The 57,671-nt window shown below is 42.6% G+C and carries 39 protein-coding genes, 10 tRNA genes, 1 rRNA gene and 2 pseudogenes (1 of these 52 running past the window's edge); 44 read left to right on the top strand and 8 right to left on the bottom strand.

Going from position 1 to position 57,671, the window contains the following annotated elements; translation table 11 throughout:
• Positions 1-98 precede the first annotated feature (98 nt).
• From rrf to TJ79_RS05990, 24 genes are all read left to right on the top strand, one after another.
• A 5S ribosomal RNA gene (rrf, locus tag TJ79_RS05870) occupies positions 99-215 on the top strand.
• Positions 216-223: 8 nt separating this feature from the next.
• A tRNA-Asn gene (locus TJ79_RS05875) sits at positions 224-299 on the top strand.
• A 3-nt stretch (positions 300-302) separates the two neighbouring features.
• A tRNA-Thr gene (locus tag TJ79_RS05880) sits at positions 303-378 on the top strand.
• Positions 379-383: 5 nt separating this feature from the next.
• A tRNA-Glu gene (locus tag TJ79_RS05885) sits at positions 384-458 on the top strand.
• A gap of 49 nt (positions 459-507) precedes the next feature.
• Positions 508-582: transfer RNA gene (locus tag TJ79_RS05890), tRNA-Gln, on the top strand.
• 4 nt (positions 583-586) lie between these two features.
• Positions 587-662: transfer RNA gene (locus tag TJ79_RS05895), tRNA-Lys, on the top strand.
• A 119-nt stretch (positions 663-781) separates the two neighbouring features.
• Positions 782-864 (top strand) — tRNA-Leu (locus tag TJ79_RS05900).
• Between the two features lie 127 nt (positions 865-991).
• Positions 992-1,744, top strand: coding sequence for a YqjF family protein (locus tag TJ79_RS05905; RefSeq protein ID WP_081756739.1), 753 nt, complete (start codon positions 992-994; stop codon positions 1,742-1,744).
• A gap of 115 nt (positions 1,745-1,859) precedes the next feature.
• Positions 1,860-1,934, top strand: a tRNA-Gly gene (locus TJ79_RS05910).
• Positions 1,935-1,939: 5 nt separating this feature from the next.
• Positions 1,940-2,016 (top strand) — tRNA-Arg (locus TJ79_RS05915).
• A 91-nt stretch (positions 2,017-2,107) separates the two neighbouring features.
• Positions 2,108-2,184: transfer RNA gene (locus TJ79_RS05920), tRNA-Pro, on the top strand.
• Positions 2,185-2,199: 15 nt separating this feature from the next.
• A tRNA-Gly gene (locus TJ79_RS05925) sits at positions 2,200-2,273 on the top strand.
• Between the two features lie 211 nt (positions 2,274-2,484).
• Positions 2,485-5,274: a phosphoenolpyruvate carboxylase gene (ppc, locus tag TJ79_RS05930; RefSeq protein WP_040949373.1), complete on the top strand. Its 2,790-nt coding sequence runs from the start codon at positions 2,485-2,487 to the stop codon at positions 5,272-5,274.
• An 82-nt stretch (positions 5,275-5,356) separates the two neighbouring features.
• Positions 5,357-6,262 (top strand): DMT family transporter, encoded by a 906-nt coding sequence (locus tag TJ79_RS05935; RefSeq protein ID WP_040949374.1) that lies wholly within the window; start codon positions 5,357-5,359, stop codon positions 6,260-6,262.
• Between the two features lie 43 nt (positions 6,263-6,305).
• On the top strand, positions 6,306-6,887 hold the full coding sequence (sigW, locus tag TJ79_RS05940) for an RNA polymerase sigma factor SigW (protein WP_155987787.1): 582 nt from the start codon (positions 6,306-6,308) through the stop codon (positions 6,885-6,887).
• Between the two features lie 61 nt (positions 6,888-6,948).
• Positions 6,949-7,557 carry a zf-HC2 domain-containing protein gene (locus TJ79_RS05945; protein WP_040949376.1) on the top strand — a complete coding sequence of 203 codons (609 nt, stop codon included), beginning with the start codon at positions 6,949-6,951 and terminating at the stop codon, positions 7,555-7,557.
• Positions 7,558-7,777: 220 nt separating this feature from the next.
• The gene (gene cdaA, locus TJ79_RS05950; RefSeq protein WP_040949377.1) at positions 7,778-8,599 is read left to right on the top strand and encodes a diadenylate cyclase CdaA; all 822 of its coding nucleotides are present in this window, start codon (positions 7,778-7,780) and stop codon (positions 8,597-8,599) included.
• The gene (locus TJ79_RS05955) at positions 8,589-9,938 is read left to right on the top strand and encodes a CdaR family protein (RefSeq protein WP_052339323.1); all 1,350 of its coding nucleotides are present in this window, start codon (positions 8,589-8,591) and stop codon (positions 9,936-9,938) included. The genes cdaA and TJ79_RS05955 overlap by 11 nt, the downstream gene beginning before the upstream one ends.
• Before the next feature lie 54 nt (positions 9,939-9,992).
• On the top strand, positions 9,993-11,333 hold the full coding sequence (glmM, locus tag TJ79_RS05960; protein ID WP_040949378.1) for a phosphoglucosamine mutase: 1,341 nt from the start codon (positions 9,993-9,995) through the stop codon (positions 11,331-11,333).
• Positions 11,334-12,013: 680 nt separating this feature from the next.
• Complete coding sequence (gene glmS, locus TJ79_RS05970) at positions 12,014-13,843, top strand: glutamine--fructose-6-phosphate transaminase (isomerizing) (RefSeq protein WP_040949380.1); 1,830 nt, start codon at positions 12,014-12,016, stop codon at positions 13,841-13,843.
• A gap of 164 nt (positions 13,844-14,007) precedes the next feature.
• The gene (locus TJ79_RS05975; RefSeq protein WP_052339324.1) at positions 14,008-14,211 is read left to right on the top strand and encodes a helix-turn-helix domain-containing protein; all 204 of its coding nucleotides are present in this window, start codon (positions 14,008-14,010) and stop codon (positions 14,209-14,211) included.
• A 375-nt stretch (positions 14,212-14,586) separates the two neighbouring features.
• Complete coding sequence (locus TJ79_RS05980; protein WP_155987788.1) at positions 14,587-14,784, top strand: hypothetical protein; 198 nt, start codon at positions 14,587-14,589, stop codon at positions 14,782-14,784.
• Positions 14,785-14,979: 195 nt separating this feature from the next.
• Positions 14,980-15,804 carry a hypothetical protein gene (locus TJ79_RS05985; RefSeq protein ID WP_162162923.1) on the top strand — a complete coding sequence of 275 codons (825 nt, stop codon included), beginning with the start codon at positions 14,980-14,982 and terminating at the stop codon, positions 15,802-15,804.
• 128 nt (positions 15,805-15,932) lie between these two features.
• Entirely contained in the window at positions 15,933-16,400 is a 468-nt protein-coding gene (locus TJ79_RS05990; protein ID WP_040949383.1) for a hypothetical protein, read from the top strand.
• A gap of 274 nt (positions 16,401-16,674) precedes the next feature.
• Here the strand turns inward: TJ79_RS05990 and TJ79_RS05995 are convergent, their stop codons facing one another.
• Positions 16,675-19,251 carry an AAA family ATPase gene (locus tag TJ79_RS05995; RefSeq protein ID WP_040949384.1) on the bottom strand — a complete coding sequence of 859 codons (2,577 nt, stop codon included), beginning with the start codon at positions 19,249-19,251 and terminating at the stop codon, positions 16,675-16,677.
• A gap of 447 nt (positions 19,252-19,698) precedes the next feature.
• Between TJ79_RS05995 and TJ79_RS06005 the strand changes: the two genes are divergently transcribed.
• From TJ79_RS06005 to TJ79_RS06040, 8 genes are all read left to right on the top strand, one after another.
• Positions 19,699-20,055 carry a Mu transposase C-terminal domain-containing protein gene (locus TJ79_RS06005; protein ID WP_040949386.1) on the top strand — a complete coding sequence of 119 codons (357 nt, stop codon included), beginning with the start codon at positions 19,699-19,701 and terminating at the stop codon, positions 20,053-20,055.
• A gap of 481 nt (positions 20,056-20,536) precedes the next feature.
• Positions 20,537-21,370, top strand: a complete 834-nt coding sequence (locus TJ79_RS06010) for a heteromeric transposase endonuclease subunit TnsA (protein WP_040949387.1) — start codon at positions 20,537-20,539, stop codon at positions 21,368-21,370.
• Positions 21,360-23,564, top strand: a complete 2,205-nt coding sequence (locus TJ79_RS06015; RefSeq protein WP_040949388.1) for a DDE-type integrase/transposase/recombinase — start codon at positions 21,360-21,362, stop codon at positions 23,562-23,564. Before TJ79_RS06010 ends, TJ79_RS06015 begins: the two co-directional genes overlap by 11 nt.
• The gene (locus TJ79_RS06020; RefSeq protein ID WP_052339325.1) at positions 23,561-25,222 is read left to right on the top strand and encodes an ATP-binding protein; all 1,662 of its coding nucleotides are present in this window, start codon (positions 23,561-23,563) and stop codon (positions 25,220-25,222) included. Before TJ79_RS06015 ends, TJ79_RS06020 begins: the two co-directional genes overlap by 4 nt.
• Before the next feature lie 6 nt (positions 25,223-25,228).
• The gene (locus TJ79_RS28635) at positions 25,229-26,611 is read left to right on the top strand and encodes a TnsD family Tn7-like transposition protein (protein WP_040949389.1); all 1,383 of its coding nucleotides are present in this window, start codon (positions 25,229-25,231) and stop codon (positions 26,609-26,611) included.
• 36 nt (positions 26,612-26,647) lie between these two features.
• Positions 26,648-28,828, top strand: coding sequence for a TnsD family Tn7-like transposition protein (locus TJ79_RS06030; protein WP_040949390.1), 2,181 nt, complete (start codon positions 26,648-26,650; stop codon positions 28,826-28,828).
• Between the two features lie 154 nt (positions 28,829-28,982).
• Positions 28,983-29,657, top strand: a complete 675-nt coding sequence (locus TJ79_RS06035) for a hypothetical protein (RefSeq protein WP_052339326.1) — start codon at positions 28,983-28,985, stop codon at positions 29,655-29,657.
• 220 nt (positions 29,658-29,877) lie between these two features.
• The gene (locus TJ79_RS06040; protein ID WP_040949391.1) at positions 29,878-30,102 is read left to right on the top strand and encodes a hypothetical protein; all 225 of its coding nucleotides are present in this window, start codon (positions 29,878-29,880) and stop codon (positions 30,100-30,102) included.
• 144 nt (positions 30,103-30,246) lie between these two features.
• On the opposite strand, the gene TJ79_RS06045 is transcribed toward TJ79_RS06040, so the two are convergent.
• Positions 30,247-31,428 (bottom strand): MFS transporter, encoded by a 1,182-nt coding sequence (locus TJ79_RS06045; RefSeq protein ID WP_040949392.1) that lies wholly within the window; start codon positions 31,426-31,428, stop codon positions 30,247-30,249.
• Positions 31,421-32,107 carry a FadR/GntR family transcriptional regulator gene (locus TJ79_RS06050; RefSeq protein ID WP_052339327.1) on the bottom strand — a complete coding sequence of 229 codons (687 nt, stop codon included), beginning with the start codon at positions 32,105-32,107 and terminating at the stop codon, positions 31,421-31,423. The genes TJ79_RS06045 and TJ79_RS06050 overlap by 8 nt, the downstream gene beginning before the upstream one ends.
• A 1,343-nt stretch (positions 32,108-33,450) precedes the next feature.
• Between TJ79_RS06050 and TJ79_RS06060 the strand changes: the two genes are divergently transcribed.
• The 9 genes from TJ79_RS06060 (at position 33,451) to TJ79_RS06100 (ending at position 47,887) form a co-directional block, all read left to right on the top strand.
• Complete coding sequence (locus tag TJ79_RS06060) at positions 33,451-35,019, top strand: sensor histidine kinase (protein WP_238322835.1); 1,569 nt, start codon at positions 33,451-33,453, stop codon at positions 35,017-35,019.
• 17 nt (positions 35,020-35,036) lie between these two features.
• A complete protein-coding gene (locus TJ79_RS06065; protein WP_040949395.1) occupies positions 35,037-36,641 on the top strand; it encodes a response regulator transcription factor in 1,605 nt (534 codons plus the stop codon).
• 216 nt (positions 36,642-36,857) lie between these two features.
• Positions 36,858-38,363, top strand: coding sequence for an ABC transporter substrate-binding protein (locus TJ79_RS06070; protein ID WP_040949420.1), 1,506 nt, complete (start codon positions 36,858-36,860; stop codon positions 38,361-38,363).
• A 94-nt stretch (positions 38,364-38,457) separates the two neighbouring features.
• Positions 38,458-39,375, top strand: a complete 918-nt coding sequence (locus TJ79_RS06075; RefSeq protein WP_040949396.1) for an ABC transporter permease — start codon at positions 38,458-38,460, stop codon at positions 39,373-39,375.
• A gap of 63 nt (positions 39,376-39,438) precedes the next feature.
• The gene (locus TJ79_RS06080) at positions 39,439-40,278 is read left to right on the top strand and encodes a carbohydrate ABC transporter permease (protein ID WP_052339330.1); all 840 of its coding nucleotides are present in this window, start codon (positions 39,439-39,441) and stop codon (positions 40,276-40,278) included.
• Between the two features lie 64 nt (positions 40,279-40,342).
• Positions 40,343-42,622, top strand: a complete 2,280-nt coding sequence (locus TJ79_RS06085; RefSeq protein WP_040949397.1) for a beta-glucosidase — start codon at positions 40,343-40,345, stop codon at positions 42,620-42,622.
• Positions 42,619-44,097: a GH39 family glycosyl hydrolase gene (locus tag TJ79_RS06090; protein WP_040949398.1), complete on the top strand. Its 1,479-nt coding sequence runs from the start codon at positions 42,619-42,621 to the stop codon at positions 44,095-44,097. The genes TJ79_RS06085 and TJ79_RS06090 overlap by 4 nt, the downstream gene beginning before the upstream one ends.
• 20 nt (positions 44,098-44,117) lie before the next feature.
• A complete protein-coding gene (locus tag TJ79_RS06095; RefSeq protein ID WP_040949399.1) occupies positions 44,118-46,139 on the top strand; it encodes a beta-galactosidase in 2,022 nt (673 codons plus the stop codon).
• A 107-nt stretch (positions 46,140-46,246) separates the two neighbouring features.
• Entirely contained in the window at positions 46,247-47,887 is a 1,641-nt protein-coding gene (locus tag TJ79_RS06100; RefSeq protein WP_474995144.1) for a glycoside hydrolase family 43 protein, read from the top strand.
• Between the two features lie 162 nt (positions 47,888-48,049).
• Here TJ79_RS06100 and TJ79_RS28640 read toward each other — a convergent pair.
• The 4 genes and pseudogenes from TJ79_RS28640 to TJ79_RS06120 all read right to left on the bottom strand — a co-directional run.
• A pseudogene (locus TJ79_RS28640) lies at positions 48,050-48,383 on the bottom strand (transposase); the annotation flags it as partial.
• Between the two features lie 2,495 nt (positions 48,384-50,878).
• Entirely contained in the window at positions 50,879-51,475 is a 597-nt protein-coding gene (locus TJ79_RS06110; RefSeq protein ID WP_040949401.1) for a stalk domain-containing protein, read from the bottom strand.
• A 12-nt stretch (positions 51,476-51,487) separates the two neighbouring features.
• Positions 51,488-52,372 (bottom strand): hypothetical protein, encoded by an 885-nt coding sequence (locus TJ79_RS06115; RefSeq protein WP_040949402.1) that lies wholly within the window; start codon positions 52,370-52,372, stop codon positions 51,488-51,490.
• 39 nt (positions 52,373-52,411) lie between these two features.
• Positions 52,412-52,639 carry a hypothetical protein gene (locus TJ79_RS06120; RefSeq protein WP_040949403.1) on the bottom strand — a complete coding sequence of 76 codons (228 nt, stop codon included), beginning with the start codon at positions 52,637-52,639 and terminating at the stop codon, positions 52,412-52,414.
• 894 nt (positions 52,640-53,533) lie between these two features.
• Here TJ79_RS06120 and TJ79_RS06125 point away from each other — a divergent pair.
• From TJ79_RS06125 to TJ79_RS06135, 3 genes and pseudogenes are all read left to right on the top strand, one after another.
• Positions 53,534-54,379, top strand: coding sequence for a hypothetical protein (locus TJ79_RS06125; RefSeq protein ID WP_238322838.1), 846 nt, complete (start codon positions 53,534-53,536; stop codon positions 54,377-54,379).
• Positions 54,380-55,426: 1,047 nt separating this feature from the next.
• Positions 55,427-55,685 (top strand): annotated as a pseudogene (locus TJ79_RS28005) (MBL fold metallo-hydrolase); the annotation flags it as partial.
• Positions 55,686-56,317: 632 nt separating this feature from the next.
• Entirely contained in the window at positions 56,318-57,049 is a 732-nt protein-coding gene (locus tag TJ79_RS06135; RefSeq protein WP_040949406.1) for a tyrosine-type recombinase/integrase, read from the top strand.
• 582 nt (positions 57,050-57,631) lie between these two features.
• Here the strand turns inward: TJ79_RS06135 and TJ79_RS06140 are convergent.
• Positions 57,632-57,671, bottom strand: the 3' portion of a protein-coding gene (locus tag TJ79_RS06140) for an oxidoreductase (RefSeq protein ID WP_040949407.1). 1,961 nt of this gene lie beyond the right edge of the window; 40 of the gene's 2,001 nt are visible here — the last part of the coding sequence; its start codon lies off the right edge, out of view; it ends in the stop codon at positions 57,632-57,634.

Genomic DNA, 57,671 nt, shown 5'->3' on the forward strand with positions numbered 1-57,671 from the left:
GGTTTTCAGGGCATAAGCAGGGCCCCAAAAAGTGACGATTATGCTGACGAAGCGTATTCCGATTACTTTTCGGGGATCCCCGAAAACACCTTGATACGTTTGGTGATGATGGCGGAGGGGAACCACGCGTTCCCATACCGAACACGACCGTTAAGCCCTCCAGCGCCGATGGTACTTGGACCGCAGGGTCCTGGGAGAGTAGGACGTTGCCAAGCGTAACCATTCCCTGATAGCTCAGTTGGTAGAGCACTCGACTGTTAATCGAGTTGTCACAGGTTCGAGTCCTGTTCGGGGAGCCACTTGCTTCCATAGCTCAGTAGGTAGAGTGCATCCATGGTAAGGATGAGGTCACCGGTTCGATTCCGGTTGGAAGCTCCATTTTCGGCCCGTTGGTCAAGGGGTTAAGACACCTCCCTTTCACGGAGGTAACAGGGGTTCGAATCCCCTACGGGTCACCAATTTTTTTATGGTTAAGACAAGCCATGAACGGAAAACCTATTTAAAAATTGGGGATTAGCCAAGCGGTAAGGCAACGGACTTTGACTCCGTCATGCCTAGGTTCGAATCCTAGATCCCCAGCCAGTAAGAGCCATTAGCTCAGTTGGTAGAGCACCTGACTTTTAATCAGGGTGTCGCAGGTTCGAGTCCTGCATGGCTCACCATTTTTTCCCAAGAGTAAAATCACAAATCAGCAGTTGGAAAACGCGCTTATCAACCCGAACAAAGGACGGATGCGATTAACGTGTTTTTTGTTTCAAATGGAGTTTTGTGATTCTATCATGCGCGTATGGCGGAATTGGCAGACGCACCAGACTTAGGATCTGGCGGGCAACCGTGGGGGTTCAAGTCCCTCTACGCGCACCACCAACACAAATGGAACCATCTGATCGTTTAGATCAGATGGTTTTTTGTTTTTTCGAATAACCGGCTACACTCGATCAAAAGATATGAAGGATGTTGATTTGCTTAGGAGAGGAAGGAGGAAAGGCAAGTGCATCCCGATAAAATCTTACAAGTGACTGGGCACCGTCCCTTCCCGATGCCTGAGGGGAAATGGCTGATGAAGCAAATATGGCGCGATGTTTTATTAGCCCATTGGTCTATAGACCCTGATCAACTCGCTCCACGCTTGCCTAATGGCCTTGAGCTAGATCTAATGGATGACAAGGCTTGGCTAACCCTAACCCCCTTTCAGGTAAAGCCTATGCGCTTGAGAGGGGTGCCTCCGTTCCCTCCGTTTGCATTCTCGTTCTATGAGATCAATGTGCGCACCTATGTGACCTATAAAAGCATACCAGGCATCTATACGTTTAGTCTCGATGCTTCTAGCTGGCTTGCCGTTGAAATGGCGAGGTGGATTCCCTTTCCTTTTCTGCACGCAAAGGTGGATATGAGGGGAGAGGGACGCATTCATCATTTTCGTTCGAATCGGACGGATTCACGAGATGCACCGGCAGCCTTTCAATGTGCTTATGTTCCAAGTAACAACAGCGAGAGCTTCCATGCGCCGTTAGGCACTCCATTGCACTGGTTAACAGAGAGGTATCGGTTATATGGAGTGAGAAAGGGGAAAATCATTGCAGAGGACATCCATCACCTCCCATGGCCTTTAAAGGACGCAGAGGTGGTCATAAAGCACAATTCGATGGTTTCCCCTCTTGGCATCCATTTAGCCAATAAAGCATCCTTAACCGCGTATTCGAAGCGACTTGAAGTCTTGATCTGGCCAGCCAGACAGGTGTAAACGGGGGATTCGATTAATTTTAAAAAAATGTTTGCATTCAGTCGAAAAACCTGTTATTATAACACTTGTCGCTAAAAACGTGAGGTTAACAACTTCACCATAAAAGATCTTATTTGCGGACGTGGCTCAGTGGTAGAGCATCGCCTTGCCAAGGCGAGGGTCGAGGGTTCGAATCCCTTCGTCCGCTCCAATTATGTGCCCATAGCTCAGCTGGATAGAGCGTTTGACTACGAATCAAAAGGCCGGGAGTTCGAATCTCTCTGGGCACGCCATATTTAACATCATGAATTGCAAAGCCTCAGAAAGCTGCTAGAACGCCATTATCGCTTTACAAGGTTTATCATTTACCACATGTATTATTATCGGGACGTAGCTCAGCTTGGTAGAGCACCTGCTTTGGGAGCAGGGGGTCGCATGTTCAAATCGTGTCGTCCCGACCATTTAAAATTTTATTTGCGGGTGTAGTTCAATGGTAGAACTCCAGCCTTCCAAGCTGGTAGCGTGGGTTCGATTCCCATCACCCGCTCCAATACGCAAATGAGTGCCCTTGTGAAAAACAAGGGTTTTTCTATACCCTGGGACGTTGTCGCATCAACGCTTTACTGATAAACATTTTTTTTATTTGTAAACAAAAGAATTATTTTTTCTTGTGTCAGCTTTGTGATAAAATATAACGAAATACTTATGCGACCCGCTCTGTCGGGAGCGGCAATTCGAGTCGAGGAAGATTGGGTGAGAAGATGACTGAACTGAATATGCTGGCTAAAAACTCTACGAACAATTTGCTTCGGCGGGACGTCCGGTTTCTCGCCAATATCTTGGGAGACGTGCTCCTGCAACAGGGCGGAAAGGAATTGTTCTCCGTTGTCGAGAAGATCCGGGAGATGTCCAAGTCCTTGCGCGGTCAACATAGTGCAAGTTTATATCAAGAATTTATGGATACCATTCATTCCTTGAATCCGGAAATCCGCTATCAAGTCATACGCGCTTTTGCAATCTATTTTCAATTGGTTAATATCGCGGAACAAAATCACCGGATTCGTCGTAAACGGGATTACGACCGCACAGCTGGCGAATCCATTCAACCAGGTTCAATTGAAAGCATTGTCCGTGAGCTGCGGCAAAGGGAGATCAGCGCCAGCGATGTCTCCTCCATTCTCGAAGGAATCTCTCTCGAGCTTGTCATGACCGCCCATCCGACGGAAGCGACCCGGAGAGCGGTGCTGGATATCCATCAGGGGATTTCCAGGGACGTCATGCAATATGACAACCCGATGCTGACTTACCGTGAACGGGAGATGCTGCGGGATAATATCCTGAGCCAGGTGCTGACCCTGTGGCAGACCGATGAGCTGCGGGATCGTAAGCCAAAGGTTATCGATGAAGTGCGGCACGGGATGTACTTTTTTGATGAGACGCTGTTTGATGTTCTTCCGGAAGTATACGGTGAGCTGGAACGGTGTTTAGAAAAATATTATCCCGATGAGCAATGGCACGTTCCCCTTTTCCTGCGCTTTGGCTCTTGGATCGGTGGCGACCGTGATGGCAATCCTTCCGTAACCTCCGACGTGACGTGGGATACGTTGCAAATGCACCGGGACATGATCTTACGCAAGTATGACGGCTCACTTCGGGCTTTGATAAAGCATATGAGCTTCAACACCAATATCGTGGAAGTGGATGAGCGTCTTCTGGCGTCTATCGAAGAGGACCGCAATCAGATCCAATTAGTAACCGAGGAGCCTTGGCGTAACGAATCGGAACCGTACCGGGTGAAAATCGTTTACATCCTGGAGAAGCTCTACAATACCCGCAACCCGGAATGCACGGATCCCCAGCTCAAATATCGTTCGGTTGAGGAATTTTTAGAGGATTTGCGCATCATTGATGGCAGTCTGCGCAAGCATTACGCCGGTTTCGTCGCCGATATGTACACGAAGAAACTAATCAGGCAAGCCGAGCTGTTCGGCTTCCATCTGGTAACGCTGGATATTCGTCAGCACAGCAAGGAACATGAGCTGGCCATGACCGAAGTCCTGCAAAAAATGGGCATCGCCGATAACTACGGAGACTTGAGCGAAGAGGAAAAAATCGCGCTCTTGACCAACCTATTGGAAGATCCGCGGCCTTTGACTTCTCCTTATATCGAATATACCGAATCCACTCGGGAATGCCTGAATGTTTACAAGATCATCATGAAGGGCCAACGGGAATACGGCCGGAATTGTCTGCAAAGCTACCTGATCAGTATGACCACTGGCGCAAGCGATTTGTTGGAAGTGATGGTCTTTGCAAAAGAGTTTGGGCTTTACCGCAAGGACGCTGACGGCAGCATTGCCTGTACGCTTCAGCCGGTGCCGCTTTTTGAAACCATTGACGATCTGCACGATGCTCCGGCGATTATGGAAACCTTATTCAACATCCCGGCGTATCGGAACAGCTTGAATAGCTTGAATCAAGTGCAGGAAATCATGCTGGGCTATTCCGACAGCAATAAAGATGGCGGCGTGCTGACCGCCAACTGGGAATTGCAAATGGCGTTGGAGTCGCTGACGGCTACGGCGAATAATGCTTCCGTCAAACTGAAGTTTTTCCATGGACGCGGAGGTGCTTTGGGCCGGGGAGGCATGCCGCTTAACCGCAGCATTTTGGCTCAACCGCCCCACACCCTTGGCGCGGGTATCAAAATCACGGAGCAAGGGGAGGTTCTCTCCCAGCGCTATGCGGTGAAAGGCATCGCTTACCGCAGTCTGGAACAGGCTACCTGGGCGCTCATTACGGCTTCGGTTATGGCGCTGAATCCTCAGAGCGACGTGAATCAGCATAAATGGGAAACCTACATGAAGGATATCTCCGAAAACGCACAGAATAAATATCAGGATCTGATCTTCCGCGATAAGGACTTCATGACATTCTTCAAGGAATCGACGCCGTTGCCGGAAGTCGGGGAACTGAATATCGGCTCGCGTCCGTCAAAGCGGAAGAATAGCGACCGTTTCGAAGATCTGCGGGCGATTCCATGGGTATTCGCTTGGACCCAGACCCGGTACTTGCTGCCGGCTTGGTACGCAGCGGGAACCGCTTTGCAAAGCTTCTATAAGAACAAGCCGCAAAACATGCGGACGCTCCAGCAAATGTATGCGAAATGGTCCTTTTTCCGTACCGCCATCGATAATGTGCAAATGGCGCTGGCCAAGGCGGATATGCAAATCGCCAAGGAATACGGCAAGATGGTGCAGGATCAGCAAATTGCTGAGCGGATCTACAAATTGATCGAGGAAGAGTTTAAATTGACCTCGTCGCTGATTTTGCAAATTACCGGGCAAAATGAAATATTGGACAATGTGCCGATCATGCAGGAGTCGATTCGCTTACGGAACCCTTACGTGGACCCGCTGAGCTACCTGCAGGTCGATCTGTTGAAGGAGCTGCGCGCTACCCGTGATCAAGGCGGCGACGACACGACCCTGCTCAGGGAAGTGCTGCTCACCATTAACGGAATTGCCGCCGGACTTCGCAATACGGGCTGATACCCGTTTGCCGAATGGAGCCGGACGCCAGTGGAATGGCGTCCGGCTTTCTTGTTTTCCAACAAGAATCATATTGGAGGATATGAACAGCATGAATAAACGCCTTTTACCTATCATGCTTATCTTAATCGGAGCAGCCTGCTACGGGCTGCTTTCACCCTTCGTCAAGCTGGCCTACACCGACGGATGGACCAACCGGGAGATCAGCTCCTCGCAAATGACGATGTCCGCTTTGCTGGTGTGGCTTCTCGTTCTGGTCACCCCATCCGCTTGGAGCAATCCTTTTCGCGGACCATGGATCCGTCTGCTGTTGAACGGGCTTATCGGAATTTCGCTGACAACGCTTTTTATCAACGCTGCTTTACAGGAAATGGATGCGTCTTTAAGTGTCGTTCTGCTATTTCAGTTCACGTGGATTACAATAGTAATCGATTCCATAAGCAAAAAAAAGCGTCCAACTCGAAACCAGACCTTGGCCGTTATCGTTATATTACTGGGCACAGTGTTTGCTGTGAACGTGTTTGAGGTGGATTTCTCCACGCTCAGCCTAATGGGTCTTGTTTATGGACTTGCCTCATCTTTGACGTACAGCTTGTTTTTATTCGGTACTGGCCGAATCGAGACTACCATGCATCCGCTGATGAGATCGGCTGTCATGCTGACTGGAGCGCTACCTGCTGTTTATGTGCTTTTTCCGCCGACTCATTTTCTTGACCAAGGAATGGGCGGTGTGCTTCTCTGGGGATTGTTCCTCGGTTTCCTCGGGCAAGTGGCGCCTACCTTATGTTTCAATGTAGGGATTCCGAAAGTAGGGAGCACGTTGGCTGCACTCCTTGGGTCCGCCGAATTGCCGGTGGCGACGGTGGGGGCTTTTCTCATTGCAGGTGAAAACGTGTCCGCTGTGCAGTGGATCGGCATCTTAATTATTATATTTGGGATATTCTTATCAGAAATTAAAGTGAAAACACGTTATAATAAGGTGGTGTGAAAAAATAGGTTTACGTGGGGAATTTGGAGCCGGAGGAATGCCCGTGAAGGATAGAGAGATAAGATTGGCGGTGCTGGCCCGGGGTGGGGACCGGAGAGCTTTTGAAGAAATCGTGGACTTGTATAAAGATAAAATGTATCACCTGGCGTACCGCATGTTGGGATCAGCCAATGAGGCGGAGGATATCGCGCAGGAGACATTTTTGCGTGTGTACACGAATCTGCATCGCTACGATGAAAACCAGAAATTTTCTACCTGGATCTACCGGATTGCTACTAACTTATGTATAGACAAGCTAAGAAAGCGTAAAGCGGTTTACTCGCTGGATGCCGAGATGCCGGATGGAGAAGGATCGGATTGGTATTCGATGCTGCCCGGTAATGAGCCGACTCCGGAGAATGAACTTTTGCTAACGGAGACGCAGGAAAATATCCGCAACGCCATCGATACGCTGCCTGAAAAATATAAATCCGTCGTGGTGCTCCGGTACATTCAGGATATGTCGCTGCAGGAGATTGGCGATGTATTGGACATGCCGGTCACAACGGTGAAAACCCGGGTGCATCGGGGACGGGAGTTTTTGCGAAAAAAACTGGACAGGGAATATGGGGGAAAAGTTTTTTGAAACGGTTTAATCTGATGGATCGTATAACGATGAAGAGACTTTTGAAAGGAGAGGCAATCGGATGAACTGCAAAGATGCCCTTTCCCGCATACATGAATTTTTAGATGGCGATTTATCCGGTCAGGAAGCTGTCGATTTAAAGAAGCACCTGCTCTCCTGTCCCGAATGCCATAGATTGTTTCGAGAATTGGAGACGACAGAGGCATTGGTCCGTTCCTGTCCCCGGCCTACTGTTTCCGAAGGATTCGCGGAACGCCTCATGACCCGATTGCCAGCTGCTCCGCGCAGGCGATACTCGTGGATCCAGTGGGTGAAGCGTCATCCGGCGATAACCGCAGCTTCGGTCTTCCTTTTGGTGATGATGGGAAGCTTCCTCTCCTTATGGAATCAGGATACCCAAATGACAGTGAAAGGCGGCGACCTAGACCAATATGTCATCAGTGATGATACAGTCTATCTGCCAGCCGGACACAAGGCAAAGGGAAACCTTATGGTTAGAGGCGGCAACGTTCAAATCGATGGAACTTTGCAGGGCAATCTGGTTGTAGTGGACGGTACGTATCACACGGCCTCAACAGCCGAGGTGTCGGGCAAGGTGTATGAAATCAATCAGGCGGCGGAATGGCTGCTCTACCAGCTGCGTGAAGCCGTTGCCGTTATCGCTAATTAAACGGGCTTTGGCCTCTCCGGAAGGAGGGGCTTTTTCTCTGTAAGGGAGTATGTCTGGACGGCTTCAGCCGTTTATCCAGGTGTGCCCTAGGGGAGTTAGCCGTTTACTCTTGAGTATGGTAATATGAAAGATGTTAGTCGTTTACGCGTAAAAAAGGCAGAAGGATGGGCTTATCAAGTCCATTACATAGAGAAGGTAAAGAGGTAATGGGGGATTTCGCATGGATTTACGGTCTCTGACAGTGAGCGGTACCCTTCGAGAGATAATCGACATTTTAATTGTCAGCTATGTGATTTACAAGCTGTTGGTACTGCTTCGGGGCACAAGGGCCATTCAACTGATGAAGGGAATTCTCATCGTCGTCTCGACGTGGGCCGTCAGCATTTGGCTGCACCTGAACACCCTGCAGTGGATGATGAATCAGATGTTCAATATTGGCGTGATTGCGCTGATTATTATTTTTCAGCCGGAGCTTCGTCGCGCCCTTGAAACCCTTGGCCGGGGCAAGCTGTTTAGCCGATCAACGGAGGAGGACCATCTGGTCCATGAGCGAGTCGGCGAGGTGCTTAAAGCGGTTAATTATTTATGCAAAAGAAAGATCGGCGCGCTGCTCGTGTTTGAACGGGAAACCGGACTGAACGAGTTTATCGAATCGGGCATTCCGATTCATGCGGAATTGGGCTCGGAGCTGATGATCAATATATTTATCCCCAATACGCCGCTGCATGACGGGGCTGTGATCATCCGGCAAAATGAAATTGTAGCTGCGGGCTGTTACTTGCCGCTTTCGGAGAATCCTTTTATCAGCAAGGAGTTAGGAACCCGGCATAGGGCGGCTATCGGTGTGAGCGAGACGTCGGATGCTATCTCGGTCATCGTCTCGGAAGAAACCGGGCAAGTGTCGTTAGCGATGAACGGTCTGATTGTGCGGGATATCAAGGAAGAATCGCTTATCTCCAAGCTGTACGATGAGCTTCGAATGAAGCGGAAGAACGATGAAAAAGCTCCTTTTTGGAAGAGGAGGAGCCGCAATGCTGGATAAATATTTGAAAAACAACAACGTCGTCAAAGTGGTTGCCTTGATCATCGGCATCTTGCTTTGGGTCGTCGTCCATATGGAATCGGATACGCCGGCAACCCAGTCGGCTAATGCGGAATTGAAGGAACAGTATTATAAAAACGTTAGCGTCACCGCAAAATTCGACGAAGAGCAGTACACCTTAAAATCTATTACTCCTGCGGATGTTACGGTACAGGTGCAGTGGAGAGAGAACACGTTCCGCAAGCTGAACGTGAGCAATATGAGCGTCGAAGCTGATCTCACGGGGATGACGGAAGGCACGCATACCGTCCAATTGAGGGTGAAGGGCGTGACGGGAGCCTCCAGCAGCGAAGCGATTCCGCAAACCGTACGAGTCGTGCTGGAAAAAATCCACACGAAGCAGGTTCCGGTTGTAATCACAACGACTGGAACTCCGGCGGAAGGGTTTAAAGCCGGGGAGCCGGTGGTTAAGCCTAACCGGGTTAACGTCGAAGTACCGGATAGCTTGCTAGATCAATTGGATTCTGCCCGGGCGGAAATCAATATTGCCGACGTGAATTCCACGGTAACCAAACAAGTGAAGCTCGTTGCTGTTGATAAGAACGGAAAGCAATTGGATCTACAGGTGAGTCCGACTATCGTTGACGTGGAGATTCCCATTACCAGTCCGTTTAAGCAAATGCCGCTGCAGATCAAGCTGGTCGGCGAGCCAGCACCGGGATATGCTGTAGCTTCGTATGAACAGGATCCGGCCATGATTACGGTCTACGGACCGCAGAATGTACTGGATGCGATGGAATTTTATGAAGGACCGCAAATCGATCTAACCGACCTGACCAGCACCATGAAGAAGAAGATTGACGTACCGGCTAAAACGGGCGTTTTGAAGGTGGAGCCTGCTAAGGTCGAAGTAAACGTCGAAATTGTGGCTTCCACGACAAAAGAATTTGATATTCCGATCAAGCTGATCGGAACCAATGCTGGCTATAATTCGCAGCTGGCGGCGGATACCACCTCTATTCACGCGATTCTGGAAGGTGCGCCGAATGTGCTTGCCGCTCTGAATGCGGAGGATGTGCAGGCGGTTGTCGATATAAGCAATCTGGCTCCCGGGGAGCATGTCGTACCCGTCACTATAAATCTGCCGATGTTCGTAAAAAAACCGACGCAAGCTTATACCGCCAAGGTGCTGGTAACGGCGCTTTCGGGTACTAAAACGGATAATGGCGGCGGAGTGTCGCCTGTCATTGGAACGGCTCCGCCCTCGTCGGGGGCAGGAGCTTCAAATGAGGCGGGGGCAACGCCTTCACCCACTCCTAACTCCGGCAGTGAAGGATAGTGGAAATACGGGTTTACGGTTATGAATGGATCATCGAGAGGAGAAAAGAAATAAATGGGGAAATATTTTGGAACAGATGGTGTTCGCGGCGTAGCAAATGCGGAGCTGACACCGGAATTGGCATATAAGATCGGCAGATGCGGCGGTTATGTTTTGGCAGGGCAGGCGAAACATCCCAAGCTGGTCATCGGCAGGGATACCCGGATATCCGGGCATATGCTGGAAGCGGCTTTGGTTGCCGGACTTTTGTCTATCGGGGCGGATGTCATCCGAGTCGGTGTTGTGTCTACACCGGGGGTTGCTTACTTGACGCGCGTTTTGGGCGCCGATGCCGGTGTTATGATCTCGGCCTCCCACAATCCGGTTGAGGATAACGGCATTAAGTTTTTTGGCGGCGACGGCTATAAATTGTTCGATGAGACGGAGCTTGAGATCGAGGCCTTGATGGACGCCGAGGCGGATGAACTGCCCCGTCCTGTGGGCAAGGATCTGGGTACCTTAGAAGATCATCCGGAAGCCAAGTTTCAATATATGGAGTATCTGAAAACCACTGTCGGTGTTAGCTTCACCGGTCTGAAAATCGTACTGGACTGTGCTAATGGAGCGGCATATGAGTTGGCTCCCCGGCTTTTTGCCGAGCTTGGAGCGGAAGTCATTGCGACGGGTGCGAATCCGAATGGAGAGAACATCAACCTGGGCTGTGGCTCCACTCACCCGGAAGCGCTGGCAGCTGAAGTGCTGAAGCATAAAGCGGATCTCGGATTAAGCTTCGACGGGGATGCCGATCGGTTGATCGCCATCGACGAGAACGGTGAAGAGGTGGATGGGGATTATATCCTGACCATCTGCGGCGACGCGATGAACAAGAAGGGGACGTTGGCAGGAGGAACGGTGGTTACGACGGTCATGGCGAACCTTGGCTTTTTTAAGGCTGCTAAGGACCTTGGCTTGGCAACGGCACAAACGGCCGTCGGCGACCGCTACGTCATGGAGGAAATGCGCAAGGGCGGGTACAATCTGGGCGGGGAACAATCCGGGCACGTGATTTTTCTCGATTACAACACAACGGGGGACGGCATGCTGACCGGTCTGCAACTCGTGGCGACGCTGGTTGAATCCGGCATGAAGCTGAGCGAGCTGAAAAGTAAAATGAGCAAGTTCCCGCAAGTGTTGGTGAACATCCGCGTCGCAGATAAATCGAAGCTGCAAGGCAACACCGCCGTCGAGGAATCCATCCGCAAGGTGGAGGAAGAACTGGGCGAAAACGGCCGGGTGTTGGTGCGGCCTTCCGGCACTGAGTCTCTCGTTCGCGTCATGGCGGAAGGGCCGGATAAGACGGAACTGGAAGCTTTCGTGCAGTCCATCGTAGAAACGGTTCAGCAGGAACTGGTTTAACGATAGATTCGCAAGCCTATCATAAAATTTCAACAAAATGACCCTCCGGTGAGACAATGTGTTTTGCCGGGGGTATTTTTATGTTATTATTATCTAGATATCCGCATATCTTGCGGTGTCGGGTTTTCCGCTCGCTGAATAAAATAGATTTGGCATTACCCTTTTACTTAGAGGAAGAAAGGTGGGCAGGGGTCGCTAGCAACAATAAGCGCCAGAACTTGCACGGAGCGGAAATCTTTTTCAAGATGGAAAAAGATCGTGCGAGTTGACGAGGTGAAGGTGTTCGGATCATCGGCGGGGACCTTCCGGTATGACTGCAAGCCGAAAGTTGGAAGGCAAATCGTCACGGGTAACCGGGCGGACAAGATTCCAACAGCAGTTTCATAAGAAAAACGTCTATCGACGCACTTTCAAAGAAGCCAGACCGCCTTTAGAGGAAGTTTTTCTTGAGATATCAGGAAGCTAATGCTCTGAATTTTTACATTCTGATATCTTAAGCCAGACCATTGACCGTGGTTTTCCGTTTTAGGGGAACCCCAGGTTTGAGTTTGTCATTGTCTTCTAAATGGATCACGAAGCCAGTTTGCAACTGGCAGGGCCTTATTTTCGTATTGCTGAAATTACCTATTGAATATCTTTGATAATCGCCTTCTCAGGCGTGTATAGGAGGAAGTCCGTATATGTGCGGAATCGTTGGATATATTGGAAATCGCAATTCTCAGGAAGTTTTGATCGAAGGCTTGAAAAAGCTTGAATACCGCGGATACGACTCGGCTGGGGTCGCCGTGTTCACGAAGAATGGTTTGGAAGTGAAGAAGTCTGTCGGCCGCTTGGCTAACCTGGAGTCGAAGCTTGGAGATGCGCCTCTCGAAGGCACTATCGGCATCGGCCACACCCGTTGGGCAACTCACGGAAAGCCATCGGACGCTAACTCTCATCCGCATACGGACAGCTCCTTGAAATTTTCCGTCGTCCACAACGGGATCATTGAGAACTACGCAACCTTGAAGGAAGAACTGATCGCTAATGGGCATGTGTTCTTGTCTGACACGGACACTGAAGTCATCTCCCACCTGATCGCGGTTGAGTACCAAGGAGATATCGTCAAAGCCGTGCAAAAAGCCGTTAAACGCATGCGCGGTGCCTACGCTTTGGGCGTATTGACGGAGCATGAGCCGGACCGTTTGGTGGCTGTGCGTAATGCAAGCCCGCTGATCATCGGCGTCGGCGATGGCGAGAACTTTATCGGCTCGGACATTCCGGCGATTTTGAACTACACCCGCGACGTCTACATTTTGAATGACGGCGAAATGGCCGTTTTGACACGGGATGGTGTCGAACTGCTGACTCTGGAGGGGAATTTTATTTCCCGGGAATTATTCCATGTCGATTGGGATCTGGTCACGGCGGAAAAAGCCGGATTCGACCACTTCATGCTTAAGGAAATTTACGAGCAGCCGAAAGCCTACCGCGACACCATGGGCGCCCGGATCAGCGAAGATGGCAAACGTGTCGTGCTGCCGGAAGTGAAGATGACGGAAGACGAGATCAAGCGCATCAGCCGCATTCATATCGTGGCTTGCGGAACTGCTTATCACGCCGGTTTGGTAGGTAAAACTATCATCGAACGGCTGACCGGCATCCCGGTAGAAACCGATGTAGCATCGGAATACCGCTACCGCTCACCGATCATCACACCCGACACCTTGGTTATCGTCGTTAGCCAATCCGGCGAAACGGCTGACACCTTGGCTGCCCTGCGGGAAGCGCAGCGCTGCGGCGCCCGCGTCCTCGCTATCACCAACGTGGTCGGCAGTTCTGTTGCCCGTGAAGCCAACAGCGTCATCACCACTTGGGCTGGTCCGGAAATCGCCGTCGCTTCGACGAAGGCTTACACGACGCAGTTGATCGGTTTCTATCTGTTCGGTCTGTTCCTGGCTCAAACCTTGGAAACGCAAAAGCCGGAGTACATTGCAGAAGTGCTGAGCGCTCTGCAGCAACTGCCTACGCAAGTAGAGGCTATCTTGGAAAAAGCCGAAGACATCAAAGACATCGCCGAGCAAGCCGCAACCCACGAAGATTTGTTCTTCATCGGCCGCGGCATCGACTATGCCGTCACCTTGGAAGGCTCCTTGAAGCTGAAGGAAATCTCCTACATTCACTCGGAGGCATATCCCTCTGGCGAGCTGAAGCACGGTACGCTGGCCTTGATCGAAGATGGCATTCCAGTCATCGCTCTGGCAACCCAAGATGAACTGCTGGAGAAAACCGTCAGCAACATCAAGGAAGTCGTTGCCCGCGGCGGCTACATCATCGGTATCGGCAATGAGGGAGACGCCGAACTGCCCCGCCAGGTGGATCGCTTGTTCTCGATCCCCCGCACCTTGGGCCTGCTAACCCCGGCACTGTCCGTCATTCCGCTGCAACTGCTGGCTTACTATGCAGCGTTGGCAAGAGGCAACGACGTGGATAAGCCGCGGAATCTCGCGAAGAGCGTGACGGTGGAGTAAGTTGAGGGTTTTATAACTGAAAAATGATTCATTACAATAATGTGTTGTTCTAAACAATAAAGTTTTGTTCTGGGTAAAAAAATACAATAAAGTTTTGTTCTATTAACATCAAGGGCCGTCCTACAGCATGGGGACGGCCCGCTATTGTTTAAGGGGGCTAGCAAATGATGACCATAGGAGACAAAGTAAAGGCTATTCGCAAGCAACATCAGCTGAGCCAAATTGCATTTGCAGATACCATTGGAATTTCTCAAGGCAGACTGAGCGAAATAGAGCAGGGGAAAACAAAACCGTCAGCAGATACTCTTCATGAATTAAGAAAAAAATTCAATGTTGATCTTAACTGGCTATTCGACGAGAAAAATTAGATTTATAGTTCCCTTACCAACAAAGTATTCACTGTTTGTGCACAAAGTTATACACATGTTAATGAAATAATGAGCTGTTTGCCGTGGCACCGCTTGTGGCGATACCTCTGAATATTAGTATGTCGATTTGGCTGGACCGAAGGATAACTTCAAGATCACTTATTTTCAATTACTACTCTTGTTTACATGCAAAAATGTAGATAGCAACGCAACGACAACAGGCATACTAGGAAAGTGATTATTTATTATATTTGAAGTAAGGACACGATCCGATGAAGGAGTGCGTGTCTTTTATTTTAGTGAAAGGAATTCTGATTATATACATATATGATGGGCAAGAATGATGATAGTTCATAACGGCGAAGAAGTATTTTTATGGACAAATGTTCAAATGAGACTGCTAAAGAAACCGCTAAAGAAACCGCTAAAGAAACCGCTAAAGAAACCGCTAAAGAAACCGCTAAAGAAACCGCTAAAGAAACCGCAGAAGGGATCTTTTTCAGTGGAGAGCGTTATTCAAGTTTATGGGCTTTAAATGAATATCTGGTTTGGAACTGTTTTAGAAGCTGGTGAATAGATCTTATCAGCATTCCAAAACGGAAATAATCAAACTGTATTAATGGTATGCCCAGTTGTGCATGAAGAATTTATTGAGCTTCATTTATTGATGAGAAAACTTCTATGGAGGATGTGGATTGTAAATACTATGAAAAGATTCAATAACTTGAAAAACAGATTTGCAAAATAAAAAGCCAAAGAAACTAGATATTGGGGGCCATAGTGGTGTGTTTAGATTCTCTTCGGGATTTTGTTGAAAGTGGAAGATACTATAAGTTTGGCTTGAATACAAAACAGCTGGGATTTTTGCGCGATAAAATTAAGGCACATCAATCCAAGGTTGGGGCTAGACGTATGGAATGGGCCGAACAAGGGGTAGTGGGGATATTTGAGGGATATCGGATATTTGAAGATGATATGGAAGGATTAAAAGTATTCCTATCAGAAATAGGTCTACTGCCAATACTGTGTGAGGTAGAATGGTCAGTATTATCTCAAGAAGAACAAGAACAGATGAAGCAATGGATGGTTTTTCAGCCAACACTTGTACGCTTTACCGCCAACAAGGATCAAAAATGTGATAACGATATGCTGCATGAGTATGAAGATAAAGTTTCTAAGTTGGAAATTACTAAGTTAGTTGACCTGTGGCTATCTAAGAAGATGGAAAATGACCTACTTGTAGAACAATGGAAGACAATTAAACATAGTTTGAATAAGCAATTGCCTGCACCTAATACATATCATTTTGATTTTGGCACAGTTAGTTGTAGCAATAGTGATCCACTAGTTTCTGGTGTTAACTTATACAAACAGTTAGGTAAAGATATAGTGATGAAATATGGACAAGTAGATATGTCCAGGTTACCTGCATACATGGCAAGAGGATTTATTAGTAAGTGTGATCTAAAAAAATTTCGTAAAGTAATAGATATACGACTTAAGTATACTCTTATGCAAATAGTTGCTGAGCAGCGAAGAAGGGAATATTATCAAAAACATATTGGTAAGTTGTTGATGCAGCCACTTAACTAAAACGACTATTTGCTGAGAACCAAATCTGATGGGAAGCATTAGGTATGACTTTATTTAAATTACTATTGTAAATAATGTAATGGTTATTTCTATCATTGATGTCTGCATAATAAGGGGGGGAGTTAAAAATGACTGATCTACGATTAATGAGAAAACATTACGCTGTTGGCGTAATAGATCAGCTACAGAATTTGGGTTATTCTGAAGAAGAAGCAAAGATAATTTTCTTGCGTCATTATCGTAATCTGAAGCGAAGTTTTGGACTGAACATGAATGTACATGATTTTGCAAAAACGATTGACGAATTGGAACGTGCAATAAATAGAAAGGATCAACAACTCGATGATCCAACCCATGTCTATGTTGTTAATACTCGCGACCAATTGAAAAAGAATGATAAAAGGGTAGATAAATCGAACAATGTTTTTCGGATTTCTGAGAAGATGGAACAGAAAATTAAAGAATGGGATTCATGTGTACCGATTGATGTAACTGGAGCCAAACTTGCTTACATTTTTATACCTACCGAGCTGGGGTTAATCATTAAAGTGCGGTGCGACGTATGTAAACGTGAATTGCTTCTTTCTGATTTATGAGAGGTGTTTGGAACTGACGTTCGACGCTTGTTTGGTATCCCAGACGCAATGATGGAGTAGAAGTAATAGTTACGATAGCGTAATTGTTTTCAATTAAATGGAACTTGTAGTTATTTGGTGTAGCTTATAGTTCATTAAAATCATAATAAAGAGGTCATTCAAAAAAGTTAATTGTTTTAAAAATTAATTGTTATTATTAATCAGGAGTTCGATCCGGCATTATCGAACTCCTGATTTTTGCAATTGATCGCAATTCAACAAATTAACATGCATATTATGCGGTTGTTCGTTTTTTAAAATCACTTAACCATATTTTTATATGCTCCATGTCATCTTGCAGTTCATCTGGTTCCGGTAGCATAATAGGGATTTCGTATGACTGTGAATGTTCATAAGCAGAGTATTTAGTCATGAAATCTTCAAAAAGCTTGCAATCCTCTACAGAGATGTACGCCAGCTTATGTAATTTGCCCATAGTGTTGACTGATCTTCTGAAACGTTGAACAACATCCCCAAGCAAATCGTTTTCAATAAAGCGTTCAATTAAAATTCTAAAGTCACTACATATACCTTTAGCTATTAGATCGTATTCTGTTCTTCCTTGTTCGAGGAGAACCTTACGGGCTCGAGTGAGTCTGTCATTCAAAAGCAGATTTAACGCCTTTTCCGGTTTCTTAGCAAATACAGGCGTATCCCCAGGTTCACCAGTTCCCCAAGATTCCGCCCTAAGCCATGTAACATTGCAATCTATACCTAATTCATTAGCTGCATCTTCGAGAAGAGTTAGGAAAGAGAGACGATGAGTAAATACGATCACTTGTCTGGATAAGCTCAACCTAGCAATTCTTTTAACTGTTGCTTCCTCAAAAAGTTGATCCAATGACGATATTGGGTCGTCGAAAATAAAAGGAGTATTATTCGAACCAACTTCAACATCAGCTAGAAATCCTGCGAGAGATACTATTCGGAATTCTCCTTCGCTCAATACTTCAGAAGTCCGAATATTTGCAGGACAATTTCTAAGCTTCACTTGATGATAAATATGTCCTCGTTCCGCCCTAGTTTTAGTCAATTCAACATTGATTCTAGAGCCACCTAGATCTTGCAACTCCTTTTGAAATCTTTTTATATACTCGGTAGTTATTAGTTCGTTCGACAGTGAAGACTTCTTGGTAGATAAAGACTGTGTACTTGTCAGTATAATAGCTGCTTTATACTTTGCTATTTTTTCAAGCATTTCTACGTTTTCGGTAATAACGGATTTATTCTGATGTAGCCATCTTCGAGTCTCGAGTTCAATCACACTTTTCTTCAATTCATCTCTGTTCTCTGATTGAGCTGATTTTTCGTAGTCAGCAGCCTGTTGTTCTTTTGCTGCTGCTGTTTCATCAAAAAACTTTAACAAGTCAACTGGTGGTAAGTTTGCAAGCTGGTCTAGTGAAGTCGCGCCATTTAAGCGCTCACTTCTCTTTTTTAGGATAGCACAGAAGTCAATAATGGTTTGCTTTTCTTTATCTGATGTAATGCCTATTGAGTTAAAATGAAGTGCTAAAGTTTCGTCAGACGGTACTTCATTAATTGCTTTTAATAATGTGTTGTAATGTGACTCTGCAGCTATTGCTTCTTTGTTTAAGGAATCTTTTACAAATGACTCAAAACTGCTTAGCCTTCCTTGTGCCTCTGGTGAAAGTGGTTGCTGACAGAGTACACAATTTGAGCCAGTCTCAATGTATGGAAATAACTTTTCAGGATAAGCAAGTTGCTCTGAGTAAATCCTTGCTTGCTCCCAAAGCAATTTCCAACTTTCAGATCCTACACCATCAAGAGACAATCCTTCAAAGACGTTCCTAGCATCTTCTTCAGCAGCCTTTCTTTTAATCGAATAGTCCAAAAGGGCATTTATTACCTTATTGCACGATTCATCAGTAAGAGAGTCCCTAATCTTCGTAAGAATGCTTTGTAGTTTCTTTATATTTTGAGCAGTATTCCTAAACTGTTTCATTTTTTCAATGGGGTCTGTCTCGGCCAGTTGCTGTCTCTTACTTCTAAGTGTGATTTCATCTGTCCCCACCCATGAACAGTTATCTTCTATTTCTTTACTTGAAGTTGTATCCTTAATCTTCTTAAGCCATAGAATAGCTTTTGTGTTGGAACTGCCCTCTGGAGGAATAAGCTTTGACAATGTGATATTATCCATTTCCTTTTTGAGAGCTTGCCCTACTTTTAGACAGGCGTCTGTCAGTTGGCTGAAAAACAACAGTATCCACGGTTCGTAAGCGACTTCGTTTTCATCATTAACGTATACATTAGCACAATCTGTATCGTATAGCTGCAGAGTGCGTAGTTCATTGAGAGCCCCCTGATCCGGTGCCCAATTAATCTCATAGCTTGTACCATCTTTAATAATAACTAAAGAACAGTCTTGAGGCTGTTGTTCTTGAACGTAAACATTTCCCATTAGCTTTCCAATCTTCTTAGCTCCAGAAATATGCTTTAGTAAGCGTACATAGCTTGATTTGCCGGAACCATTTTGACCATACACAATCGAAAGTGGGCTTTGAAATTTCAAAGGATTCCTAGGACTAAGGGCACTTATGCCCCTGATACTTTTTATAGCATCAAGTCTTATATGTAATGAACTTTCCTTTGCAGATAGGCTACCTGCTGTTACACTTTGGGGCTTTATTTTAGTGTCAATCAGTTGAGCCTCAGTCTTACACAATAGCACTAACTCTCGATAGTTATCTTCTGTAAGTGTATTGTTATTTTGAATGAGAAGATACGCCGCATGCTGCAACCAACGTGGTCGTTTTGAGAGCCATTGTTCCACTTCTACCAATATTTTCCGCATCCTCAATCCTCCTTTAATTACAATTCATAGAAGCATTTTACTATAGCTTCCTGCTGTTCGACAGAGAATTTTGTATAATCTGGAGTTGGGAAATCACTTGAGAATACTTGCTTGCCCTGTACTAATGCTATCAACAAGCAAACTGTTCTCGGGGGGACTTTGAGTTTTCATGGGAATAATGGTGGGGGTATTTTTTATGGATATATCAGAACATCAGAACATGCTAAGACAAGCTTACAACATAACGGATTTGAATCTACCTCGGACAGCCTTCTACGATGAGACGAATAACACCAGAAAGTTCAGTCTATCGCAGGGTTTAATAGGTAATGTTCATTATGAACTGTAAACAGGCACCCACTCGAGTGCTTTTTTAATTCTTTCATACTGAATAAATATCCGAAAACGGATAATACTGCTACTACTAAACAAAAAGGAAGTGATATTATGAACAACGAAGCGATATCCTTGGGGCTTGCTAATGTAACGGGTAGCGGGATTTTCTTTAAGGGTCTTTATTATTCAACGGCAGAAGCAATTAAAGGTAGATGGTTCGAACACGCTGGTTGGATCGGGGGATGGCCGGTAATTGTGGCTTATGATCCTAAGAATATGAACTCAATTTTCATTGTAAACGAGAAGAATCATTCGCTTACGAAGTGCAATTCTATCAATCCGCACAGCGAGTATGGCGAAAAGCTGGAAAAATACTTTAAGAGTATTCAAATGCTAAAAATGAAGCATTTTGCTCGGCGTAAACGAAAGATGCCGAATAGCCGAGGTCGCCACAATGACTTAACTTAAAATGTGTGAACTTATCGAGGAATTACAAAGAAGCATCAGAAATGACAAACAAACATTGAGCAGGTATAAGGAGCGAAAGGACCCTCCGTATGTTAATGCCACTAACCGGTATTATCTTTGTTCAATCACCCAAAAGACTATCGAGGTCTGGGAGATGTCTCGAAACTCTAGAGATATACTATCGTCAGCGTGAAAATGTGGATTTTGCCCAAAAGAGCAAATCGTTTGAGAGCAGGATACAGATGGAGATCAACCGGTTTCCAGGATACCTCACTCCGCAAACTTAATCTGAGATCATACTTTATATGAAACAGCTAGAGTGAAAAAATTGAGCAACAAGAGAGGAATAAACACTAAAAGTGATTGAAAGATATGCAGTTAGGGTAAATACCCTTAATAATTAATTTCCGGAATTTGAGACATATCATCCAGGACGACTCGCAGGGATTAGACGGGCCGTCCTTTCTGTTAGGAGGATAAAATGAGAACTTCCCTTGAAAAGCGAATAGCCCGCTGGGTTAAAGAGGGTCGGGGTAGGGGAACTGGAGAAGGGTATAAACCCTGGTTGACAGCAAAAGGTGTACCATCGAAAGGGAAGACACATCGACCAAAAGGTATCAAGACAGCTCGGGAGCATTTGTTTTTATCAGACTGGGAGTATTTTTATTTTCTCCTCGTTGATTGGTCTCGACTAGTCGTTGATATCCGTGAGCAATTCCCTTTACTCGATGAATCGGGCCTTGATATTTCAGAAACAGTTTCAATTGCAAAAGAGCTCGGAGTGGACCACCCAATCGATCCACCAGGAAATGAACTGAAGGTTATAACCACAGACTTCCTAATAGATTTGCACCACGAACAGTTTGCGGTTTCCTTTAAGAAAAACGACTCAATCACTATAAGAGAAGTTGAAAAAATGGAGATTGAGCGAATGTATTGGGCTCGGAGAGGAGTTAGGTGGGAACTTGTAACAGAGAAGGATATCCCACTTGTGTATGTAAAGAACATTGAATACGTCCACTCCACTTATTATTTCGAGGATTACCACATTCCCCTAACTATTGTTGAGAAAGCAAAGCGAATTATGGAGCCACTCTTTCTTAAAAGAGAGAAAAAAATAACCGACATCACAAATTTTTGTGATGATCGATTGGGACTACAGCCTGGGGAAAGTCTTGCAATCGTCAGATACTGCATTGTTACTAAACAGTGGAATATCAACATGGAGGAGTTAATTGAGACCAATCAACCACTTGCGCTTATAGGGATCACTATGCCCAATGAGAAGGGAGGTTTGGGTCAGATTGCAAACTGAACTCTATGTGAACAGTATTCTTGAGGTATGGCAAACAGATAAGGATTACAGTAAGGAAGACGTGCAGCCGACGTTACACCGCGTGCTTTGGCTAAACCGTCATCTAGTGGTCACAATCGATATCCATGACAAAAATGCTCAACCTGAAGTTGTTAATCGAGCGGAGATAGAAAACCAGATTGAATCTCTGGATATACAAATCACCTCATATGTCATTCCTCGACTATCTCTACCCGATCATAGTCTGAACAAGAAAGAGATCCAAATAAGAGATAAAGTTTGGGGTTACCTGGAGCCGGCTGTTACCGGAAATCATGTTCCAGATATCTATAAAAAGCGGCTAAGAGGCATCATTATCGAAGAGATTCACGAGCGGTTTAAGGTCTCAAAGACATTAATACGAAACAACATTCGTAAGTACTGGCAGAGGGGGATGGTAATTAATGCATTGCTCCCTGACTATCCGAATTGCGGCAATAAAGGGCAGGAGCGGTCTGGATTAGGAAAGAAACTCGGATGTCCGAATAACGAAAGTAAAGATGACCCCGAACTCATCGGAATAAATGTTACGGAAGAAATAAGGAAAAACTTCCGAAAGGCAATTGACCTTTGGTACAAAAAACGGGAGAAGCGTAGTCTTTTTGATGTGTATGAACTCATGTTGGGGAAATTTTATAAAGCGCACATTGACGAAGAAGATGGAATCACATTGTTACCCGAGCATGAAAGGCCTACATTTCGTCAGTTTTATTATTGGTATAGCAAAGAGAGAAACCTAGTTGAAGAATTATCTAAGCGAGTGGGAACGCGGAGGGTGAATCTGAAACATCGTGCAATCGATGGTAATTTTGATAAAGCGTCCTTTGGCCCAGGCTCTATATATCAAATCGATGCCACTATCGGGAATATCTATCTGGTCAATCGAAAAAATCGTGATTGGCTAATCGGACGGCCTGTTATTTACTTTGTTATTGATGTATTTAGCAGACTAATTGTAGGCTTATACGTTGGTTTGGAGGGACCAAGCTGGATAGGAGCTGCACTCGCACTCGAGAATGCCGCCTCAGATAAGGTTGAGTATTGCAAGCATTTTGGCATAGATATTACGAAAGAAGAATGGCCCTCCTTCGGTTTACCGGAGCAATTAACGACTGACCGCGGTGAGTATGTCGGCAATAAGCCCGCACATCTTATTAAGACACTTAATGTAAAAGTCGAGCATCTCCCACCTTTTCGGGCAGATTGGAAACCTTTTGTCGAGAAAGCTTTTGATCTGAGTGATGATTTGTATGTCAAATGGACGCCAGGTGGTATATTAGAACGAATGAAGGAGCGCGGCGATTACGACACAAAAGATGATCGTGCCTTGGATATTCACGAGTTTGAGACCATTCTGATCGAGTGTGTCAGATACCATAACAAACACTACATGCAGAGTTACCGTAGAAATGATGCCATGATTGAAGATGACGTGACCCCAACACCTGTAGATTTGTGGCACTGGGGTAGAAAGAATAGCCTCGGCACATTGAGGTATGTAAGCAAGGATCAACTCCGTATGAATCTGCTTCCTTCCAGGAGGGCTCGATTCACAGCCGGTGGTATCAGATTTAATAAAGATCTCTATACATGTGTTACAGCCGAAGATGAAAGTTGGCGTTTTCGCGCTCGCAATGGTGAGAAGTTTAATGTGGAGTATAGCTTTGATCCAAGAGATACATCACGTCTATTCTTGAGACACCCTGATGGTCAATTTGAAGAATGCTTCAAGCTTGAGGAGCAGCATAGCAAGCACATACAGAGCAGTAGAGTTTTCCGGTGGGAAGAGGAGCTTGATGTCGTTGCGTATGAAGCTCGACAAGCGAAAAAGGGAAGGTCGAAGAACACGGAAGCAAAACTCAGAATGATTGATAAAAACAATAAAACAATTGAACAAGCGAAGAGGAAAACGGCGGCTGAAACCCAAGATCAGGCAAGGCGGACCCGGCCAGAGGATGTCCGTGAACACCGTGCAATTAGTAAAGAGGAAGAACGCGAGGAGAGAGCGTGGAGACTTGAGAAGGATGAACCGTCAGGGTCAAACAAAAGTGAGAAGGTTGTGTATCTAGCTGACAGAAAGTCTGATAAATATGTACCGCGAGCTGACCATACAGATTCAATACTTAGAGCAATGGAAGAAGATGATGATGAATGAATGCTCGGAAACCTCTCCGGGGCAGAATTGAGTTCGCAGCTTACAAAAAAACCGGGATTCAGGAGTATGATGACCACCCCTTGATTGAAGCTTTGCCTGAGATACTAGACTTGCAAGAGACAGCCAAGAAAGTTAAGCTGGTTAAAAAATTTGATCCAGGAGAGCGTGAACTATCCCCCGGCAAACGGAAGCACTGTGTTGAGCGACTATCTTCCTTTATAGTTCCGTTAAATAAACATCTTGAGGTTGAAGAAAAGTTGTCGATCTTAATTCGGAAAGGGTACCTTTCCAGAAATATTGCTAATGGCGATCACACGAGACGAGTGCGTAATTGCATGATGAGATTCGAGCGTCCTGATATTGCTGACCTTGAGAAAGAGAAGTATAACATTCCGTCACCAACCGCTTCGGGACTCGGTATCATCGGTATATCCGGGGCTGGAAAGTCTACAGGTATATCGAGGATACTGAACCTTTACCCCCAAGTGATCGTACATACTGAATATAAAGTAAAACAACTAGTATGGCTTAAAATTGATTGTCCGGTATCCGGAACGATAAAACAGCTATGTTTAAACTTCATACATGAGATCTCCGAACTGGTGGGAGAAGTGGAATACAATACATATATGGGTTATAAAACGGATGAGTTGATCCGGATCATGTCCTCACTCGCACTTAAACATCACTTAGGTGTTCTTGTAATCGACGAAATTCAATACCTTTACGAGGTTAGATCCGGTGGGGCTGCATTGATGCTTAATTTCTTCAACACACTAACCAACACAATTGGAGTTCCGATTGTCCTAATCGGGACTCCAAAGGCCCGTCATTTGTTTACCAGAGAGTTCCGGAATATAAAGAGAATTACGGATCAAGGAAGCGTAGACTGGGACCGTCTTCAGCAAGAGAGTAACGATTGGTGTACACTAGTCAAGTATATCTGGAAATATCAATGGACTAAAGAATATGTAGAATGCACGGCTGCCATAGAAAAAGCACTATATTATGAGTCGCAGGGTATTCCGGATTTGGTCATTAAGATATTCAAAGAAGCGCAGAAAAGAGCAATAGGATCAGATGATGAACGGCTGACAGAGGAAATTATTCATTCGGTTGCACAGGACCAGTTTAGGCTTCTACAGCCGGCTCTTGATGCACTTCGAAGCGGAAAGAAAGAGAAGATGCACAAGTACTTGGATATTTTCATGAGCTTCGAGCCTGAGAAAATGATTAATAATGAAGATAAGGAGCTATTCTCAAAAGAGTACGGAATTGAATTAGACGAGGCACTAATTGAACAGAAGGATGAGCAATCCTTTACCGAAGTCGTGTATTGGATAATGGACATGGGGTACGCAGAGGATCAGGCGAAAGAGGTTGCCTTAGAAGCACGTGCAGACGATATATCAGTATGGAAAAGGGCAGCGTACATGAAGGCAATGAACAAATACGATAATGATCAAGCCAGCATCTCTTCAAATCGGTCCACTCCTAAGGAATCTAAAGGAAAGAAGTCTAACAGTTCCAGTAATAAAAAAGCAACTGGATTGATGGCTGTAATCGACCGTAAGGTAAAATCAAAAAACACTTCATTTCATTCGCTGATTAAACAAGCTGGATACGTTCAGGATGTCAGAAGTAGATTGGGGCTATAGTGATCAATGGAAATATACCAGGATGAGATTTTGGTTAGTGCCCTCGCGAGAAGAGCAAATACCGGAGACAAGCGAATAAAGCCATCGATTAGACGATTGTTTGGGTTTGGCCACAAGAAGGCTTCTGTGGATTTACCATCCTCGATTGGGATGCTTACCGCGAATAAGGTTTTTACCATGTCGAATGAACAGCTTATCCAAGATCACACAATATATCCGTTGTTTCATCCTTTTATAAGTGAGGCTCAAGCGACAAAGGTCTTTACTGCTATGATCAATGGTCGGGGAAGTGGTATTCATCTTACAGCAGGGATTATGGCTAGTGTGGTCAGACACAAACAGAACCTAAAGCTATGTCCAGGTTGTGTGTATGATGATTACACAGACTACGGTGAACCGTATTGGCACATAAATCATCAACTGCCAGGGATGCTGGTATGCTCTAAACATTTCGACAAGCTTATCTCATATTGTAGTGTTTGCGGAGTGGAGCTTACTGTACATAATGAATCCAGTCTCCCATTGTGCCCTTCTCATTGTCGATATGGACATGATCTTGCAGGGCAAGCCGTGAAGATGCATGACGATAAAGCTCAATTATTATCATGTGGCATTACGCGGGTATATGAACTCGGAAGAAGTGGCGCCTTAAACCACCGGAATTTTCACCAGGTATTTCAACATCGGCTTATACAACTAGGACTGTGTTCATCGAAGGGTAGAGTGGAGCAGGCTCAAGTTTTTCAAATGTTCAATCGGTTCTATTCATCGGAATTGCTCAGTTCAATAGGTGTACCCTCACCCATTGGGGTTGAATCATGGCTGGTATGCATCCTGCGTGTGCCGCGGCGCTCGTTTCATCCTCTACTTCATATATTAGTGATACTCTGCCTGTGGCAGGATGTTGACCGATTTATGGATGACTACACAAACGTCAAAGAGCGCAATACTTCTATGTACAAAAGGTGTTCGCCAGTACAAAGACGTACTGGAAGGTCCGGTGGAAATCGTGTGGATTGGGGGAAAAGGGACAAAAATATAGCTCGAAGTATAAATAATGCAATCTTAGAACTCCGTTCATCACTAGAAAAGCCTGATCGATTAACAGTTTTAAAAATAGGCAAGCGTATCAATCAATTAGCATTATTGGAGAGGCACTTGGACAAAATGCCTCTGAGTAAGGCAATTTTGGACATGAACATTGAATCAATAGAACAAAATCAGATCAGAAAGATTGAATGGGCAATTAACACTTTAATCTTGGATGGTCATGTACCTGTTAGGTGGAGAGTGCTTAGAAAAGCGGGAATTAGGGTCTTGGCATCAATAGAGATCGATACGTATGTGGATAGTAAAATTAATGAAGCTACCGTTAAGATTGTAGCATAACCTTTCAATATTCAAAGCTGAGGGTGTGGTATGTGAATGAGACTTTATCCCGACGAGACTATCTACGGTATCTGCTCACGTATTCACAATTCCTCAGGAGAAACATCTATTAATCGGACAATCAAACGCTTATTCAATACCAAAGAAGGTAAAAACATTAGAATATGGAAAGCGAATACGATATGGAACAAAGGGCTTAGTCAGTTAGCCGATTGTATAAGGATTGATGTTTCTAGACTACTTACTAACCACAGTTTTTATCCGTATTTTGAAAAGTTTTGCCCAATGGATAAAATTCAAAGATTAAATAATGCTCTATGCTATGGGGATGAAAGCCCTTCGTTTCTGATGGGCCATAATACCCGATTTACGGACCCGCCATTGTTCTTGTGTCCTGTGTGCGTTGAAGAAGATATAGAGAAATATGGGGAGCCATATTGGCATCGTAGTCATCAATTGCCAGGATCACTTGTTTGCTATAAGCATAATGTGAGGCTAGTTAAGGAATGTAGGATTTGTAACGAAGAATTCAAAAGTAAGAAACCACGTGAATTTGTCGTAACTCCCTTATTCTGCTCAACGGGGCATTATTTAATCGAGCCATTTCCAAATGAGAGTGAAGGCTTGCTAACTCTGGCTAGAGAGAATAATGCTATTCTTAACACAACCATTAATTTCTCCTTACAGGATATTCAAACAAGGATAAGAATGTTTGCTAAAAACCAAGGATATATAAATGTAAACTCGAATGTTGTTCAATATAATAAGTTATACCTAGATTTCCTAAGACGATTCCCTATCAACATACTAAATGAAATAGATGAGCAAATTACTGACAAAAAAACAGTTTGGATAAAAAAGATGTTTTACACAAATAGATTTTCCTCTAGATTCCCAGTGCACTACGTAATGGTCATGATTTTCTTTAAAAATTCATTCGAAAATTTTTTACAAGACGAAGTTGAGTTTCGCCCATTTGGGGAAGGTCCTTGGCAATGTAAAAATATAACATGTCCCAAGTATGAGTCGAACATAATCACCGACATCTCTTATAGACAATCGAAAGAAAATATTATTGGTAAATTTCAATGCCCAATTTGTAAGTTTAGTTATACTAAACGTGCAGGTCCTAGTATTACCGAAGAAGAATCTAAAAAAATAAATACTGTCAAAGAGACCGGGCCACTCTGGGATAAGAAATTGGAGGAACTGCTTCAGAATGATGTCATTTATATAAAGTCAATTGCAAAGGAATTGAATGTAGGTGTCGGATTTATTACAGCTAGACTCAGGGATAGAGTAAATAAGCTCAATTTGGTTAAAAGTAAGCAAACTGATACAAAAAGGATCCAACGGGGAAGAATGAAAAAAATTCTTACTCAGAACCCTGAGTTGACAAGAGCAGAGGCTGACAAAAACTTTAATTCCGTTTTTTATTGGTTATTTATAAATGACAGGGATTGGTTGGACGAAGTACTACCGATAGACAGGCAGCCGGTTACCTACGAACAACGTCGTGATAAGATGCATTCCCTAATTACAAATAACCCTAAATTAACAAGAAATGAACTAAGGTCAATTGATATTACAACCTATGAATGGTTACTTGATAATGATAGAGCGTGGATGGAATCAGTTTTGCCACCTATTCGAGCAAGACGAGTTTATCACAATAATTATGGACTCGATGCTAGACGAGAAGCATATCTTCAGCTTAAGAAAAAGTATCCGGATTATAATCGAACGCAAATATTTAACCTAGATCCCAATAATTATCGATGGCTAAGAATGAATGATATGGTGTGGTTGGATCAGCATCAGCCACCACGTAAGTCACTGAAGAGGATCAAACTTTCTATTGAGGAAAGGCGAACTGCCTTTATTAGTATATTTGACTCTAACCCAAATGCTTCACGAAAAGATTTAAAAAGAATGTGCGGAAGCAACTATTCGTGGCTGGAAAGACGAGATAAGAAATGGTTCAGGACTTATCTACCGTTAATTATGAAACAAGTAAATACAATGGGGCGATACATGAGCAAGGAACAAAGAAGGGAGATATTTTTGAATTTAAGGAATCAGAATCCGCATATGACCCGTACACAGCTAAGCGCACTTAATAATGCTAATTACTCATGGCTGCAGAAAAGCGACAAACAGTGGCTAAATGAAAATGCACCTCCTATTCGGACAAACTCTAAGATAATGAAAAAATAGGCCATTAGGTATCTAATGGTCTTTTATTTGTGGGAATTTTCCTGAAACATAGAATATATATTATGGTATTAGAAGATGGGGATTTAAGCTCAGTAGTACCCCCTCGAGAAAAGTAAAAAATGAAATAGCACTAAGAGAGCTTCGATCATTAAACATGACATTAACTGCTGGTAAACTAAATTGTCTTGATTGCAACTCAATAAATATAGGGTATTCACTAGCTGATAAATCTTATTCATTTGATATCTCCAGCATTGATATTCGTAATCAGATATTGAAATCTCTTGAAAGTAAAATTGAGGCATATACAGAAGAAATTACAGAGCTAACGAGAGATATTAATAAACTTCAAGGTAATTTACAGACAACGCTTGCTACTGAAGATGTAAATATTGAGTCGTTGTTAATGTATAGAGCTGATCTTGTAAGCGCGAGTGAAGCGGATGACAAAATTATCGAAATTGATAACAAAATTAGGCAACTCTCTGAATCACTGAAACATGTTGTATCCAAAAATGAGTCAAAAAAAGATGAAAAGCTCAACCTATATAACGCGCTAATCACAAAGATGCGGTTTTTTTATAAGGAAATTGATCCACTAGGAAACCTTTTATTTGAGCTATTCTCAAAAAGACAATCAATATTTTCAGGTAGTGAGGAAACCGAATTTTATCTTTCAAAGTTGTATGCAATGCTCTCTGTTATAAATCATCAGTTTCCAATTGTGATGGACTATTTTAGGGGAGGAGAACTTTCGTCTAGCAAGGAAAAAAAGTTCTGGAACTCTTTAGTGCTTTTGAGAATCAAATTATACTTACTGCCACTTTAAAAAAGGAAGAAGACGGAAAGTATGATAACTATAAAAATATTAATTTGATAAATTATACACCTAATACATCAAGTAAGCTTTTGGTAAAATCTCATGTTACTCGGTTTATAAATGAATTAAAGAAATTTTCAATAAATATATAGTTTTTGGTCTAGTATCCTTAATTCAGTAGTGAAGGTGAAAGATATGTTGGCGAAAAACACATATGGGGGGTAATGTATTGGATGTAACAGTGTCCAAGAAATTGCTTGATCAAATTCTTACTGAAATAATTGCTTATAATGGTTCTTCGGCTACAGATAAATTCGATTCTCTTCGAGCTGTTGATGCTAAAGTTAGGGAACTAGGACTTGTGCTCCGCAATCTGCCTGGTGATTCAAACAATTTGATAAATGCATTTGAACAGGATAATGACTTTCAGGCTAATATCGTCGTGTACGGTTAGAAGCTTTAGCAAATCACATTAAAACCGCACTCAGGTTCTTGGAAATTGGCGTAATAAAGGAAAGAAAGAAAACGATTTCAAAATGATAAAAAGTGTGGAACCAGTCTTCTTTATATCAGTAGTCAAAGTTTTACCCCTTTCTTATTATTTGTTCTTCTGGTTATAAAATAATGCGAAACATATAGCCATCATAACTATGCAAAGAAAGGACATCATGATAAATGCATTCTCATAAATTCCAGAAATATCGACTATAAGCCCTGTAAATGCCGGTCCTAATCCTGCAATAATATAACCGCCGCATTGCACCATAGAGGTCCAGGCTCCTGCTTCCTCAGCATTTTTAGTATTGTCTAACGGGAGGAGTAATGCTAAAAAAAATAATGCGCCAGAGCCCACGCCGAGCAAAACTGAACTTATCCAAGGAATAGTCTCGTATTTGAAAAAACTTAATGAAATCAAGCCAAGTAACATACTAAAAGACGAGAGTAGCATCCAAAAAAGGCGGTTAGAATATTTGCTCACGAGAATAGGAATGATAAAACCAGTGACGGTTTGGACGATGGTAAACGTAGTAAGTATAGTTCCCGCCATAGATGTTGTTAGGCCAAATGTTTGGGATATTGGAGCTAACCATGCAGTTACCGAATAGTTCAAACTTCCTTGTAAACCGAAGAATAGCATAATTAAAATCGCTCGTTTTTCATTCCATGGAAACCTTGGAAACCGATTTGTACTAGGTTGTCGGCTAGCGACTGTTTTCATGTTTTTTGTAGCATATATCCAGATAAAAAGAGATAGTAGGGCTAACATTGACCAACTCGCTAATGCTGCTGTCCAGCTACTGGCCACTAGATTCTGAATCGGAATAGTGATACCTGCTCCAAGAGAAGCGCCTAATCCAATTCCGACAGAATAGACACCGATCATCATAGGTGCCTTATCAGGAAAGTGGCGTTTAATCGTTCCGGAAATCGATGGCCCTGCGACAGCTAGTCCTATTCCTATAACACCCGCCGAAGCCAGCATTACAGTAGCATCATCTGCTAGATAGCGCATGCCTGTAGCTGCAGCTATTATAAATAAACAATAGCTTACTGATCGCTCTAACCCGACACGACCACTTATTAATGGGGCTACTGGAGCGAACAGGCCCATACAAACGACAGGAATGGCAGTTAATAAACTTACCATCGTGCTATTTAGCCCAAGTTCAGATTGTATTGTTTCTAGAAGCGGAGCAATTGATGTTATTGCTGGCCTCATGTTCATTGAGACCAATAGTATTGAAATAATGACTAAAAAGGATGTATTTTTTTTATTCATTGCAGTTTACACCAGCCTCGTTATTTGATTCATTAGCTTGTATATTAGCAGCGGTGCATTTCAAAGCTGTCTTTTCATTTTGTTCAAAAATAGATGTATATAGCTCTTCATGGATAGCAGTATTATCATTGTAATTCGGTATGTTTAATAAAAAACGATTCAAGTGGACAGAAAGAAGCTGGGCAAATTCCTGATACAGATAAAGTAAGGAAGGATTATTAGCTGCTTTGGCGATTTCTATATGAAAGGCAATGTCCTCCTGGATATATAAGGAGTAAGCCCCCTTAGAAAGAGCTTCATTTCTACGATTCAAAACTTCTCTGAGTGAAACTAAATCAGCTTCAGATCTTCGCTCTACAGCCAGCTTTACAATAGCTTGTTCAAGGATTAGCCTTGTCTCTGCAATATGTGTACCATGGATAAAGTCATTTTGTTTTTCTTGAGGTTCGTTGTAAACAACAAAAGTACCTTGTCCATGTTTAATTTTTAAATAACCTGCATGTACTAAAATTTTTATGGCTTCACGAATCGTAGATCGTCCGACTTCATATTCCTTCATTAGTTCAAATTCCGAAGGCAATTTGGCCCCAAACTCATACAAGTGGTCCATTATTTTTTTCTTTAGATCTACCAAGACTAAATCAGCGAGCCTCTGTGTCTTTTTGTACCCATTAATCAATTGAACACTCCTTTATAAATACAAAAGAATTATATGTCATCAGACGTCTGATGTCTACAGAATCGCAAAGAGGTCAGTAGTGGCGATGGGGTGTCTATGCCAGAGCAATACTATAAAGATCCACTTGTCAGTTGTACTTTCTACCTCATGTCAGGGGAAGAAAGGGTATTTCATTGAATGACTTTGGAAATACTAATGGACCATAACCCCAACGAAGTTGAGTGAATCGATCAAGAACACCATGTACGAGTTATCGTAAGGAAATAGGTATATCTGTGAACTGAATGTGCTTTCCCAATGGGAAGTCATTATGTTTGAGGATGACATGTTGTAGGCCATTAAACGAAACGCTCCTTCAATAAAAGATGCTTGTGGATAATCTGCGCCTAACTTGGGATTCGCATGATTAGTTCCTTCAGAAGGTACAGAGAAGGTGAGTTTACAAGGTGCGGTTCGCACGATGGAAATGTGCGGGGCCAAAAGACGGAGATGGACCAGAAAAGATATCATGTACTTCATATGCGAAGGTCAACCCGTAACGGCTGGCCTTTTCTTATCGCGCTTGAGAGAACGGAAATAGAACATTTACGTAACATTTGTACATCTTGCCACCTGAATAACCACTTTTTGCTTCGAGAATTGTTACTTTGGCGGTTATGAAAAAGTATGAGCCATCTCGTGTTTGTCCCTTCGGCCTTAGTAAACTTGAAACTAACAATGATATCTGGTAGTTTAACATCGGTGATAATCATGTCATTCAATAACGCATACTGATGGGCTGGGACATCCGTTTTAGTTGCCAACCGCTTAAATTCAGGTATTATCATAAACAATATCTAGATTTGGTTCCATTAATGACATCTTTTAATTCAAACACAACAAAATCAGGCTGGTCAGATTCCATGACCTGACAATTCCATAAAGGCAGGGGTCTGATCGTAAAAAGGTAACCGCTGACGTTTTACAGAATAATCGGTTTCTCCGCTCCTTCATCCATCTCTTTCGTTCCATTTACATAGTTGATTTGTACTGTTTCACCACGTGTTACATTACAGCTAAAGTCGATAATTTTATATTAACAAGTCGATATTTTAGTATCTAGTTAAGGTTGCTGGATGTATTGTAAGGTTGGTGGATTTACTTTCTGTTTCGTCCAAAGGGGGAACACAATGACAAGACATCTTACACGACTCTCTTGGAATTCAATTCGATTAAAGCTTATATTAGGTGTGCTTGTGATAACAATCCCACTGCTTATTTTTCTTTTCTACAATAATTTCTATGCGATTAGAGTTGTTCGAGATCAAGTTGCACAGTCCAACAGGAATATGATTTCACTTTACATGGATCAGATAGACGACAATCTAAACGGCATTGACAAGTATTTAACGAACTTCATTGTTAATGATAAGGACCTCCAGACAATGGCAAATGCCAATATGGAAAAGGAACGTGTTCTGGCGCAGGTTCGTTTGGATGAAAAGCTATCAGCGGATATCATGACTTTTAAGTCGATTGACTCTATATTTATTTCTACGAATGCGGAATCGAATTATCTGGATGTCTTTCAAGAAACGCAAAGCATGCAGGAACGGGATCGAATCAGAGCATACATCAAAGCTGAGATTTCCGAACTACGCCAATCAAGGAAATTTAATCTTCAAAGCTGGTATGTCGAAGATATTGAAGGAACGTATTATTTGTTTCGTTTGCTGAGAACAAGTGAAGCCTATGTTGGTGCGTGGATTAAAATTGAAAAGCTCTCCATTCCACTTAGCTTGCTGGATCTTGGCGAAAAAGGAGTATCACTTTTTGCTACCGATAATGGCATACCTATGATTCATGAAGAGACAGTTAGAAGAAATCAAATTGATATTACTCGGAATCTGAAACATTATTACTTATCTGGAGGCAAAAAGAGCTATTTAGTCGTAGGCGAACAATCGGCGAAGGGGAACTTCAGTCTGATTGCGTTAATTCCCGATGAACAAATTCTTGGAAATCTGCCGTATCTCCGGCGAATCGTCACGATTATCTCCATCATCGCGATCATCCTCGTACCTACTTGCCTGTTACTGCTTCGCAAGTTGGTGCTCAGGCCTCTCAATCGGATTATGTCAGCGATACGACGAATCAGCGAGGGCAATCTGAATACCCGAATCGAGCCGTTCCAAACCTCAGTCGAGTTCCAGATGGTGAACAAAACGTTCAACGAGATGATGAACCAGATTCAAGATTTACGTATCAACGTTTACGAAGAACAATTAAATAAGCAGAAAGCAGAATTGCAGCATTTGCAATTACAGATTAACCCTCATTTTTTCATGAATTCCCTTAATATCATCTACAATCTAGCCTTAGTAAAAAATTTCGAACTAATTCAGGAAATGGCACTAAGCTTGGTCCAATACTTCCGATATATGTTTCGCAGCAATCTGACTTTTGTTCCGCTTAAGGACGAGCTCCAGCATATTCAAAATTATATTCGGATTCAGGAGTTGAGGTTCCCGGGACGTCTGGATTTTGATGTGAAGGTGCCAGAATATTTAAAGGACACCCTTATACCGCCTCTTGTGATTCAAGCGTTCGTGGAAAATGCAATCAAGCATGCCGTAGCGGAAATCTATCCGATTGGGATTTCTGTGCAGATCGATATTGACGATTCCCATACAGAGCCGTTGATTGCCATAACGGTAAGCGATACAGGGAAGGGATTCTCTGAAGATGTCCTTAAGAATATTCACGCAGGGCAAAGAATTATCGATGACTCCGGAGGGGAGCACATCGGAGTCTGGAACGTCCAGCGTCGGCTCGGACTCCTGTATGGTGAACGGTCCAGCATTCAATTTCGCAACGGCGAACAGAATGGGGCAGTCGTCGAAATGCTGCTCCCGATTCAGTTGAATCTATAGAGAGGAGAGATCAGTTCATGGTTCGACTTCTACTCGTTGATGATGAGATTCATGCGGTTGAAGGGATTAGGTCAGCTGTTAACTGGGGGAAGTTAGGTATATCCGAAGTACATTCGGCTTATGACATTCATCAGGCGAAAGAAATTTTTAGGGATTATCCAGTTGATATCATGCTATGTGATATTGAGATGCCCCAAGGCAGTGGATTAGAGCTTCTCGATTGGGTTCGGGAGCAGTATCCGAATACAGAATCGATTTTTTTAACTTGCCATGCGGATTTTCAATTTGCCAAACAAGCGATCCAATTAGGTAGCTTCGATTATTTACTGAAGCCTGTTCCAATCCCAGAGTTGGAAGTTGTCATTGCCAAAGCTCTTGAGAAGAGAAGCAAGGAATCCAAAAAAAATGAGTATAGCCGATACGGCCAGTATTGGCTTCAACATCAGCCATTGCTTATCGAAAAATTTTGGCTAGATATTCTTAACAGATCAATTTCAACACAACCGGAGGCGATACGCAAGGCAGCCGAAGATCGGAATATTCCCTATACAGATAAAATGAGATTCGTTCCCGTATTTATTGCTGTCAAGCGATGGCTTAAAGAGTTAAGCATGCGGGAAGAAAAAATATTGGAATATGCGCTCCGGAAATCGGCCGAAGAGCTACTTCTTCATTTGGGGAGCTATGGACAATTGATCCTTCTGGGAAAAGGGGAGCAATTATTAATTCTATCTTTTGAACAGTGGACAGAAGATGAGGAGGATAAGCTGCGAAACAATTGTAATTTATATATCGAGTCTTGCCACAAATACTTTTATTGCGATTTGTCCTGTTATGTCGGGAATCCCGCGTATCCGCATGAATTGCCAGAAATGACGGATCAACTTCAATCCTTGGACCGGAATAATGTTGCCTGCAATAATAGTGTCATTTTACTGAATGGCAAAAGTTTCACTGCAATTGCACATCATGAACCGGAGTTAAACATCTGGTTCGAAATGCTAAAGGAAGGAGACAAGGAGAGGATTATTAAGGAAACAACCCGTTATTTGACCGCATGGAGTAATGATAACGGCTTGAATGCCAGAACGCTTCATCAATTCCAACAGGACTTTCTACAAATGGTTTATTCCTATCTCCAAACAAAGGGGATTCAAGCTCACCGATTGTTCGGCGATGACCAATCCATTGAATTGTCTATGCGAGCTGCCCGTTCAGTCATCGATATGATTGATTGGATTGACCATATTGTTGGCACTTCAATTCAACATGATAAAATGACCAAACAATCGGAGTCTGTTGTTGAGCGGGTAGCTGCATTTATCACGAAGAATCTTGATCAAACGCTATCCAGGGAAGATATCGCCAAACACGTTTTTCTAAACCCTGATTACTTGGATCGGTTATTTAAAAGGGAGACAGGAATTTCTGTAACAGAATTTTTATTTCGAGAGCGAATGACTGTTGCCCAGAATTTACTTCTTCGTACTGATATGCCGGTTAGTGCTATTGCTGCCCGAGTAGGGTATCTGAATTTTTCGCATTTCTCGCGTGTATTTAAAAAATATTCCTCCAAGAATCCAATTGAATTTCGGGCAGAACCTATGAGAACAAAAGAATAATTGAAGGCTGCATATAGCAGTATAGAAAGAGGGGACACGGTCTCCTCTTTCTTTGTCTTTGCGGTAAAAGAAGGTCGACATAAGTAAAGTCATAAGTCGAAGATGGAGTAGAGCGGGTATCTGTAGCTTGTTATGATAAACATAGCTTCTTTGCAGGAGAACAAGTTCCAACTTCGATTTTGCAGAGAAACGAATAATGACAAACGGGGGAATAACATGAAACGTATTACAGCATGGACGAGTGCTTTGCTCGCGATGTCTCTAATGCTTGCCGGATGTAGTTCAAACGGAAAGAGCAATGCCAACAACAGTTCGTCTTCAGCCAATTCCGGGGTATCGAATGAGCCACCGTATGAGATTACAATGGCATACTTCAGCTTCGGAAGCGTTCCTGCAGATTTGCTCGAAGTACAAAACGCCATTAACAAGATAACACTTCAGAAGATCAATGCTACCGTAAAAATGCTACCGATTAGCATGGGAACGTGGAATAACCAAATTAACCTGATGTTGACCAGCAATGAAAAGTTAGATCTTTTACCGCTTTTCGGTTCGACGTATGCAAACATGGTAGCAAAAGGCCAGTTTATTGCATTGGATGATTTACTGAAAAGCCAAGGCAGTGGAATTCTGGAGTCGCTTGGCTCCGATTACCTGGAAGCTGCTAAGATTGATGGTAAAACTTATGGTGTTCCAAACATACGTGACTTAGCTTCAAGCTACGGATTCCTGATGAGAAAAGACTTGGCTGATAAATATAACATCGATATGAAAAGCTTGAAAACACTCGACGACGTCGAATCAGCGCTTCAAACAATAAAAGAAAATGAATCCAGGATGTCGCCACTTGCAACAGGGGTTAATTCATCGCCGATTTCCTCGTTTAGCACAAGGGACTCACTCGGTGATGATATGGGGGTTTTGTTAAATAACGGGCAAGATTTGAAAGTGGTAAACTGGTTTGAAACCGAAGAGTACTCAGATCTGTTAAAGCGGATGAGAAAGTGGTATTTGGCTGGTTACATCTCTAAAGACGCATTAACGGTCAAGGAATCTTCAGCTGATCTCATTAAAGCAGGTAAAGCGGCAGGGAATCTCTCTCCAATGAAGCCGGGTTTTGCAGCCCAAGAAACGAGAAACTCCGGAACCGAAATGGTGGTTTCAGAAATGCTGCCGGCTGTGGCGAAAACCAGTACGGTGACAAATATTATGTGGGGTATTGCGCAAAATTCGCAGAACCCGAAAAAGACAATGGAATTTCTGAATTTGATGTACTCCGACAAGGACATCGTTAACCTTTTAGACTGGGGAATTGAAGGCAAACATTACACAAAAATCTCAGACAATGTTATCGACTATCCAGAAGGTGTTAATGCAAGTAATGTTGGTTATACCGGCCTCGGTTGGTTGTTCGGAAATCAGTTCTTATCCTATGTCTTCAAAGGTGACGATCCAGATTTGTGGACCAAAATGAAGGAATTTAACGAAAATGCTATTAAGTCAAAAGCACTTGGCTTCACGTTTGATTCTACGTCGGTAAAAACAGACTTTGCAGCAGTATCTACTGTTATCGAACAATACCGTATGGCACTTGAAAATGGCGTTCTGGATCCAGATAAAACATTGCCGGAATTTATAGCTAAGCTTAAAGATGCCGGTATAGAAAAAATCATCGCGGAGAAACAGAAACAATTGGATGCTTGGGCGGCTTCTAAGCAATAAGTTCAAAAATCTGTGAATGCAATTCAACAGCAAGCAGTTTGGTTGGATTGCATTCACTGTTGAAGCATATGGCCTTAGAAGGAGTGAGAGAGAGATGTTATTCAATTCGAGAAAATGGAAGAAGTACGCTCCATTATATTTACTGATGATACCTGGCTTAATTTATTTGTTGATTAACAATTATTTACCCATGTTCGGTATCATAATCGCATTTAAAAATTTTATTCCCCACAAAGGAATTTTCGGTAGCGATTGGGTTGGGTTTGATAACTTTAAGTATTTGTTCAAAACATCTGATGCTTACATTATTACCCGAAACACAGTATTGTACAACGGAGGCTTTATCTTACTTAATACGGTTGCTGCAATCACGGTGGCCATTCTTCTGAACGAAATAAGAATAAAGTTTTTCCAACGTTTTTATCAAAGCATTATCATTTTGCCTTACTTGATCTCAATGATCATCGTTAGCTATCTTGTATTCGCCTTGCTTAGCAGCGATACAGGTTTCATCAATAAATCGGTTCTTCCGCACTTGGGAATTGACGAAATCTCATGGTATGCACAGAAGCAGTACTGGCCCTATATTCTTACGATTGTGAACGTCTGGAAGGGAGTAGGATATCTCAGTGTCGTGTATTTGGCTTCAATTATAGGCATCGATACTGAATATTATGAAGCGGCAACACTTGATGGAGCAAGCAGATGGCAGCAAATCCGCTATGTAACGATTCCACTCATTGTTCCAGTCATTTCGATGATGACTCTGCTGGCCATCGGACGTATTTTCTACTCAGATTTTGGCTTATTCTATCAAGTTCCAATGAATTCCGGCATCTTAACGGATACAACAAACGTCATCGACACGTATGTATACCGCGCGCTTATGAATCTGGGGGATTTCGGAATGTCCTCAGCAGCTGGGGTATACCAGTCGGTTGTAGGTTTTGTCCTAGTCCTTCTATCCAATTATGTTGTCCGAGTATACAGCAAGGAAAATGCATTATTTTAGTGGAGGTGAATATTGGTGGTACAAGGCAATAAATGGGGGAATTGGATTCCTCACATCATATTGATGGGATTTTCAATCCTCTGCATCATTCCATTTGTCCTCTTAATCATATCTTCAGTCACCAGTGAACAAAGCATCTTACAAAATGGATACAGCTTCTTTCCAGATGAATTAAGCCTTAAAGCTTACAAGTATTTGTACGAGCATTGGAACGAAATCGGTCATGCCTACGGCATTACTGTATTAGTTACGGTTGTAGGTACAGTAGCAAGTCTGGCTATGACTTCAATGCTGGCTTACCCGATGTCTCGATCAGATTTGCCACTCAAGAATTTTTGGGCATTTCTTGTTTTCTTCACCTTGCTTTTCAATGGTGGTCTTGTACCAACCTACTTGATTTATACACAGTTCTTTCACATTAAGAATACGCTTTGGGCACTCATTATACCGGGGTTGCTTATGAACGGATTTAATGTTTTGCTTGTGCGTACGTACTTTATGACTTCGGTTCCACCAGCACTGCTTGAAGCAGCGAGCATAGATGGGGCTGGAGAAATCAAGATTTTTTACAGAATAGTACTACCATTGTCAGTACCGATTATGGCGACCATCGGCCTATTCGAAGCGATTCTGTACTGGAATGACTGGTTTAATGGGATGACCTACGTTAACAATCCAAAGTGGTTCAGTATTCAGAATATTATGAATCGTATCATGGAAGATATTCAGTTTCTATCCAATAACAGTAACTTAAGTTCATCAGCTAACCAATCAATGACAGAACTTCCTAGCACATCCGTTCGAATGGCAATTGCGGTAATCGGTGTGCTTCCTATACTTATCGCTTATCCCTTCTTCCAAAAGTATTTTATCAAAGGAATCACGATTGGCGCCGTAAAGTAAATACAGTGGTGTGGTCTCACCTTGATAATATGGCAACTCATATCAAAGTTATAGGAGTGACAGAATGAAACGTGATTTGAAGAAACTAATTTCTGAAATGACGTTGGAAGAAAAAGCCGCAATGTGTTCTGGAAAGGACTTTTGGCGAATGCAAGGAGTTGAGCGACTTGGCATTCCATCACTTATGGTAACGGATGGTCCGCATGGTCTCCGTAAGCAAGTGGCAGGTACAGATCATATAGGGATTCTGAATAGTGTGCCGGCAACTTGCTTCCCTTCTGCCGCAGGCCTTGCTAGTTCTTGGGACAGGGAACTGATTGAAAAGGTGGGTCAGGCACTTGGGGAAGAGTGCCAGGCGGAAGATGTAGCGGTGCTCCTTGGACCAGGCGCGAACATTAAGCGTTCTCCACTCTGTGGAAGAAATTTTGAATATTTCTCCGAAGATCCATATTTATCATCCGAAATGGCTGCGCATCATATTCTTGGCGTTCAAAGCCAAGGTGTTGGTACATCGATAAAGCACTTCGCTGCCAACAACCAGGAACACCGTCGAATGACCTCAGATTCAGTTGTTGACGAACGGACTTTACGAGAAATATACCTCGCTAGCTTTGAGGGTGCAATCAAAAAGGCGCAACCGTGGACCGTAATGTGTTCCTATAACAAGCTGAATGGTGCGTTTATGTCCGAAAACCCGAGCATGCTTACGGATATTCTCAAGGATGAATGGGGGCATGAAGGCTTCGTCGTTTCAGACTGGGGTGCTGTAAATGAACGTGCTGAGGGACTGGCAGCCGGCCTGGAACTAGAGATGCCCTCTAGCGGAGCCATAGGTGAAGGCAAGATTCTTGAAGCGGTCCGCAGTGGTAAGTTATCCGAGGAGAAGCTGGATCAGGCGATTGAGCGGTTATTGCATATTATTTTCAAAGCTGTAGATAGCAAGAAGCACGGTGCAACTTACGATCCCGATGTTCATCATGATATAGCAAGGGTTGTTGCACGTGAAAGCATGGTGCTTCTAAAGAATGAAGACAGCATTCTGCCTTTAAAAAAGGAAGGCAAGATCGCGGTAATCGGCGAACTTGCTCAACTCCCGAGATATCAGGGTGGTGGCAGTTCCCACGTCGTGCCAACTAAGCTTGATGATATATGCGAAGAAATGGCCAAGTCTGCAGGCGATGGCGTCACACTTTTATATGCTCAGGGGTATTCACTCGACGATGACATGGTGAATGAGTTGTTCATGAAAGAAGCATTGAAACATGCATGCGAAGCAGATGTTGCAGTTCTCTTCGTCGGCTTGCCAGAGCGCTATGAATCGGAGGGTTATGACCGCACTCATCTGCATCTTCCAGACAATCAACTCAAACTTATCGATGAGGTGGCTAAGGTGCAGCCGAATGTTGTTGTCATTCTTAGCAACGGTTCGCCTGTGGAGATGCCGTGGATTGGTGATGTCAAAGCAGTTCTGGAAGCGTATTTAGGCGGTCAAGCAATGGGAGGCGCGATAGCAGATCTGCTATTTGGTGATGCCAATCCTTGTGGAAAACTTGCGGAGACGTTCCCGAAGAGACTGGAAGACAACCCATCGTATTTGTACTATTTCGGAGAGGACGATCGGGTGGAATATCGGGAAGGTATCTTTGTTGGTTATCGTTATTATGACACAAAAAAGGTTGAACCTTTGTTCCCGTTCGGACATGGATTAAGTTACACAACATTTGATTATTCCGATATTGTAATTACTCAAAAAGATATCCGAGACGACGAATCGGTGGACGTACGGCTAAAGGTTATGAATTCAGGTCAACGTGCCGGTAAAGAGATTGTTCAACTATATGTACGTGACAAGGAAAGCAAGGTGATTCGTCCAGAAAAAGAGCTTAAAGGATTCATGAAAGTTGAACTGCAGCCAGGTGAGGAAAAAACCGTGACCTTTACGCTTAATAAACGGGCGTTTGCCTATTACAATGTCGAATTAAAGGATTGGCATGTTGAATCAGGAGTATTTGATATTCTGATTGGCTCATCGTCCAATTGCATCGTTTTATCAGACTCGATTCAAGTTCAATCAACAACAAACCTGAAAATCAAATATAATCGCAACACGACTGTTGGTGATCTGCTAAGTGATCCAGTAACGAATCCGATTATCACAGGTATGTTAAGTCGGCAAAATCCACTGGCTAAGAGTGAAACGGCAAGTGCGGAGGAATCACAGATGATGGCAGCAATCATGAAGTATTTGCCACTACGAGCTTTATTGGCTTTTAGCGGCGGTACAATGACTGAAAAAAATATAGATGACATGCTAACAGTTCTGAATGGAGGTACAGTACAATGACAACTAATTTTAAATTGAATGCAAAAACAGAAGGGAAGCCGTTCCCGCATTATTGGGAAACTTGTGTCGGCAGTTGCCATGCGTATATGGGATTGCGAGAAGACTGGAGGAGTCAATTAAAGAAAGCCCACGATGATATGGGTTTTAAATATGTACGCTTTCATGGTCTATTGGATGACCGAATGAGTGTCTTTGTAAAAAGCCCATGGACAAAGAAAGAAGCCTATTCCTTTTATACAATTGATTCAATATTTGATTTTCTGCTGGAAAACGGCATGAAACCATTTGTTGAATTAAGTTATATGCCAGAAGCATTGGCTTCCGGCAAAGAAACGATTTTCCATTACAAAGCCAACATTACTCCACCGTCGGACTATGAGCGATGGGAAGAATTGATTCGTGTACTCGTGCAACACTTAATTGACAGATATGGCCTGGAAGAAGTACGTACCTGGTATTTCGAAGTATGGAACGAGCCAAATTTGACCGGTATCTTCTGGACGGGTACGATGGAGGATTATTTCAAACTATATCGCCACGCAGTGAAAGCGATCAAGGAGGTTGATGATCAGCTTCCGGTCGGCGGACCTGCTACCTCCAAAAATTCATGGATACCCGAATTCCTTGCTTTCTGTAAGGAAACTGGGACACCGGTTGACTTTGTCTCGACACACCAGTATCCGTCAGATGAGCCGTTGTGGAGAGATGAGGTACGGCTTGAGGATTTTTATACAAACGGATTAAGCGGGTTTGAGGAATTGCTGAAGACATATTCATTCAAACGTGGTGTTATGCAGGAAATGGCACTGAAATCACGTGAAGAAGCAAATGGCCTACCGCTCTACTATACGGAATGGAATGCTGCGTATAACAATGAATATGATGAACCCTCGACGGCCGTGTTGGCAGCGAAAACCATCTTTGATCTAGATGGGGTTGTGGATATTTATTCCTTCTGGACTTTCTCTGACCTCTTCGAAGAGTCCCAACAATCCTCGGTGCCATTTCACAATGGAATGGGGCTCCAAACGATCTATGGTACACCGAAGCCAACTTATCGCATGTTTGAAATGCTTCACAAGATGGGAACAACTCGGCTCCAGGTTGAATGCAACGTGGAATCAACAGTTGAAATGGCTGCGACACGAGAAGCTGATCAGTTGAAGCTGATGGTATATAATCATCAAGTTCCTAACGCTGTTGTCCAGGATGAAGAAGTCTGTATTTGTGTGTATGAAGCAACCTCCGAAAAGCCTGCGTTTATCCAGAGAGTAGACCGTGACAGTGCTAACCCACGTAAGAAATGGGAAGAGATGGGTCGACCAGCCTATCCTAATAAGGAACAACTCGCTCAGTTGTTTGAAGCATCGGTACCAAAAGAAGAATTCATTCAACCTGTAAGTACAAATGATGGATTTGAGCTTCGAATCACTGTGCCGGCCCATGGCTTGGTTGCAATTACGATCGAGTTATAAACGATGGGAGAAAACTGAAGATGAAGAGGCTGCTTTACGGTGTCGCTTATTATGATGAATATATGCCGTATGAACGCTTAAGTACGGACATCGACATGATGAAGGCAGCGGGCATTAATGTGGTTCGTATCGCAGAATCGACTTGGAGTACTCATGAGCCGCAAGATGGAATGTTCAATTTCTCGAGCGTAGATCGCGTACTCGACGCCATGTATCAAGCTGGCATAGATGTCATTATCGGTACACCCACATATGCTGTTCCTGCTTGGATGGTCAAGGAACATCCGCTAGTCCTCGCTGAAACTCCGGACGGTCCGGGACGCTACGGGGCACGGCAGATTATGGACATTACCAATCCGACATATTTATTCTATGCGGAGCGTATTATCCGTAAACTGATCGGTCACGTCTCTCAGCATCCGGCAGTAATTGGATACCAGATTGATAATGAGACGAAACATTACCGGACGAGCGGACCCAATGTTCAGCAGCGGTTTGTGAAGTATATACGTAACAAGTTTAACACGCTAGAAGAACTTAATAGAGAGTTCGGACTTGATTATTGGAGTAACCGGATTAATAGCTGGGAAGAATTTCCTTCCATTGTGGGCACCATTAATGGTAGTCTCGGTGCAGAATTTGCGCATTTTCAACGACAACTCGTTACTGAGTTTTTGGCTTGGCAAGCATCGATCGTTAATGAGTATAAACGGTCGGATCAATTTGTGACACATAACTTCGACTTTGAATGGCGTGGCTATTCGTTTGGCGTTCAACCGGATGTCAATCATTTCGAAGCATCGAAGGCGCTTGACATCGCAGGAGTTGATATCTATCATCCTTCCCAGAATGAATTGACAGGTAAAGAGATTTCGTTCGGGGGTGATGTCATTCGTTCGCTCAAAGGAACGAACTACTTTGTTCTTGAGACTCAGGCGCAAGCTTTTCCGAATTGGACTCCTTATCCTGGTCAGTTGCGTCTACAGGCTTTCAGTCACTTAGCGTCTGGAGCCAACATGGTGGAATATTGGCATTGGCATTCAATTCACAACTCTTTCGAGACCTACTGGAAGGGCCTACTCAGTCATGACTTTGCTTCCAATCCAACCTACGAAGAAGCTTTGACGATCGGTTGTGATTTCGCCCGGTTATCTCCAAATCTCCTCAATTTGAAGAAAAGCAATCGGGCAGCCTTTCTTGTCAGCAATGAAGCGTTAACGGCATTAGAGTGGTTCCCGCTTCCTGGTGGAAACACCAATTATAACGATATTGTTCGTTTGATGTATGACCAAATGTATGAGATGAACATTGGCTGTGATGTTTTACATCCAGGCTCTTCAGAGTCATTTGAGCAATATGACTTGATTATTATTCCGGCACTGTATGCGGCAACAGATGATCTGTTGATAAAGTTGAATCAGTATGTATATAATGGCGGTCATGTCGTGTATACGTTCAAGAGCGGCTTTACTGACGAACATGTAAAAGTTCGAGCGGGGATGCAGCCATGGATAATCGGAGACGCGTGTGGAATTCAATACAGCCAGTTTGTGGAACCAAAAGGAGTATGTCTGAAGGGAGATCCATTTAACGTAGGGACAGATCATAACGGGATTAACACATGGATGGAACTACTAACACCTACGACAGCAGAGGCACTCGCTTGGTATGATCATCCTCATTGGGGTGCTTATGCGGCAATCACTACGAACCAATATGGTCAAGGTAAAGCGATATATATTGGTTGCTTGCCGAGTATAAAAGTTATAAGGAAAATATTGGAACGAGCCTGCAGAGACGCGATGTTGTGGGGATTGGATCAAGAGATTCAGTTTCCTCTTATTGTGAAAATTGGAAAGAATGAATCGGGACGAACGATAAGATATTACTTCAATTATTCGGATCATTTGAATTCGTTCTTCTATCCTCACGAGAGTGGTACTGAATTGCTGACAGATCATCCGATATGTACTGGGGAAAAGATTGAACTTGAACGCTGGGGAATCGCCATAATTGAGGAGAATACTTATCCTAGCGCCTAAATTGATAACAACTCTAGTGCAAAATGACATTTAGAAAAGAGCTTTCCATTGCATAATGGGAAGCTCCTTTTATTCGACGACTATTTTAGATTAAGAAAGGATGGATAATGGTGATTCAGAACCCAATTTTGAAAGGCTTTAATCCAGATCCCTCAATTCTTAGAGTAGAGGATGATTACTATATAGCAACATCGACCTTTGAATGGTTTCCTGGAGTCCAGATTCACCATTCACGCGATATGATCCACTGGAGAGTTATTGGCTATGCTTTAGATAGAGAATCGCAACTCGATTTAAAGGGTATTGAAGCTTCAGGGGGAGTATGGGCACCTTGCCTTACTTATGATGAGGAAGATAGGACGTTCTTTTTGGTTTATACCATTATGCGGAGTACAAACGGCAATGCTTTTGATTTAGACAATTATGTAGTAACAGCGAAAGACATATTGGGACCTTGGTCAGAAAGGATATATCTTAACAGTTCAGGGTTTGATCCTTCGCTGTTTCACGATGACGACGGAAAGAAATGGCTACTGAACTTAGAGTGGGAAACGCGAAAAGGATATGAACATCCAGGCTCGATTGTTATTCAAGAATATGATCATGTTCTGAAAAAGCTCGTCGGTCATCCAGAACGTATTTTTTGCGGAGCGACTAATATGGGGTGTTTGGAGGCACCGCATATTTATAAACGCAACGGATATTACTATATGATGGCTGCAGAAGGTGGGACAGGGTTTGGACATGGAGTAACCATTGCTCGATCAGAGAATTTATTAGGGCCTTACAAGTCTGACCCCTGTAATCCGATTATTACCTCAGCTCGTGTTGTTAATTTGAACAGAAGAAATGTAGATGATTATTTAAAGCTTTATCAATACAATCCAAACTCGATTTTGCAGAAGAGTGGACATGGTTCATTGGTTGAGACGCAAAATGGCGAATGGTACATTGCCCATCTGTGTGCCCGTCCTGTTCTTCCCGAGATCCGTAGTATGTTGGGAAGAGAAACAGCACTCCAACGTTGTAAATGGACAGATGATGATTGGATTAGATTGGCTACTGAAGGCTGTATGCCTGAGCTCCAGGTGCAAGAGCCTCTGCTTTCCCCACATCCATTTGTATCTGAGCCGGTGAGGGAAGATTTCGATAGTGGAGTATGGAATGTAAACTTGAATTCACTTAGGGTTCCCTTCGAAGAGTCATGGGTTTCCTTGAAAGAAAGACCAGGATATCTTCGATTAAGGGGCAGAGAGTCTCTATTTTCTTTACATAAGCAAAGTCTGATTGCACGTCGTTTGCAATCTGTGCACGCGATCATTGAAACCTGTGTGGAGTTTGAGCCGGAAAGATATCATGAGGCAGCTGGATTAACGTTATTCTATGATCAAAATATGTTCTATTATTTACGGATATACTTCAGCGAGACGCTTAATTCCAAATGCTTGGGTATTTTATATTCGGACAATGGAACAAAGGTGGAACTCGTTGAATCTAGACGTAAGATCAAAGATTGGAATCGAATATACATGCGTGCTGTAATTGATGAGGTTAAATTGTTTTTCTATTGTTCATCGGACGGAGAGAATTGGGAACAGATTGGTCCCGTTTTAGATGCAAGCAAATGCTCGGATGAATATTCAAGTTCGGGACATTTTACGGGTACTTTTGTGGGGATATGTTGTCAGGATTCTTACCGTAAATCCAAAATGGCTGATTTTGACTATTTTGAATACAGGGAAGTTTGAGGGTTAGTTATTTTCTATTGAGAACGCATTTCTGATAGTCTAATTAGTCTAATGAACAGAATAAGGTGCATAGCTAATTGCCAAGATGACATAATCGAAAGCAAGAACAATATCTTCACCATTTTTATTTTTGGATAATCGGATTTTATGATGGAAAAGGGCTTATATTTCGCCCTTCTCCATTTTTTCAATCAAGGTGGAAAGATCGATACGAAGAAGTGATGTTTCATTTGGTTCACGAATAACGAGAGGCATTTTGAACATTGGGAAGTTTTCTTCCAGTACGTAGTCATCGATCCCCGCAGATACTTAGGCTTCCGTTGTTTTGCAAGCCCCTCTATAAAGTGTATTTTGGTTCGCAGGGCTTCGAATAACGGTTAATGACACGGATAAGGCTATTCAGAGACTTCGTATAGGCGTTGGTGACGCGGTGGTCGGAGTAGGCGGATATTTCAGTTTCCCAGTTCTCCATAGCCTTTGTAAGAGGCTCAAAGGATAAATTTGCCTTTCTTGAGTGTTGGGTGAGGGGGAAGTTTCAGATCATATTAAAGAAAGAACTGCCTAATTCTTCAATAACTAGTATGGGCAGTTTGCGAACCGTCATTCTAACTATAGTCAGTTTGAACCGCTGTTTGAAATCGCTATGCAAAAAGAACTTTATCATCTTCTGCTCGAATGGTTGAGTCAGGACACGAGCACTCCTGTCTCGCAAGAGATAATGGAAACTACAGCCCTATTCATTAGTTGGTGAATATTTGAGGCGGCCGTGGATTGGAGTAGAAAGCCTGAAAATCGCACGGCAGAAGCGATGGTGCAGAACGTATTGGTGGTTGCGGCGGCGGGGTTGGCACCCGTATTGGGATAATGATCAGCGACAATCAGGAGAAATAGAATCGGCTGAATGGGTCAAAATGGGCATAAATCTTACGTCGGTGCCATCCCTCTTCGGTCGTCAAAATTATCCAACGTAACCTTTTGTGCCGGTTCATCCGCTCGATCACGCATAACACGAAACAGATTTTCTTCGTTCCCATCTATATCATTACCGTTTCGTTTTAGACACTCGTTTGATGGTTTGTTGAGAAAACTGCGATAGCGCCGAAATACGGCTCTAGATAATTCTTATGTTATGTTCAGGTGTATGGCTAATGATCCAGTCAACCATACTTCACTTACTTGATATTGCAGAATCCTAGATTGGAAAGCGTATTTATGTAAGGCTTAATTTGAGGTAAAAAGTGTTTTAGGCCTGTATGAAGACAAGATCATATAACCATTTGAAACCGCGATTAGAGCGGTTTTTTTATTTTATGGATACAACTTCTTGTCTTTTCTAAAAGACAAGAAGTTGTATTGTTTTCCAATATTGGACACGAAGAAGGTACCATTCCCGTAGTTGCTAAAGGATACAACTAGAGGGTCTATTTAGCATTATACAATACTGCTTTGTGTCCAAAAATTCGGATTTCTTTACAAGTTTACATAGGAAAAAATTTGCAGACCAGGATTCACATTGACACAAATGCATTTCGGCTTACTACGGCTGTTTATGTTCAGCTAACGGCAGCATAGTTCAGTTAAATTGAGGGAAGTGTAATCGGTCGGAGTGGAATAAATCAAGGTTTATAAGTTACTTATTATATGTAAGTGCTTATGTACAAAATAATCACAACACCCGTTCCTGGTTTGGACGGCTCTTTGCCGATTTATACTTCGTGTATCGTGATTCTAAGAGGAGGGAGAGGTATACGGCCGAGTGCATTCCGTCGCTGACCGGTTGGTTGACTGCGGCCGGGACGATCACCGTCGTTGCCGCTTCCGTCGCACTAGTTTCAATTGAAAGTAAACTGATATCTAATCGGATGGAAGCCGCCTGGCCAAGTATTTCGGGCGAATCCTTTATTTTACCGAACATTCATTTTAAGTGGTGTTTTTGATGTAGGCTTTTGGAAGATTATGTTGGGTGGCGTCAGAATACGATGGCGGAAAAAAACATTTCAACGATGCTGTCCAGCTAATAAAAAAAAGGGCATAAACCCAGTCACAATTCCTGTGGGATGGGGGATTCAACAGCTTCCCAATCTTTTGGATGAATTGACAGTGATTTACGACCCGATAAGTGGTTAATAGTTTGTTCATGCAATATAGTTATAAATACGGAAAGAAGGAAAGCTAAATCCCATTTTTTCCGTATTTTTGTTGACGGAGTATGGATAGGTTCAGCAGTAGACTGTGTAAGTTGCGGAAGCTTGGAATCAATCCGGTTTGTCTGCCTCCTGAATGGGGTAATTGTAAGATTGAAAAGTTGGACGGTCTTATACGTGAATACATTCATGCTGAGCGGCATGAATAGAAAAGAAGGAGCTGGTTTCTGCTACTCCATAATATCCAAAGGTTGATGGTTTCAAGTGTTCTGATTTTGATGGTTTTGTTGACCGTTAAATGTAAACCAGTCAAGGCCGCGAAGCGTTTATTAGCCTTGACTGGTGATTCAATACTCCAATGCTTAATGAAGCCCAGCAATCCGTTGCTGGGCCTGCCATGCATCGGCTTCCTCTCTCCTTCGGTTTGGCCCTTCCGTTTTCTGGCGTCCCGTACTCGCACACTATGGCCTCTTGCTGACTCCTGTGGATTCAGCAGAGCCTTTCGGCTCTGGTTACGAAGTCACTTGCGTATTCCACAGGCCTCCCCAGATAAGAACGTCATCTTTCTGCCCGCGACTACTGGAATTTTCAAGGACAGACCTTGGCGACTTTGGATTTCGTTGTGTCTGGGCAACTCATCCGTCTGTCCCTGCCTCTAATCCAGTTCGTGTACCTAGCTCGTTCATTTGCCTTATGAATCCTCCAGATTCTGCCACACGGCAGACACCCTTGCTCTTAGCTAACGGTAGGCGTTCGCCAGCCCCCGTTCGGGACTCTCAACCTAGAGATGACGCCCATTCTGGGGCGAACTAAAGCAATCAAGCTATGGATGTATCTTCGCGGCTCTTTATTTTACTTGATTACATATGTCTACAAGATAAGGTTGTACTTTTTCCCTAAACTCATCTATTGATAAGTACATTCTGCCATTGGAAGGATTGTATTTTAGGGGAATTACTTTTTCAGAACCCTCATTTTTAACTACAAGCCCTTCATCACCAAAAGCATACTTTAGGTTGTTACCTGTCTTGTATTTCTGATATATTCCTGTTATTTCTACGGCAGTAATTTTCTGAGTAGTATCATAAAAATCAGTTACTTCATCAGTATAAATAAAAGTCGGGATAGTCAGATTGATCCCATCAGGAAGGTTACCACCCGGAATAGGAAGCATATGGTATTTTGAGTCTATCCAATCAACCGTCACATTCATCTGATTGCTGAGTTCCCGGAGCTGAACGTATGTTCTTCCATCTTTAATAAGTGCTTCATTCAGTTTTATCATTTTCCCATTTACATAAATGGGATATCCCAGAGTATCAATCGGTAACTTCGCCGCATTTGCCATAGTCATTGTGCTCATGATCATGACACACAGCACTAGACCGAATAATGTACCTGCTATAAAGTGTATTCTTTTGATTAACCGTTCTTTTTTAAGCATTGATTGACCTCCTTATTGCATTGTCATTGATATTTTTTCACTATCCCAATGAGAGTTTGAAAGAATTGAAACTTTGCTATCTGATACCCAACTGCATCCAAATTTTCCTCTTCTATTTTTATCTGTGTTGGTATCACCAAATATTTGAGTAACACTATCATTATAAAGATAGCTTTGGGAGAAACTTGCATCTTTCAAATATAGGCCAGAGGTAGCGTTGTGCGCTGTATCAACTAAAGTAATCTGTCTATTAAAATTAACGCCACTTCCGGATGATGGTATTGGGCTTGAAGATGTACAATAGTTATTCTGGAATAATATTTTATTAAAGTTGTTTCCATCAAGTATTTGGAAATATATATTGTTGTCTGTACCAATCCATAACTTAAAATAAAGCTTATCACCAGCTGCAATTGATACTGTACCTGTTTTCCAACCTGTCCAATAACCACTCGCAATTGCTTGCCATTGTCCATTAAAGTAGCCTATTCCAATATCTTGATAATGTCCATTACTATAAATAGTATAGAACATATATCCTGCTTTTCCTGATGGGGCAGTTATATTGCTACTACCCGCATTTAGAAAAGTAGTTGTTTTATTATATCCTGAAGTTGACAAGACTTCATATCCAATGCCACCAGTCTCGTAACTAGTTCTGGTACTTTTATCAGTATCGGCCATAATACTTATATCACTTAATATATAATCTGAGTTCAAAATCTCAGGGTGAGTTGGAGCAAAATCAGGTATCTTTGATGAAAATTTCATTTCTGACTTCACTGCAGTTCCTGCTTCTAAATTTGCTGCGGAAACAAACAAAGCTTTTGCCTGTTCTTCAGAGAAGTTATTGCTCTTAATTTCTTTATAGATGCTTTTTAAATTATCTTTCACCATTTTATAGGCGTCTTTCTCAGAATAAGCGCTTTTATAATTTTAAATTATCTTCATCATATCATTTTGTCCAATTGCGTTTTCCATGTATGATAAAGTACCTTCTTCAGGTGTTTTGTCTTGGTCTAACAATGTTCCAATAATTTTTAATTCTGTCTGATACTCAGTAGGGCTCATGCTTGGTGTAGCATTAGTCTGGGCAAATGCTGGTATAGATATGCAACTTAATACTAATATAATACTTAAGCAAAGAAGTAATTTTCTTTTCATTTTTAAACACTCCTCTTTATTGTTTGTTAGATTAAACTACAGTAAAAATATTTATGCTGTACTACTCATTTCTTCTTCATGAGAAGGTAGAGCTTGTAAAAGTTAATGGTTATTACACAAATCAAGTCGTTACCCTAGTAAGATTACATTTTGGGTATTATATCAACGTCCTTTCGTTTTAGTATAGTCATAGGATTAATCTTGCTGTGTATTGAATGGAAATACAAATGAGTATATAGATAGGAAGAAATAGTTTATTTCAAGAACCCCGCCAGCCAAAGACGACCACAAAAGGCATAACTGAAGCGATAGACAGCTCTGAAAATTTCATCTTTTCAAGCTCTCACCTCCAGATATTTGTTAAAGGACTAAATAGCCCTTCATCCCATAAGACAATTTATATTGACATATAGTTCCTTTTCTATACAAAATATTTTTATTTATCCATAATTTGTTTGAATACAGGAGGCATTTTGCCTCCTTCTTGCTATACTGGTCACTTCTAGTCGCATACTACTTCTAGCTGCGTTGTGATTTCGATGATTTAGATGTAGCGCGAATGATCTTGAAGATAAGATAAATGAGGTAAAACGGAGTGATTGCCCATCCAATCAATACGGACAAGATGATCTTTGAAACAATGTAATTGGAGATCGTTGTGAAAACAGTATTGTTTCGCTGTAATCGGCTGAAGTTATTGACTTCTGGGTATTAAGTGCCGACATCTATCGTAAGGAGCAAGATAAGGTTCGAGTTATTGGATTGGAGAGTGCCCTTCACAAGCAAGCTTCCCGCTTACAGTACCTTGATCCTGAAACCCAGAAGATGATCATCCTTCTGGATGGGTCATTATTTGATAGTACACTGTTTAGGTCCACAGCATTTGAATTTCCTATGGAAAGCATGCGAATTCGAGACTCCAAACTTTGGATTGAAGACTTTTTGCAGTATGAGCGTCAAAAAGAAGATGAGCTATCGAGGAGAAGAAAGGCCGCTGAACAGGAGGCTGAAGAAGCTGGAATCAGAAACCTTGAAGAGTTGAAACGGGCCGAGGCAAAAAATCGACGAATCCAGCAATATGAGGCAAGAAAGAACAGACCCCTTAATGAATCCTATAAAGAGGTTATGCAAGATCGACTTTCGTTTCAGCAACGGTTTACCGATGAGGAAAAGAAACTCTTTCACAAGCTTTGTCTTAAGCATGGCTTCACAGTCGAGAATTTCCCAGGGATATTGCAACTGAACCTTCAGCTCTCCGATTTGATTGTCACCCCTCCGCAATTGTGGCAATTGTGGGTGTTTAACGAGATTGCAGGTCAATATAAGTATTGTGTCTGGAAAAAGAAAGAACCTCGTATCTGGTTAGACAATACCAAAAAACGGTTTATGGATATTCGAAAGAATGGCATATTACGTATTAAGAGAACTACGAATGAAGAGGGAAATTACATCTTCACTTTGTACAATTACATCTCGAAATTAAATGATGGCGGGATTTTGCAAAAGCTTGGTTCGTGGACAAAAAAGTACCATAGCATCCTTGTCAATCGGTTACCAACTTTTCCGAGTCACAAGGAGAATGTGTTATTAAACATGAATTTTGATGGCCTTTCCCATCCGTCAATCGAGGACGTTTATATGCAATACCGGTCTAAAATTTATGAGATCCATGCTGATTGTCAGAAGCAACAATCCACTTCAATTCGTTCAGGATCAGGACGAGTGGAGGTTCCATTATGATGGAGCATCAACACCATCAGATACCTTACAATTCGAGACCAGCTCTGGAGTCGGCAACGACATATACTACTCCTATTAATCAGGAACACAAAGTTCCTATCGAAAAACTCGCACAATATCGAGTACTCTTACAGATGTGCAAGAGATCGAAACTCTTAGAAGTCTATCCGACATTTTATGAACACATTCATAGAGCCGAAGCCATTTACGTGTCCTATGATACCTCTGGAGAAATTGACTAGGAAAATTGGAGTCACTTATATGCACAATAGAAAACATGAAGCACGCTCTTCTTGGTGAATAGTTTTAGCTGCTTCCAAGGTTAATTATATTGTTTCTCAAGGGTCACGGTGAAGAGATATAGGAAAGAGGATTCACCATAACTATTATGCCAAAGTTTGCCGGAGAGGACCGATGGACGTCCTGATTTAAAGTGGGGGTAATATGTCCGATCAGAATGTAATGTCCGTATTCAACAAGTATCACATCAAGAAAGATATTGATCCTCTTACGAACTTGTTTGTGATCACCCGCTACATATAGCCAAGGAAGGTTGTCAACATTAATACGCCGAAATATGGGAGCAAGTAGAGAAGAGAATCTGCCTATTACTAACGTTGAGCTTGTATCGCTTGTGTCGCTAGACAGAGCAGCCGCGAGACGTTATTAGCGTTTGGGAGAATGACTTGAAACGTGTCTACTATTATGTGGTGGGCAGGAGGCCAACTGAGCCGGTTGTAGTGGCTATGTTACTAACAAAGACTCTGCAGTTGGATAAACGGGTACTACGCGGCTATTCACCCTGGTCGAACAATCGCGGGCGGATATTGGGGCAGATCATGCATTAATTGAATTGTGGGAACGTAAGGTGGGTTAATCGGAAAATCGAAGAATTTCAATGAAGAAAAGAGAAGTTCTAACACTTATCAGGAGACATTGTCAGGGATTAATTTCGTACTGATCCGATTACCCACAAAATGAGGCAATAAGATGCAAAACATTCTATCCTTCTACACCATGCTTCTTTAGTAAATTCATGAGAAGGCGTTTACTGGCGATTTGCTTTATGATGAAACCCCCGTTAATGCTTTCTATCCTTCTACAAACCCTAATGATTTAGTGAACTCCTTATAGCGAATAGCTGGTTTAGCTAATGTTACAAACGTATATGGTTCGCATAATACTCTCGGACTAAATCCCAAAATTTTAGATGAAGTAAAACTTGCAATGGATTTTTTGAAGAAAAAAACTTATTCTATTTAGAACAGGTATACATCGAATTAACGGGTATAGTGTACAGTTTTAGTCGGTAGTTCATTGAACGGGAGACGATTTTCAATCACTGCATTTATATGAGGCGGTTTTCCTTTGCTCGAAAATCAACATTTAATAATATCATAGCCAAACGACCAGAAAAGTCATCATTCTTGAAATTGACATAGCTTCGCGTTTCATTAAGCAGTGAGGAGAGCTGCATGGTGCGAGAAACCTTAATGCAAAAATTTTTAATTAAAATTTGATCATCGATAGGTGCGCCTATTTCTGACTTTCACGTAGGATATCGCAACACTCAAGTAATTTTAGCATAACTATTTAGATATTTATTTCTTGACTTCAGAGCCTTTCACAGTAGATATTGAGCCGTCTGCATTTTTGATATTCAGGGTACAGATGGATGAAGACCAAGTTGCTCTTGGAATATTATTAAGTTGCTCCCCGGAGTTTATCAAGAGATTCTGCAATGAAAAACACGAACTAGCACCTATAACAAAAATCTCATAGATAAAAGACTTTGAATATTTTATCAAATGGCTATTTGAATTTCGAAATAAACCAACTCAAGAAATGTCATTGATTAATATGTCATTTTTAAACAATTTAAGTAAAGATGACATTGAGCAATATGTTCAATTTCTACGTGATAAAGGTTATAGGTCAATGAAACGAAAAATCTATTCATTGAGATCCATATTCTCTTTCTTACTCTTCACTAAAGATGAAACAGGAGACTATCTCTTAAAACATAATGAGTTTATAAAAGTACTTAGAGTTGAACAAGAACGGAATCAGATTTCTCGAAAACATGAAATAAACGAGTCAAGAGAAGAGATTATGAGTTTTGTTGATTTTGTATATCAAGGATACATCACGAAAAACTCCCATGATGCACTCTTCTATAAATCCAATAGACTAAGAGATGCCTCAATTATTGCCTTGATTGCTGATACTGGGCTCCGGATATCTGAAATTAGACTTCTAGACTGTAAAGATCTTGATTTATATAATAACCAAGTTTCGTGCTTAAGAAGAACTAAAAGAGGAGCTGACAAACATTTAGTACAAATATCATTTGGAGAAAAAGCAAGGAGGCTTTTATATGAATACATAAGGACGGACTTCGATAATATTTTTACTTCAAAATCACCATTATTTTTCACAAGAGGTAGAAACTCTAAAGGTTCTAGGTTAACTAGACGAGCATTAGGTTTAATAATTGAAAAATATGCAAACGCATTTGGTAAATCAGCAATTACAGCAAATCGAATTAGACAAACGTTTATCCTTGATTACTTAGACTTAAATTGCATAACAACTGGAGAAATGCAATTGGGACTATCGATCACCGATATGATTGGTGTTTATTCGAAATGTAATGATTTCGGGATCTGATGCGTAGTTAATCAAAAAGGGGAGGATATGATGCAAGTTCTTGTCTTTTATCGATGTATTTTCTTGTCCTCCGACAAGGCCTGGATCGGATATTATTCTTTAGAATGCAGTTGTTGTATTCCCTAAGTTGCTGACAAAATACGTTTCATTTGCACCATCACGACGCAACTCAACCAAGCTCCAAAAATAAGTGCCAATGACTATTTCTCGATGCAAGTTTTTCTACCATATAATCCGATTTATTAATCTAATTACATGGTCCGTTATTCCATCCTTCCCTCAAGTTGTCGACGACCATAGGTACTAGCGTCTACTGAAACCTGAAAATACGTGGAATCAACGCCCAGTAGGCATGGGAGTACGCCAACACAAGAAAAGGCTACTGGAGAATCTCCAACAGCCCAATCATCAACAAGTTCCTTGGAAACAACGCCTTCAAGCAACTTGTATTCCTATATTTCACAGACTTCTATCGACAAGGTTCAATATAACCTAGGAATCGCCGTATACCGTACGGTACGTAAGGTGGGAGGGAAGTCGGCTGCTATTAATGAGTAGCCTCCTACCCGTTTAGGATATGGTTTAAACGTTTCTAACCACTTCGTAAGCATCCCAAACGGCA

Source organism: Gorillibacterium massiliense, from assembly GCF_000455485.1.
Taxonomy (GTDB): domain Bacteria; phylum Bacillota; class Bacilli; order Paenibacillales; family NBRC-103111; genus Gorillibacterium; species Gorillibacterium massiliense.

What these genes read in the sequence shown, in the direction of transcription:
- ppc (WP_040949373.1), top strand. Translation starts at nt 2,485, where the DNA reads ATGACTGAACTGAATATGCTGGCTAAAAACTCTACGAACAATTTGCTT.
- TJ79_RS05935 (WP_040949374.1), top strand. Translation starts at nt 5,357, where the DNA reads ATGAACAGCATGAATAAACGCCTTTTACCTATCATGCTTATCTTAATC.
- TJ79_RS05945 (WP_040949376.1), top strand. Translation starts at nt 6,949, where the DNA reads ATGAACTGCAAAGATGCCCTTTCCCGCATACATGAATTTTTAGATGGC.
- cdaA (WP_040949377.1), top strand. Translation starts at nt 7,778, where the DNA reads ATGGATTTACGGTCTCTGACAGTGAGCGGTACCCTTCGAGAGATAATC.
- TJ79_RS05955 (WP_052339323.1), top strand. Translation starts at nt 8,589, where the DNA reads ATGCTGGATAAATATTTGAAAAACAACAACGTCGTCAAAGTGGTTGCC.
- glmM (WP_040949378.1), top strand. Translation starts at nt 9,993, where the DNA reads ATGGGGAAATATTTTGGAACAGATGGTGTTCGCGGCGTAGCAAATGCG.
- glmS (WP_040949380.1), top strand. Translation starts at nt 12,014, where the DNA reads ATGTGCGGAATCGTTGGATATATTGGAAATCGCAATTCTCAGGAAGTT.
- TJ79_RS05975 (WP_052339324.1), top strand. Translation starts at nt 14,008, where the DNA reads ATGATGACCATAGGAGACAAAGTAAAGGCTATTCGCAAGCAACATCAG.
- TJ79_RS05980 (WP_155987788.1), top strand. Translation starts at nt 14,587, where the DNA reads ATGGACAAATGTTCAAATGAGACTGCTAAAGAAACCGCTAAAGAAACC.
- TJ79_RS05990 (WP_040949383.1), top strand. Translation starts at nt 15,933, where the DNA reads ATGACTGATCTACGATTAATGAGAAAACATTACGCTGTTGGCGTAATA.
- TJ79_RS05995 (WP_040949384.1), bottom strand. Translation starts at nt 19,251, where the DNA reads ATGCGGAAAATATTGGTAGAAGTGGAACAATGGCTCTCAAAACGACCA.
- TJ79_RS06005 (WP_040949386.1), top strand. Translation starts at nt 19,699, where the DNA reads ATGAACAACGAAGCGATATCCTTGGGGCTTGCTAATGTAACGGGTAGC.
- TJ79_RS06010 (WP_040949387.1), top strand. Translation starts at nt 20,537, where the DNA reads ATGAGAACTTCCCTTGAAAAGCGAATAGCCCGCTGGGTTAAAGAGGGT.
- TJ79_RS06020 (WP_052339325.1), top strand. Translation starts at nt 23,561, where the DNA reads ATGAATGCTCGGAAACCTCTCCGGGGCAGAATTGAGTTCGCAGCTTAC.
- TJ79_RS28635 (WP_040949389.1), top strand. Translation starts at nt 25,229, where the DNA reads ATGGAAATATACCAGGATGAGATTTTGGTTAGTGCCCTCGCGAGAAGA.
- TJ79_RS06030 (WP_040949390.1), top strand. Translation starts at nt 26,648, where the DNA reads ATGAGACTTTATCCCGACGAGACTATCTACGGTATCTGCTCACGTATT.
- TJ79_RS06035 (WP_052339326.1), top strand. Translation starts at nt 28,983, where the DNA reads ATGACATTAACTGCTGGTAAACTAAATTGTCTTGATTGCAACTCAATA.
- TJ79_RS06045 (WP_040949392.1), bottom strand. Translation starts at nt 31,428, where the DNA reads ATGAATAAAAAAAATACATCCTTTTTAGTCATTATTTCAATACTATTG.
- TJ79_RS06060 (WP_238322835.1), top strand. Translation starts at nt 33,451, where the DNA reads ATGGATCAGATAGACGACAATCTAAACGGCATTGACAAGTATTTAACG.
- TJ79_RS06065 (WP_040949395.1), top strand. Translation starts at nt 35,037, where the DNA reads ATGGTTCGACTTCTACTCGTTGATGATGAGATTCATGCGGTTGAAGGG.
- TJ79_RS06070 (WP_040949420.1), top strand. Translation starts at nt 36,858, where the DNA reads ATGAAACGTATTACAGCATGGACGAGTGCTTTGCTCGCGATGTCTCTA.
- TJ79_RS06075 (WP_040949396.1), top strand. Translation starts at nt 38,458, where the DNA reads ATGTTATTCAATTCGAGAAAATGGAAGAAGTACGCTCCATTATATTTA.
- TJ79_RS06080 (WP_052339330.1), top strand. Translation starts at nt 39,439, where the DNA reads ATGGGATTTTCAATCCTCTGCATCATTCCATTTGTCCTCTTAATCATA.
- TJ79_RS06085 (WP_040949397.1), top strand. Translation starts at nt 40,343, where the DNA reads ATGAAACGTGATTTGAAGAAACTAATTTCTGAAATGACGTTGGAAGAA.
- TJ79_RS06090 (WP_040949398.1), top strand. Translation starts at nt 42,619, where the DNA reads ATGACAACTAATTTTAAATTGAATGCAAAAACAGAAGGGAAGCCGTTC.
- TJ79_RS06095 (WP_040949399.1), top strand. Translation starts at nt 44,118, where the DNA reads ATGAAGAGGCTGCTTTACGGTGTCGCTTATTATGATGAATATATGCCG.
- TJ79_RS06100 (WP_474995144.1), top strand. Translation starts at nt 46,247, where the DNA reads ATGGTGATTCAGAACCCAATTTTGAAAGGCTTTAATCCAGATCCCTCA.
- TJ79_RS06110 (WP_040949401.1), bottom strand. Translation starts at nt 51,475, where the DNA reads ATGCTTAAAAAAGAACGGTTAATCAAAAGAATACACTTTATAGCAGGT.
- TJ79_RS06115 (WP_040949402.1), bottom strand. Translation starts at nt 52,372, where the DNA reads ATGGTGAAAGATAATTTAAAAAGCATCTATAAAGAAATTAAGAGCAAT.
- TJ79_RS06120 (WP_040949403.1), bottom strand. Translation starts at nt 52,639, where the DNA reads ATGAAAAGAAAATTACTTCTTTGCTTAAGTATTATATTAGTATTAAGT.
- TJ79_RS06125 (WP_238322838.1), top strand. Translation starts at nt 53,534, where the DNA reads ATGGAAAGCATGCGAATTCGAGACTCCAAACTTTGGATTGAAGACTTT.
- TJ79_RS06135 (WP_040949406.1), top strand. Translation starts at nt 56,318, where the DNA reads ATGAAACGAAAAATCTATTCATTGAGATCCATATTCTCTTTCTTACTC.